Genomic DNA, 56,624 nt, shown 5'->3' on the forward strand with positions numbered 1-56,624 from the left:
GGCGGGCAGGACGGGTGCGGCAGTTACCTGTACCGGCAGGTCGTCGTGGACAACGCCACCGCCACCGGCATGTACGTCGACTTCGTGAACGGCAACAGGCGCATCTTCCGGCCGAACACGGGCGAACCGACCAGCGGGAGAGCCTGCTAGCCGAGCCCGGTCATCGATCCAGCGCCGCCCGGGAGGTCATCCGGGACCTGCCCACGACCGCCACCGCCGGAAGCCACAGCCACAGCCACCAGGCTGCCATGGCCGAGGCGCCACCGACGACGGGCCAGGGCCGACGGGATGCTTCCCTCGACGGACCGGGGGCGCAGGCATGGGGCGTACCACATCTGACGTGGTACGCCCCATGCGTTGGATCAGCGGAAGCCCATCCAGTATCCGTGCGGAGCCCAGCCACTTTTCGTCGAACCCCATCAGCGGGCTCAGTGGCTCGCCCTCGTACGACCCGCCACCATCAGCCCGTCGGCGTCCGACGAAGTCTTGGGCTCGGCGCACGATGCCAGCCCCACCATCAGCACCACGGCGCCGAACGCCGCGACCAACCGGGCCTTGCGTCCCACCTGCCACCCATGCCGGGCAAGCTAACCTCGACCGACCTCTTCAGCTAAGAGATGCTCGGCGGAGTTGCCGTAGAGATCGGCGAGGCCGGCATGACTCCGGTGCTCAGGTATTCGTCGATCGAGGCGGCGAGGTAGGGGCAGCGGTCGGCGGGGTGGTCGTTGGGGCATCGCAGCATATGGGCCAGGGTCGCGCGCGCGGCGTTGAGCCGGGCCAGTTGTTCGTCACAGGCGGCGATGCGGCTCTCGACAGCGGCCCGCCACGTCGTGTCGTCGGTGCGGCCGGTGAGGAACGCGCCGATCTCGTCCAGGCTCATCGCGGCCATGGTCTGCCAGAGCTGGATCATCGCGATGCGGCGCAGGTCGTCCTCGCTGTAGCGGCGGCGGCCCGACTCGCGGGCGGCAGGGGTGATCAACCCGCACTTCTCCCACCAGCGCAGGGTGGAGACGGCCAAGCCGAGGCGGTCGGCGACCTGCCCGATCGAGTACATCGGACCGTTTGACATGAAGGCGACTTTAGCTCGCATTCTGTGCCTGCGGCCGCACACGGCTGCCGCGCGAGCACAGAGGTAGGACGGATGAACACGAGGACCGCTGGGTGGCGCGTGCCGGCCGGGTTGATGCTCGGCCCGTTCGTCGCGCTGCTGGACCTGAGCATCGTGACGGTGGCGCTGCCGAAGATGGGCACGGACCTGCATACCGGCCCCTCGGGGCAGCAGTGGGTCGTCGACGCCTACACCGTCTGCATGGCGGCGCTGCTGCTCTCGGGAGGGACGCTGGGCGACCGGTACGGCCGCAAGCGCGCCTACCTGGCCGGAATCGTCCTGTTCACGGTCGCCTCCGCCGGGTGCGCGCTCTCGCCGAACATCGGCACGCTCATCGCGGCCCGCGCCGTCCAGGGGGCGGCGGCCGCGCTGGTGATGACCGGGTCGTTGTCGCTGCTGGTGCAGGCCTACCCCGACCCGGCGCGGCGGGCGCGAATGCTCGGCCTGAACGGGGTGATCGGCGGTTCGTCGATCGTGTTCGGGCCGCTCATCGGCGGCCTGCTGGTGGACACGGCGGGCTGGCCGAGCATCTTCCTGATCAACCTGCCCATCGGCGCCGCCGCCGTCTGGCTGGTGGCACGCTCGATGCCCGAGAGCGCGGACCCCGACCATGCGGCGCTGGACCCGGCCGGTCAACTGCTGGGCCTGACGTTCCTGGCCGCCCTCACTTACGGCGTGATCGCCGGAGGCGACCACGGATGGACCTCGGCGCACACCCTCGTCCCGCTGGGGGTGGCGGCCCTCGCGCTGGTCGCCTTCCTGGCCGCCGAGCATCGGCTGACCCGTCCGATGCTGCCGTTGGCGGTGTTCACCGACCGGAACTTCACCGTGCCCAACATCGCCTCATTCGTCCTGGCCTTCGGCACCAGCGCGATCTTCATCCTGTTCTCGCTGTACCTGCAGAACGTGCAGAACCGCTCGGCGACCATGGTCGGGATACTGTTCCTGCCCCTCAGCGGAGTGCTGTGCCTGGTCGCGCCCGTCGCGGCTCGGCTGTGCACCCGGTACGGCCCGAACACCATGATGATCGGCGGCTACACGATCTCAGGCATCGGCCTGCTCGCTCTCCGCGCCCTGGACACCCACAGCGGCCCGGTCGCGATCAGCCTGTTCGGCGTTCTGCTCGGCGTGGGCATGGGCGCCTCCATCGCCCCCACGCAGCTCGCCGGAGTGCTCGCCCTGCCCCGCGAACGCTCCGGCCTGGCATCGGCCTGCATCGCCACCAGCCGCCAGGCCGGCACCGCGATCGGCGTCGCCGTCCTGGGCGTGGTCATCACCACCAGCGCCGGCGACCCGGGCCGACCCGGCTACGACGCGGGTTTCGTTCACGGCCTGCACACGGCCGGACTCGTATCAGGGGTGCTCACCCTGGCCACCGCAGCGCTGATCGCCGCCAACCGCCCCCGGCGAAGCAACCCGCCCGGCACCAAGGCCCCCATCTCCTATGAACAAGGCCTCAGTAAGAGCAGGTGAACGGATACAAGTCGGCTACGGCACTGAACAACGTGGACGCGATCGAACTGCTGTAAGAGCCGGACAGCAGCGGAGTGACCTGGTCGGACAGATACTGGACGGCCGCCGTCCGGGAATGTGCGCCGCCGAACCGGTTGTCCAATCCGGCGAACATGGCCGAGGTTGACCGGATGGCCTCTACGTCGCTCATCCCGACCCGCCGCCGGCCTTCCCGCGCACGGGGACTCGCGGCGCTGGCCAACAGCCATTCGAACGCCGGATGAGTGAGGGCGGTGACGTCAACGGAGCCCAACGAGCACTTCCGACGCTGAACGTCGGCAGTCCAGAGTTCGATGACCGTCTCGATGAGGTCTTCGGTGCTGGGGGAGAAATTCAGTCCGGCAGATCCGCTGGAGCAGGTGTGCAAGGGCCCGTCGGTGCCGTCGGACCGGAGCGTGGAGAAGAGCTGAACCGGGCGCAGGAGATCTTGGCGGATCCCTTTCCTGCTGAGTCGGCGGATCGACTGCGGGCTGAGCTGGTGAGTGATCAGAGGCCGGAGGATGAACCTGGGCGGGTTGAGGTCCGGAGGGTTTCGAGAGTCGACGTACGGGCGGCTGGGTTGGGCTTGTTGTGGTTCGTCTTCAGGGTGGCCCACCCGGTTCAGGTCGACGTAGGTGATCTCGATTCCTGGTGGTGAAGAATGTGAGGTTCCTTCGGAGATTCCTGGCGGGCCGTTCATGATCGTGCTTGGCTACTCGGCGTGGGCTCGACACCGCTTTATCTGGCCGATCGCTACCGTCTGTACGAGCAGATCGGAACCGGTCGCGTCGCCACGGTCTGGCTGGCTTGGGACGAGGTGCTCGACAGGCTGGTCGCGGTGAAGGTGGTCAGGGATTCGATGGCTGCGGTGCCGGTGTTCCGGGCTCGGTTCCTGGAGCAGGTGCGGAAGGCGGCCCGGCTGTCGCATCCGGCGATCGTCACCATCCACGACTTCGGCGAGAGCGGGCAGCCCGACGGCGTGCCGTTGCCGTTTGTTGTCATGGAGCTGCTGAGCGGCGAGACGCTCGCCACCCGGCTCGGCCAGGGCCCGCTGCCGCAGCGGGAGGCGCTTGACGTCTGCGGGCAGGTGGCCTCTGCCCTCGCGTACGCCCATGCGGCGGGAGCCGCGCACCACGATCTCAAGCCCAGCAGCGTCCTTTTCACTGACGGCGGCCCGAAGATAGTCGGCTTCGGCACCGGCGAGGTGATCGGTGGGCCGATCGACGCCGCCGCGGGGGACGTGCGTGCCCTGGGCTTGCTGCTCTCGGCGGCGGTGACCGGCCGGGCGGACGCCGAGTCGTCGAGCGCGGTGCCCTTCGAGGTGGCCGCCGTCCATGTGCGATGCCTGCTGCCCGACCCCGCGGCCCGCCCGTCGGCCGCCGAGGTGGCCGCGGTGCTCGCCGGGCCGCGCCGTGCCGCCGTGCCGGGTGGCGCCGGAACCCTGGCCCGGCGGGCGCATCGGGCCGTTCGGCGGCGGTCCCGCGTCCTGCGGCACACGGTAGTCCTGCTGAGTGCCCTTGCGCTCGTGGCGCTCACCGCGCTGGTTCTCCAGAGTGACTCGGCCGAGCGGGCTCTGCCGCCACCGAGGATGGAGGCCACGGCGCCGTCCTATCTTTCCGGCGCCGCCGCGGCGTCCGCTGACCCGTCCCCGTCCCCGTCTCCCACCCACAGCACGACGGAGTCACCATCGGCGTCCGCCACGCCCGCCCCCGATCCGACCCCGTCAGCCACCCCCAAGCCCACCCGCAGGGCCAGACCGACCAGGCCCGCACCCGCCCCTCACGCGGACCCTGCCGAGGTTTTGTCGCGTGCCCAGCGCGCCGTGGACGCGGGGGTGGCCGCGGGCGAGATCCGCTCCGACGTCGGCCTGGACCTCAACAACGTCCTGGGCAACCTCCGCCGCGACCTCCAGCAGAACCCCACGGCCGACCTGCGCGCAGGGCTGACCGCGATCCACAACAAGATCGATACCCGGCTGGGCGAGCGTGCCATCACGCCTTCCCGCGCCGGACGCCTCCATGCGATCCTCAACGAAATCCGCACCTGAAGCACAAACCGCGGCGGACCGGGCACGCCGCAGGACTGTCGGGTTTTCGCGCCTGCAGCCAGATCGCTTGGAGGCCGACCACACAATTGCATTCATCTCCAGCGTGGGCGGCGCAGCCGGGGATTAGCGTGGCGGCGACCTTCTCGGCTTGAGCTGAGGTGGACGATGCTGGATCACGGGGAAGCCCGGTGATCTCGACCGTCCGCTCCGACGCGCCCACCCTTGTGGCGCTTCATTTGGATTCGAGTCGTCCCATTGGGTGTGAGGCGCTGGTGAGGGCTGCTTGCGCGGCGGTCCAGGCGGAACTGTCGAGGCCGAGGACGTGGCGCAGGTAGGCGAGGGTGACCTGTTGGACGAGGACGACGCGTTCGGGGTTCTCGTCGGTGGTCTCGGCGGCTTCGTAGCCGGAGATGCCGCCGAGGAGGTGCTCGCCGTCGAAGACGGTGAGCAGGCTCTTGTCGCCGGGGCTGAGGGTGTAGGGCTCGGTGGTCCATTCCGGTCCGCGGGTGGTCACCGGGAGGTGGTCCTTGCCGCCGGCGACGACGAGGGCCGGGACGGTGAGGTGGGAGAAGTCCACGTCACGCAGCCAGGGGAGGTGCTCGGCGGCGTAGGGGGTCAGATGGTCGCCGCCCGTCCCGGCCGTGGCCAGCAGGACGCCGGCGGTGACGCGCGGGTCGGACAGGTCTTCGGCGGCTCCGGTCTGCGGGTCGGTGACGCGCAGGCCTAGCAGGATCGCGGCGGTGTGGCCGCCGAAGGAGTGCCCGGCGGCGGCGATGCGGCCGCGGTCCAGGCGTCCGGCCAGCCCGGGGACGGTCGCTTCCAGCACGTCGAGGCCGTCGAGGATGCGCTTCATGTCGTCGACCCGGATTCGCCACGTCCGGGACCTGCGGGGGTCGTCCGCGGCGAGGTTCAGCCTTCTGGAGTCCAGGTGGGTGGCCTGGACCACCACGAAGCCATGCGCGGCCCAGTAGTCGGTCAGAGGTGCGTAGCCGTCCAGGTGGGAGCCGAATCCGTGGGCGAACACGATGATCGGCAGTTCGCGCCCGGTGACCGGCGCGGTCACACGCACGTGCAGGTCCTCGCCGCGCTCGGGGGCCGGCAGGACGATCGGCTTCACCGAGACGATCGGGGTGGCGGCGATGCCGGCGGTGAGCCCCGTCGGCACGGTGGCGGAAGTGGTCATGGGGGTCTCCAACCTTTGGGTTTTGTGCGGTGGCCGGCTGTCGGCGGCCAGACCGGGAGGCAGCCGGTGGGCCTCACGCCGGGTACGCTAAAACCTGACATTGATGTCAGAGGCAAGATGTGTGCCACAGATCACGGAGGGGCCGGATGCGGATCGGGGAACTCGCCGTCAAGACGGGCGTCGGCGTCCGGTCCCTGCGGTACTACGAGCAGCAGCGGCTCCTGGCCGCCGAACGCAGCTCCAGCGGTCAGCGCCACTACCCCGACAGCGCGGTCGACCGGGTCCGGCTCATCCAGCAGCTGTACGCCGCCGGACTGTCCAGCAAGACCATCGCCGACCTCATCCCCTGCGTCGTCGACGGCCGCGCCACGCCCGAACTGCTCGCCCGCTTGGCCGACCAACGCGACCACATCGACAGGCACATCGCCGACCTGACCGACACACGCGACCGGCTCGACTCGGTCATCACCAACGCCGGCACCAACATGCTCACCGGCAGGCCCTGCCGCGCCAGCGACACCCCGCACGGCTTGGCGCAAGACGACGGCCCGACCACGCCGCCGTGATGTGAATCACCTGGGCGGCAGCCCCGTGATTCCCGCAGGGCTTACGGAGCGGCCGCTGCGGAGGCGTCGATTCCGCTGCTGCGCTGTCTCAGCAAGTTTGTTGGGCGTGCCGTCGAGTTATCGAGGCGGAGCCCGCCCGGTCGTCAGTTGTGCCAGCCATCGTGGTCGAGGCTGGTGTGCAGGGAGCCGTCAGCGTCCGCGTAAAGAGTGTGTGGAGGCCGGTCAACGCCTCCATATCCGTTATCGCGAAGTCGTACGACCAGCGCTGGCCATTGGTCCACCTGCAGGGATTCGTCCAGACGGCGTTCCGGGTGGCCAGATGGCGGCCGCATGTGGTGGTGACAGGGAATGGGCCATTCCCTGTCACGGCCACGTGTGTGGGGCGGGACGGTCGGCTTATGTGCGGCTGTGCTTCGTCAGAAGCTCGAACAGGCTCGAGAAGCCCTGTTGGCCGTGTCCGTCGGCGATCCGGCGGTCCATCAGTTGCTTGACCTCCCGCATCCGCGTGGCTTCCACGCCGACGGATTCGCGGTGGCTGATCATGTCGTCCATCAGCGCGGCCTGGACGTTCAGCGAACCGAGGTCCGGCGGGTGGTCGCCGCTCTTGACCGCCCGTGCCATGGAGGTCAGCAACGGCGGGTAAGCGGGTATCGAACCGGCGACGCGCTCGGCGAACTGCACCACGTCGATGCCCTCTGCCTGTACCAGTTGCAGTGTGTGCAGGTAGCCGATGAGCAATTCGTAGGAGACCGCGACCTGGGCCATGAACTCCACGGCGGCCAAGCCGGCGTCCGCGCCGTGGTAGGCGACGCCGCCGAGTACTTTTAGCGTCGGCTCGTGGGCGGCCCACGCGCTGGGGGAGCCGCTGATCGGAATCATGATGTTCGGCGTGCCGATGTGCGGCGGGTCTCCCATGAGCTTGCCGTCGAGGTACTCGGCGCCGCGTTCGTTCGCCCAGCGCTCGTTGTCGCGTGCCTGGGCGGGAGAGCCGCTGGTGAGGTTCACCAGTACCTTGCCCGCGACTGCGGCGTCGACGGATGCCAGCACCTTCTCGACCGCTGCGCCGTCGAGGAGGCAGACCACCACGAGCGGGCTCCCCGCCACCGCGTCCGCGGGGGTCGCGGCCGCTGTGGCACCGGCGGCGACCAGTGTCGCGGTCTTGCTCGCGGTCCGGTTCCAGAGGGTCGTGTGGTATCCGCGCTCGACGAACGTCCTGGCGATCGCCGATCCCATGTCACCCAGGCCGAGCACGGTGACCTGGCCGGGGGCGGCGATGCTGGGGCCGGTTGTTCCTGTCATGGTGATCCCTTTCGGGTCGAAGGAGTGGCTGTTTTGTTGAAGGCATGACTGCCGCGGGCGCCCTGAGGACCTGGAGCAGAAGGTGGCCGTCCGGAACCATCGGAACTTCTAGACGGCTCGCCGCCGGGGCGGCGGCGCAGCCAGAAGTCGTCGGGGGCCCAGGCGAGGCCGTCCCGGCTGTCGGCGCCGATCCACGGACCGAGCACCCCGACGACGGCGATGGCGGTAAGGATGTGGGGACGTGGGAGCCGTCGGCGGCGACGCGCTTGAAGACGAAGTCGCGCGCGGTGGTCGCAGGCCGGAGGGGCGCGCTGGCGTGCTCACCGAAGTAGCGGGGGTCGGGGAAGAGCATGGTCACTCCATGGCCGAGCACTAACTAGATGAGCGCCAAGATAAACAGTGGTTGCGTAAGTGTCAATTAAATGAGTGCTCATCTATCTGTCGCGGAATGAACCATGGCCTCCTAGGTGGAGGCGGTGCTGGAGCAGTGGCGCCGGGAACGCGCCGACCTCGACGTCTCGCCGATCGGCGTCGGCTGGAGCCCGGAGCACGGCTGATGCGAAGTGCTCGATCAGTTGTTGCTCCTCGACGCGCCGCAGGGGGCTGGTCAGCTGAGAGCACCATCAGCACAGGGGCGAACAGCGTGGGGTCATCGTCCATCAGGCTCACCTCCTCACCACTGGATCTTCAAAGACGACTGTTTGGCCGCCCTCGCGCGCCTATAGGCGCTCTTGACGCCTCCGCGCTTCGTCTTGCCGCCCGGGGTCACCTGTGTCTATCCGCTTGTGCTCGAAGTTCCGCGCCGTACTTGCCGGTGGAGGGTGGGTGGCGCCTGGAGGCATGGACGGGGGCGGTAGGGAGGCTTATCTTCGGTGTGATACCTGAGGGTGTTTCATGTTTGCTCCGTCATGAGGAGAACCCCCGTGCTCAGACCCCGTCGGCTCGCCGAAGCACTGCTGGCCCTCGTCTCCACTGCGGCCCTGTCCACGGCCGTGGCGGCACCCGCCTCCGCCGCCGCGGGCGGCTCCTTCACCGTCATGACCTACAACATCGCCGGACTGCCGGAGGGGCTGTCCAGCGCTCCCACGCCGCGGGCGCCGGCCACCACCGCGATCGGTCAGCGGCTCGGCCCGTACGACGTCGTCCAGGTGCAGGAGGACTTCAACTACCACGCCAACCTGTACGCCGCCGGCACCCATCCGTACCGGACGCCGACCAGCGGCGGCGCGGGCATCGGCAGCGGACTGAACCTGCTGTCGTCCCATCCCACCGGCGACGATGACTTCGAACGGGTGAAGTGGCAGGACTGCAACCTCAACTCCGGCGACTGCCTGACGCCCAAGGGGTTCACGTTCATGCGTGTGAGGGTGGCCGAAGGCGACCTCATCGACTTCTACAACCTGCACGCCGACGCCGGGAGCGACAGCGGCGACGTCACCGCCCGGGCGGCCAACCTCCGCCAGCTCACGTCCTTCATCAAGGCCCACTCGAACGGGAACGCCGTGGTGGTCATGGGCGACACCAACGCCCGCTACACCAGGTCCGGCGACGGTGCGACCCTGCGCGCCTTCGCCGCCGACAACGGGCTGACCGACGCGTGGGTGCAGCTCCCCCGCAAGGGCAGCGTGCCGGCTGAGGGCAGCCCCGCCCTCGTCTGCGACCCGGCCAACGTCACCGACACCTGCGAGACGGTCGACAAGATCTTCTACCGGAGCGGCCGGCTCATCACGCTGACCGCGTCGGGCTACGCCAACGAGCACGCGAAGTTCCTCGACGACTCGGGACGCATGCTGTCCGACCACGACCCGATCGTCACCAGGTTCTCCTGGGCCCAGAATCCGGACTACCAGTTCGGTGACCAGTTCGGTGGCCCGCACGGCACCTACTTCAACGACGTCGAGGGTGTACCGGCCGGTGCCCGCGCCACCCGGATCTCGTTGCGCACCGGGGCGCGGGTGAACCAGATCGGGATCACGCTGGCCGATGGCACCGCGTTCACTCACGGGGGGACGGGTGGCACCGCGTCGTCCCTGAGCCTGGGCAGCGGTGAGTACGTGACCTCCGCGTATCTGTGCCAGGGCCAGAAGGACGGGCATACCAGAATCTTCTACGCCAAGCTCTCCACCAACCTCGGCAACACTCTGGCCGGTGGGACGACGACCTCCACCTGCACGACCCGGACCGCGCCGTCGGGCTGGCAGATCGCCGGCTTCCATGGCCGCTCCGGCGACGAACTGGACAAGGTCGGCCTCATTTACACCCAACGCTGAGTTCGGAGGCTACGCGCTCGCTCGGTCTCCAGAGCCGGAACGCCCGGCCGTGCTCGCGGCGCCCGCCGTCGCGTACGTCACTCCCACTCGCGTGGCCGTCCGTGGGGCGGACGGGAGTGTCAGGCAGATCGCCCGGGTCCGGCCGAACGAGCGGATCAGCGACCTGCGCTGGACACCGGACGGACACCGGATCGCCTGGCTGAGCACCCCTTTCCGGGACGAGGGGAGCGGGCCGGCCAACGCCGGGGTCCGGGTGCACCAGGCCGACGTCGCGAACGGGCGAGCGCGCTCAGCACCATGTGGGCGGAAGGGCTGTGCCCGTCTCTGGATCCACCAAGGCAAGATCTATACGTCTGAGGACGAGGTCGGCGACGCCGAGACCCACATCGGCGTGGTGAGTTCGGTGTACGAGTACCCGGCGAGCGGTGCGGAGCGGATAACCCACGAGCCCGGCCGGTTCGCCCGTCTCCCGGGTGCCACTTTTGAACGCGTGTTCAGCGGCGTCTCGGGCCGTACGGACCTTCTGGTCATAGGCGCCAAGCCTGGCGCTCCAAGGATCCTCTATCGGGTAGGGCCCGGTCGGCCGCCCGCAGCCGTCCTCACCCCTGAAGCGGCCGAATACATCGACGAACTCATCGCGGTGACGCCAGACGGCCGTTCCGTGGCCGTCGGCGTCCGCGGGACGGAGAGCTGCACCACCGCGGTCGCCGTCATACGCATGCCCGAGGGGCCCGCGGCGCGCTATCCCGCTCCAGTCGGGAGCGTGCTTCGAACTCTGTGGTCAGATCCCGACGGCACGATCCACGCCACGTTCGCGTCCAAGCTCCCCGGCCGTGCCGATTGCCTCGAAGGGTCGATCGGCAAGCCGCAAGCCTTTCGGTTGGAGAAAGGGCGTTGGGTCAAGGGCGTCACCTCGGCTGACGGCAGCTACACCCGATCTGGATGGGGAGCCGTTCTCGCCGTCACCGGCCAGCACCGCATCGGCGAGACCCCCGTCCCCACTGGAACCCTCCGTCTGCGCCGCGCCCACGATGACCATTGCAGAGCAGGTCCTTGTGTACGCTCTGGCTCCGAGCTGACGACGTGGCGGGATGTTGCAGACGTGAGGTCGGGCGCTTAGCGTTCGTGCACGCCATTTCTTCCCCAGGCTGCGGTGGCGCCCCGGAAGGTGAAGCGCGGTCGCCGCCGGGCACACCGGGCGACTGTGGGCCCGCATCGTCGACCGCACCTGGGGCCTGGAACCGGGAACAGGAGGTCAACTCCCGCTAGGGGCGGGTGCTGTCAAGGGGTGACGCCGGAACCCGGCCCGGGAGTTGGTGACCAAAAATCGCGACGCTCCGCACGGGTGATGAACAAGGTGAGCGCCGACAGAGTGCCGGTTCCAGGTCGCGGCCACCGCAGCGTGAAGGAGTCAGGAGATCGGAAACGCTTCAGCCGAGAACCGAACGGTGACCAAGAGGACCAAGCCGGCGTCCGGCCCAGACGGCCGCGACCATCAGCATGCCCGGCAGCGGAACCGCGACCGTGATCAGATCCGCGAGACCGTGAATGCCGCCAGCGGCGGCACTGCCCGCGTTGTAGACCAGGTACGGCAACCCTGTGATCAGCATCAGCGTGGCCAGTACCGCCCCGGCCGCCCCTGCCGCCTCCCGCCAGCGCGCGCCGCTGCCCCGGCCGACCGAGTGGCGCAGACGCACCCGCACGGCACCCATGAGCAGGTCGGCCACCTCCCGCCAATGGGGGCGGCGCCTGCCGGGCTCGGCGGCCGCCAGCAGTACCCCGATCAGCTCCTCCTCGTATTCCCGGCGGTAGTCGCCCGGATACCAGGCCAGCAGCCTGCGGTAACCGATCTCCAGTGACGTCATGACGTCCCTCCTGCCAGGCGGCGGCCGCCAAAGCCGCCGGTGGTCAGCCGCTGCACGGCGTTGTCGGCATTGCGGCGCATCCGGTCGGCCTCGGCGGCGAGCCGCTCCGCCCCGGCGGCGCTGATCCTGTAGTAGCGGCGCAGCCGGGTGTCCACGACCTCTTCCCGGTCGACCTCGACCAGGCCCTCACCGCGCAGCCGGTCCAGCGCCGCGTACAGCGTGCCCGCCCGCAGCGCGACCCGACCTTCGGAAATGTCGCTGACCTCGGTCATGATCGCGTAGCCGTGCTGCGGTCCCGCCGCAAGCACCGACAGGATCAGGAACGAGGGCTCCTGCATCGATCTACCACCCATGCGACATGTATATACCGATGACATGACTATGGCAAGATCCGGCTAGGGCAAGGGAGTGGCAGTAACGGCCGTGACTCCGGTGGCTGGGTTCGATGCCGATACCCCAGCCCGCGACCAGGGCGTGAAGCGGCGGTGGTCTTGCACGCCCAAGGGAGGGTCCGGCTCTGCGTGGTCTGAGGGTGCTGGTTCTGTTAGGTGAGCCGGTACCTGCCCGACTCGATGGCGTGCCTGACCTGGGTGGCTGTTGTGGTGGCGTTGATGCCTGCGGTGTCGATCGCGTGGCTGTCGAGGTCGCCTAGGTGCGCGAACGCGTGGTGGAGGCCGGTGATGGCGTCGGTGTCCTTCAGTTCGTTGTCGGCGCGGCCTTGGGCCCGCGACAGGGTGGTGTCCACATCGGGGCGCAGGACCACGTACGTCAGGTTCAGTTGGTGGTGTTCGGCCATCGCGCGGAACGGCGGCAGGAACCAGGGCCCGATGATTCCGTCGACCACGACGTCGTAGCCGCCGCGCGCGTACGTCGCGGTGGCCGCGACGATCGTGTCGACGACGACTTCGTTCTGCCGCTGGGCCTCGGGCAGGTAGGGCGGTACGAATCCGGTGCGGATCGCCTGGTAGAACAGGTCCGTCGCCAGGTGCACCGTCGGGCCGTCGGCGTCGCCTGCGAGGAGCTTGGCCACCGTCGTCTTCCCCACGGCAGGCGGTCCGGTCAGGATGATCACTTCGCCGGTCATGATCGATAACACTAGGGGTGGAGCCGGTCAGCGTCCGCGGTTGTAGGTGGCGATGGCCATCGGGCAGAAGACGATGAGGGTCATCCCCGACCAGATGAGGGTCAGGGCCACCGAGTCGCCGGCCGCGGTACCGGTGAGCAGAGCGCGCGATGCGTCCATGGCATGGGTGATCGGGTTGATGTTCGCCCACGTCTGGAGCCAGCCGGGAAGGGTGTCGACGGGTGCCGCGAGGCTGGTGCCGAGCATGAGCGGGATGAAGGTGATGAAACCGAAGGTCATCACGGCGCCTTCGTCCTTGACCAGGACACCGAGGAACACGGTGATCCAGCTCAGGCAGAACCCGAACCCGAGCGAGAGCGCGACCGCCGCCAGTGCGGATGCCGCGTCGGTCTGGACGCGGAAGCCCATGAGGTACCCGATGCCGAACAGGAGTGCGATGGCCACGGCGTAGCGGACCACGTCGGCCAGGACGGATCCGAGCAGTGGTGCGGAACGGCCGATGGGCAGGCTGCGGAAGCGGTCGAAGACGCCTTTCTTCATGTCGATGTTGAGGCTCAGCCCGCTGGAGAGCATGCCGGACAGTCCCGCGCCCATGACGACGATCCCGGGGAAGAGGTAGCGCAAATATTCCCCGGTCGATCCGGCGACGGAGCCCCCGAAGAGGTAGACGAACAGCAGCATGAAGATCGCCGGGGTGATGACGCCGTTGACGGCCGCGCCGGGGTTGCGGGCCGACTTGGCGAGACTGCGTCCGGCGAGGATGAGGCTGTGCCGCAGCAGTCCCGCGGGCCGGCGAGCCGCGGAGACGGCGGTCGCGGGTGAGCCGGTGGCGGTATCGGTCATGCTCGGCTCCTGGCGTCGTCGTCGCTGCGGTCAGATGCGTTGCCGGGGGCGCCGGTCAGGGCGAAGAAGACTTCGTCCAGGCTGGGCAGGCGCAGGGAGAACTCGGCCAGCGCGATCCCCTGCTCCTCGAAACGGCGCGCCACCTCGAAGACGGCCCGGTCGCTGTCGACGGGCACGACGATCTCGTGTCGGCCGGCTCGTTCGACGACGTGCCCGGTGACCGTCGTCAGGATCGCGGCCGCGTCGTCGAGGCGGTCCAGGTCCCTGGGGCGAGCGGCGACGGCCTGGCCGCCGACGATCTGCTTCAGCTCCGAGGGCGTGCCGTGGGCGATGACGCGGCCGTTGTCGATCACCGCGATGTCGTCGGCCAGCGCGTCGGCCTCCTCCAGGTACTGCGTGGTCAGCAGGACGCTCGCACCGTCCGCGGTCAGTTCCCGGATGATGCGCCACAGTTCCTCGCGTCCGCCAGGGTCGAGGCCCACGGACGGCTCGTCGAGGAAGACGACACGAGGCCTGCCGACCAGGCTCGCGGCGAGGTCGAGGCGGCGGCGCATTCCGCCCGAGTAGGTGGCCACGGGCTTGCGGGCGGCGTCGCCGAGCCCGAATCGCTCGAGCAGTTCTTCCGCGCGCCGGACGGCCGCGCGCTTGCGCAGGTCGAGCAGCCGGCCGATCAGCACGAGGTTGCCCAGGCCGGTCAGCTCTTCGTCGAGTGCGGCGTATTGCCCGGTCAGCCCGATGAGCGGCCGGACTGCGGCGGCGTCCCGGACGACGTCGAGTCCGCTGACGCGCGCGGTGCCCTCATCGGGGTCCGTCAGCGTCGCCAGGATGCGGATCGTCGTGGTCTTCCCCGCACCGTTGCGGCCCAGCACGCCCAGCACCGTTCCGGGGCGAGCGTGCAGATCGGCCCCGGCCAGCGCCGTGGTGGCGCCGAACCTCTTGACCAGCCCCTCGGTCTGGAAGGCGTAATCCTCCATGCGCATCCCTCCCTTCGCCATCCCCGTCCTCCGATTGCGGAGCGACGATCGGCATTCAAATGATGTGACCATCCAGATGGTGACAGTATCTTAAGCGGGCACTGTATTTGGCGGTACCGCGCTGTCACAGAAAGCAGGAACATGACCACACCTGGAACTTCTTCGGTTCACAACGACCTGCTGGTGCTGCACGCCTTGCGCTGCTGCGGCCATACGGGCACCGCGCGCTTGGCGGGCGCGACCGGCATGGAGGAGTCCGCAGTCGAGTCCGAGCTGATCGACCTCGCGGTCGCCGGGCTCGTCACCTACGAGCCCGGCGAGTTCGGTGCGTGGGGGCTGACGGACGCCGGCCGCGTCACAGACGCCGAGCGCGTCACCCACCAGCTCGAAGCAGCCGGCGCCCGCGCGGCCGTGACCGCGGCTTACGAGCGGTTCATGGTGCTCAACCCGGAACTGCTCGACCTCTGCACGGCCTGGCAACTGAGGCCCGTCGACGGCGCCATGACCGCCAACGACCACAGCGACTCCGCTTACGACGCCCGCGTTCTCGGCCGATTCACCGACCTGGACCAGCGAGCCGCCGGTCTGTGCGCCGAGCTGGCAGCGGCGGTAGCCCGGTTCGGCCTCTACCGTGACCGCCTCGCCGACGCTCTCACCCGTGCCGCCTCAGGACAACTGGAGTACGTGACCGACCACATCGCGTCCTACCACACCGTGTGGGCCGAGCTTCATGAGGACCTGCTCGCCACCCTCGGGATCCCCCGATGAGGTGGATCCGCCCGCTCTCGGCGCAGGTCGAGGAATCCGCCGAGACACTGGGCGCCAAAGCGCACGGCCTCGTGGCACTGCACCGGCTGGGGCTGCCGGTGCCCGCCGCGTTCGTCGTCACCACCGAGGCATGCCGGGCCTTCCTGCGCCAAGGGTGCCTCCCTGCCGGACTCGCCACGGAACTCGCGACCGCGATGAGCGGCCTGGAGACCGCGACGGGACGGCGGTTCGGAGCAACGCGGGCCCCGCTGGCGGTTTCGGTCCGCTCCGGGGCGAGCGTGTCGATGCCCGGCATGATGAACACCGTCCTCAATCTGGGCCTCACGACCGGGGCGACGGCGGGCCTGGCGGCCGAGACCGGTGACGCGCGGTTCGCGCTCGACGCGCGGCTGCGGATGCTCTCCGGCTTCGCCTCCGCGCTCACCGGCACCGATGCCGGCGGCGTGTCCGCCGCTCTCGACCGAGCCGCCGCGCGGTCGTCCGATGACGAGCAAGGACGCCTCGCCGCGGAGATCCAGGCGACCCAGCAGCTCATCCGGCGGCGATGCGGCCAAGCGGTCCCGGACGACGCGCCCCGGCAGTTGGAACTGGCCGTCGAGGCCGTGTTCGCCTCATGGGACGCACCTCGCGCGCGCACCTACCGCGAACTCCACGACATCCCGCACGATCTCGGCACCGCCGTGATCGTCCAGGCCATGGTGTTCGGGAACCGCGACGACCGCAGCGGCACCGGAGTCGCCTTCAGCCGCGACCCCAGCACAGGGGAGAACGTCCCGTTCGGCGACGTCCTGTTCGGGCACCAGGGCGAGGACGTCGTCTCGGGCCGATCATCGCCCCGGCCCTTGCACGAACTCCACTCGCGAGAACCGGCCGTGTGGGCCGCCCTGACCGACGGCCTCATCCGGGTCGAGGAGCACTACCGCGATTCCTGCTACGTCGAGTTCACCTTCCAGGCCGGCCGGCTGTGGCTGTTGCAGGCCCGGCCCGGCCGGTACGCCGGGGCCGCCGGGATACGCGTCGCGACCGACCTGGCGGACGAGGGCGCGATCACACGTCACGAAGCGCTGCGCAGGATCTCGCCGCAACACCTCCGGCACGCCCGTACCCCGCGCATCGCGGCCTCCGCGCGGGCCGACGTCCTGGCCGGGGGAGTGGGGGCGTGTCCCGGGGTCGCGGTCGGCAGGGTCGCGACCACGACGGGCGCGGCGGTACGGATGGCCGCCGACGGCCCCGTCATCCTGGTACGTCCGGAGACCTCCCCGCACGACATGCGCGGCCTGGCCGCCGCGGCGGGGATCGTCACGGCCCGCGGCGGGCCGGCCAGCCACGCCGCGGTCGTCGCGCGAGCGATGGGAAAACCCGCCGTCGTCGGCATCACCGGCCTCGCCTTCAACGCCGCCTCGGCGACGGTCGCCGGTCGCCTCCTCCGCGAAGGCACTCTCGTCACCGTCGACGGGACCACCGGAACGGTCGCCCTCGGCAGCCCCCCGATCACCACGGACGCGGCCGACGCGCATCTGCACCGGCTGCTCGCATGGGCGGACGAGGCGTCGGGCGACCACACCGAACGCGACGATGTCCAGCGTCTCAACGCGGCCCGCGCCGTGCTCGGGCCCCGGCAGCCGGGCTGATCATGCGGCCCCCCGCCGCTCCGGACCTCACGGCCGGACGCCTGGTCCGAACCCCGTCCAGCGCAGGTCGGGCGGCAGGTGACCCATGTCGTCACAGTTTCAGATTTGGTGGCTCTCACCTGGCCTTGCCGGGGGCGATGTAGAGGTTCATGGTGGTGAAGATGTGCGGGCCCGCGGTCCGGGTATCAGCCGGTATAGGTCGGCACCCTGGGGATGGCCCTGCCGGCGCGGCGGGCGAGTTGGCCGGGTGGTCCGGCTTGGGCGGGCCGTTCCGGGATTCGCCAGCGTTCGACGAGCCGCAGCCGGCCAGCCCGGCGATCAGGCCGGTGGCGAGCACGGCGCCGGTGTGAATCTTGATCTGGCGCATGCCGCGAGATGCTGGCCGAGAAAAGTGAAGAACCTGTGTGGCCGGTGTGATGATCTCGTGGTGCGGGTCCCCGGTCGCCTACGCTCGGGAGCCATGTGCGCGAATGTCCTGGTCGCGGAGGACGACGCCAAACAGGCGGAGCTGCTGCGCCGCTATCTCCAGCGCGAGGGGCACACCGTGCTCGTCGTCCACGACGGGCGGGCAGCGATCGACGAGGCCCGCGCGCGCCGCCCCGACCTCGTCCTGCTCGACGTGATGATGCCGAGCGTCGACGGCCTCGACGTGTGCCGCGTGCTGCGCGCCGAGTCCGACGTGCCGGTGCTGATGCTGACCGCCCGTGCGACCGAGGACGACCTGCTGCTCGGCCTCGATCTCGGCGCCGACGACTATGTCACCAAGCCGTTCAGCCCGCGCGAGCTGATGGCCAGGGTGCGCACGCTGCTGAGGCGGACCGGCCGGGAGAGCGGTGAGCGGGTGCACCGGGTCGGTGGCATCATGGTGGACCCCGAGCGGCACACGGTGCTCGCGGACGGACGCGAGGTCGAGTGCACGCCCGCGGAGTTCCGCATCCTGGAGGCGCTGGCCGCGCGCCCGGAGCGGGTCTTCACCCGGGCGCAGCTGCTGGAGCATCTGCACGGTTTCGACCGCTTCATCACCGAGCGCACGGTCGACGTGCACGTGAAGAACCTGCGCAAGAAGATCGAACCGCAGCCGCGGCGGCCGGTCCGGCTGTGCACGGTGTACGGCGTCGGGTACAAGCTGGTCGGCGACCGTGCGCCATAGCCTGCTCGTGCGCCTGGTCGCCAGCTCGGTGCTGATCGCTGTGTGCTCGATCGTGGCGACGGCGTGGCTGGCGGCGCGCGGCACGTCCGGCGAGATCCGGCATCGGCAGGGCCAGACGCTCGCCCGGGACGCTCGCGTCAACGACGCGCTGCTCGGTTACGCGGCGAGCCACCCGCGCTGGGACGGCGTCGAGGAGACCGTGCGCGGGCTGGCCCGGCAGAGCGGCCGGCGGGTCGCGCTGGCGACCGAGGGCGGCCTCCGGATCGCGGACTCGGCGGCCGGCCGGGCGCCGCTGCCCACCCGTGCCTCGGCCGTCGTCGATCCGCTCGCCGTCGACGTCTCGCTCATGCCCGGCGCGGTCATCGACCGGATCGACGCGCGCGCGGCCGGGCCGTTCCGGCTGCCGGAACCCGAGCGGGTACGGCTGCGCGAGCGGGTCGACGCGCAGGCGGCGTGCCTGCGCCGCGAGCACCAGCGCGCCACGGTCGTCGTCGGGCCCGGCGGCCGCCCGTACCTCCGCCGCGAGGGTGTTCCGGTCACCCCGGCACCGGGACCGGACCGTCCGCCCGTCGGTGTGCCGTCCGGACACGGCCCTGCGGCACCGCGAACGGCGCTCTCGCGATTGGTCGCGGTCGCGACGACGTTGGAGCCTGCTTTGTCGGCCGAGCGGGTGGACGCCCCCCAGCAGACGAGGACCACACCCGGAAAGCCGCCCGGCACGCCCAGCAGGTCGACCGGCGCGTCCAGCAAGCCGACCGGTGCGCCCGGCGAGCCGCCCGCGGGGGCGGCGCCCGGCTCGCCGCCGTGCTCGCCGGACGCGCCCGGACCGACCGCCACCGAGAAGCGCGCGCTCAGCCAGCTCGCCGGCATGGTCCGGCGGTGCCACGGGAGCCGGGTCGAGGTGTGGCTGGACGAGACGGGCATCCCGGCCGCTCCGGCATCGGCCGCCGAGTGCCTGGCCACCGCGCGCCGCACCCAGTTGAAGCCGTATGTCGCGCCGGCCGCGCTGCTCTACATCGGCTCGCCGGACGACCGTGCGCCGGCCATCGACCCGTACGGCGTCGCGGGGGTCACCGCGGTGATCCTCGTTCTGGCGGTCGGGGTCAGCGTGCTCGTCGCCACCCGGCTGGCGCGGCCGGTGCGGGCGGTGACCGCGGCGGCCCAGCGGATGCGAGCCGGCGACGGTTCGGCCCGGGTCACGGTGCGCGCCAAGGGCGAGGCCGGCGAGCTGGGCGCCGCGTTCAACGAGATGTCCGAGCACCTGGACCGCATGGAGCGGCAGCGCAAGGCGATGGTCAGCGACGTGTCGCACGAGCTGCGCACGCCGCTGAGCAACATCCGCAGCTGGCTGGAGGCCGCCCAGGACGGCGTGGCCGAGCTGGACCCGGCGTTGACCGCGTCGCTGATCGAGGAGGCCATGTTGCTGCAGCACGTCGTCGACGACCTGCAGCAGCTCGCGCTCGCCGACGCGGGCAAGCTGCGCCTGCGCCCCGAGCCGGTCGACGCGGCCGACCTGATCGAGCAGCTGGCGGCCGTCTACCGCGCCGCGGCCGAGGTCGCCGGGCTGGTGCTGACCGTCGAGGTGACCGGCCGTCCGCACCTGGACGCCGATCCGGTACGGCTGAGGCAGGCGGTCGGCAACCTGCTCGCCAACGCGGTCCGCTACACCCCGGCAGGCGGGCGGATCAGTCTGCGCGCGTACGCCGACGGCGACGACGTGCTGATCGAGGTGGCCGACACCGGGCCGGGCATCGCGCCCGAGCACCTGCCGTACGTCTTCGACCGGTTCTGGCGGGCCGAGAAGTCGCGCAGCAGGCAGACGGGTGGTAGCGGACTGGGTTTGGCCATCGTGCGGCAGCTCGCCGAAGCGCACAGCGGATCCGCGGCGGTGCGCAGCGAGCCGGGGCAGGGCGCGACGTTCACTCTGCGGCTTCCCCGGAGAACACCGATCGCGTGATCACAGCCGACATGCCACCGCCCACCACGGCGCAACCCCGTACTTCATTTTCCGGGGTGCGAACTGCTGTGACGTTGGGCTGCGGCGGGGGAGAGGCGACCTGTTCGGCGTTGCCCCGGACCGCAGCGGTGCCGTGCTGCCCGGTGAAGCCGTGGTGAGCTGCTGGTGATCTCGCGTTCGGCGGTCAGGATGGCTGAACTTCGTCGAAGAGGGCGATGGCTTCGCTGGGGTCCGGGCTCACGAGGCGTTCCAGACCAGCCGTCGTGATCTTCGCCCACCTGTCGGCCCGTGCCCACATCTGTTCCTCGAAGGCGCGGACGGCCTCGTCGGGATCGCCAGAGGCGACGATGGACTCGGCGAGTTCGGCGCCTTCCAGCATCGCGAGGTTCGCGCCCACTCCCAAGGGGGGCATCAGGTGGGCGGCGTCGCCCAGCAGCGTCACCCCGGGGACGTGACCCCAGGTGTGGGGCGCGGGCAGGACGTAAATGGGGCGGTGGATGAAAGCGGTGCCGTGGCGGAGGAGATCGAGGACGGGAGCGGCCCAGCCGTCGAACAGAGCCAGCAGGCTTGACCGCACGGCCTCGACGTCGGCCAGGTCCAGGTCCGCGTCTTGATTCAGGTTCGCGTGCCAGCCCAGCGGCGCGCGGAACTTGGCGTACACCTTGACGTGGCCGCCGCTGTTGCGCTGGGCGACCAGGCTGCGGTTCGCGCCGTACACGGCCACGGAACCGTCGCCGATCAGCCGGGCGAGGCCCGGGTGGCGGGTGTCGACGTCGTCCAGGGAGGTCTCGACCGAGATGACGCCGGTGTAGTGCGGCGTCGCGGACGAGACCGCCGGGCGGACCCGGGACCAGGCGCCGTCCGCGCCGACCACGAGGTCGAACGTCTCTTGTTGCCCGTCCGCGAAATGGACCAGCACGCCGTCCCGGGTCCCAGGCACCACCTGTGTCACACGCCGCCCCCACTGAACGTCGAGAGAGCCGAGCAGCAGGTCACGGAGATGTCCGCGGTCGATCTCGGGATTGGCCCGGTCTTCCGGGCGGGGCCGCCAGTCGCGGAGGACGGTGCCGTCCGTGTCCAGGATGCGCATGGCCTGCCCCTCGGGGCGAGACAGCGCCCGGAACTCCGGCAGCAGCCCCGCCTTGTCCAGCGCGCGCTGGCCCAGGCCTTCGTGCAGGTCCAGCGTGCCGCCCGGGGGACGGGCGTCGGGGGCGGGATCGCGTTCGAGGATGGTGACGGGGTGACCGTGGCGGTGCAGGACGCGGGCGAAGGTGAGGCCGGCGGGGCCGCCCCCCACCACGGCGATACGTTGTCTCATGTCGATACACTGTATTTCTCCATTACGGTGCATCGCAACAGTACGATGTATGCATGACTGTGTGGGATCGGCCGGAGCCGTCGGCCCGCCCCGTGCCGCTCGACCGGGAGCGGATCGTCGCCGCCGCCATCGCGCTGGCCGACGAGGGCGGGCTGGAGGCGGTGTCGGTGCGCAAGGTCGCCGCCCGGCTGGACGCCGGCCCGATGCGGCTCTACAGATTCATCTCCACCAAGGAAGAGCTCTTCGACCTCATGGTGGACGAGGTCTACGGCGAGATCCTCCCCGACGAGCAGCCCGGTGACTGGCGGGAGGTGCTGCGCGTCCGCGCCCATCGCACCAGGCAGGCCGCCCTCCGTCACCCATGGCTGGCCGATCTGCTCGGCGGCCGTCCGACCCTGGGCCCGAACGCCCTCGCGGTGACCGAGGCCACGCTGGCCGCCCTCGACGGCCTCGCCGACCTCGACACCGTCATGCGCGCCGTGGAGACCGTCAGCGCCTACGTCACCGGCGCGATCAGGCGCGAGATCGCGAACCTGCGGGCCGAGCGCGCCACGGGCCTGTCCAAGCGCGACTGGCAGCGCGCCTCGGGCCCGCATCTGAGGAAGATGCTGGCCACGGGCCGCTTCCCGGCGCTGACCAAGGCCGTGTACGACGGCACGGAGGTCGACGCCGAGACGTCCTTCACGACCGGCCTGGACTGGGTCCTCGACGCCGTGGCCGCCAAACTCGCCCGACCGCCGGCGTGACGCTCAGGACTTCCATGTGAACACCTTGGCCAGGCCCAGGCGGGTGCAGTCGCGGGTCGGTAGTGGGGGGTCAGCGGTGGTTGTGTGCGGTTGCTGTTGGCTGGAGCAGCGCGGGGGCCAGCCAGCGGTTGAGGAGGGCCCGGAGGTGGGCCTCGTCGTGCGCCGGCTCGCTGGGGTGCTGGAGCAATGAGGTCAGGAGCCGCATGATCATCTCGGCGAGGCCGTCGAGGTCGTCTTCGCCGATGCCGGCGGCTGCCCAGTCGACGGGGTAGCGCTGCAGCATTTGGGCGCCGTAGGCGATGGTCTCCCTGGTGGTGGCGCCGCGGCCGAAGGCGCTGGAGTCGCCCAGTCGCAGCAGGAGGCTCAGGCGGGGTTCGGTGGGGATGGTCCGCACGCAGAAGACCATGCCTTCGACCACGGCTTGGGCCGGGTCGGTGATCCCTTGGAGATGGGCGATCAGCTGGTCGACGAATGATTCGGCGCCCTGGGCCGCGACCGCGCCGATGATGTCGCTGAGGCGGCCGAAGTGGCGGTAGACGGTCTGGCGGGTGACGCCGAGTTCGCCGGCCACGTCGGACAGGGTCGTCTTGGTGACGCCGTGCCTGTCGATGCAGCGGGCGGTCGCGTCGATGATGCGTTGCCGGGCCTCGGCATCCGATGCGGGAGGCTGACCTCCCCAGCCGTGGTGCCCCATGGCATCAGGATCCCACAGGTTCCGCGGCCCGTTGTGGCACGGTCGCACGGAGCGCGGCCACGACGAATGCGGCTGCGGTCACGGTGCACAGTACGACGTACCACAGGCTGCCTGTCGGCGTGCCCTGAGTGGTGACGCCGTCGGTCGCCGTGAGGTAAGCGGGCAAGGCGATCAGCCACAGGACGATGTGGACGCCGAGGTACAGCGCCGGATAGGTCTGTGCGAACAGCGGTGACGCCACCCGGGGCGGGTCGGCTCGTACCGCGCGCCAGGCGTCCGCGAGCAGGTACAGGCCGACGATCCAGAGGGCGGCGAGTTCGGTGCCGAGGACGGCTTGCTGGGTCCCGAGCTGATCCTCGCCGCGGAAGGCGCCGCTGGGCGCGCCCGCGATGATCATCGCCAGCGGGGTCAGGGCGCCGGCGACGACGGTGCGCCAGACGACCTGCCGGCCGGTGAGCGTGCCGCGGCCGTTCTTCGGTCCGACCAGCCGGACGACGAGGTAGGTCATCGCGCCGAAGGAGACCGAGGCGAACAGGAGCATGCTGTTCATCGGGACCGAGCCGAGCGCCGGTTGGTTGATCATCTCGTTGTCGGCGTTCCAGGCCCACCACTTCAGCTGCGGCCCGAGGTGATCGAAGATCTCGTAGAAGACCTGGCAGGCGAACGCGACCGTCATCGAGCCGATCAGCGGCCCGCGCCGCGCGAAGACGCCCAGGACGCGGACCAGCTCGTAGGCGAGCTGCGCCAGCGCGGGATAGAAGGCCACGATGTAGAGCGGCAGCCGGTCGTACATGAACTGCACGGTGAAAACGTTGTGGGAGAAGATGAACCCGACGTGTTCGTCCAAGCCGAACCAGCCCGGAAAGTACAGCGGCGGCTCGATCACGGCCAGGTAGACGACCGAGGCGAACCACAGCGCGATGTTGACCGGGTCGCCGTCGCGCCGCCACCGCCGCCACGCGTGGACGAGGGCGAACACCGCGCCGCCGACGATCAGCAGTTCGAGGAAGGGCATGGTCCCGTTCTCCAGGGCGAACGGGTTGCGGAAGTCCACCACGGGGTCGGCGTCCTGGCAGGAGAAGCCGAGCTCTCCGGCCAGGCGCTCGGCCGCTGAATCGCATGTGTAGCCCATTGCTGGCTCCTGGGTCAGGCGTCGACGAGTGGGGTCAGGCGTCGACAAGTGGGTCAGGCGTCGACAAGTGGGTCAGGCGTCGACAAGTGGGTCAGGCGTCGACGAGGCCGGTCTCGGCCGATGACGCCTTGGCCGCGCGGGTGTAGCCGGTGAAATCGGTGCCGGGCGGATCCCGCTGGTCGTCGAAACCGCCGGGGACGACCGTACGTCCCAGCCGTTGACGCACCTTGTAACGGGCGATGCCGAACCAGAACCGTGGATCGGCGGCCATCTGCCTGAGCGACTTGTCGAGGTTGAACACCTGGGCGAACGTCCGCTCGACGTAAGCGTCCTCGCGGCTCGCGGCGTTGATGGCGTTGAAGATCGGCCAGCTGAGACGCGCGGCCAGGCGGCGCCGCCAGGCGGCGACGACCTCGGTCCCGGTCGCGAAGTCGTAGGCCTGGTCACGGGCCATCGCGAGCATCCAGGGCACATCGAGGGATTTCTTCTGCCGGCCGAGGAACGCGCGGAAGAACCCGAGGTCGAGGGCGTCGCGGTCGCGCAGCATCGCGCCGAGGATGAGCGCGGAGCGGGCGGCCGAGCTCATTCCCTGGGCGTAGAACGGGTTGAAGGCGCAGATCGAGTCACCGACGCAGACCAGCCCGGCCGGGGGCACGTCGAGCAGGTCGAAGCGGCGCCACTTGTTGCCGGTCGAACGGGTCAGGTGCACTTCGGAGGTCGGAGCGCAGGTCCGCGTCGCCCGCCCGAAGGCGGGGGCCCGCACACGGTCCGCCGCGGCCTCGAACGCCTCCGCCGTGCGCGGCATCCGGACGCCCCACGAGCCCATGCACACGATGGCGCGGTCGCCCTCGATCGGAAAGAAGTTGCTGAGGAACGCGTGCTCCTCGGGACGGTCGCCCTCGTCCTGCGCCGGAGTGATGACCAGATGCTTCCACCACCACGATCCCGGGCGCTCGCCGGCGGGAGGCAGGTCGTACCACCGCGAGGTGTAGGTGACCTTGGCATCGAGGGTCTTCTCCGGTGGCGCGGACCAGCCGGCCGCGCTGAGCCAGTCGATGACCGAGGAACCACGTCCCAGCGCGTCGACGACCAGGTCGGCGGCCAGGTAGCCGGCGTCGGTATCGGCGTCGCGGTACTCGACTCCCTCGACCCGCCCGGCCGCGGTGCCGCCCCCGGCGGAACCGAGCCCGGTGACGGTGACGCCCTCGCGGATCTCGATGGACGGGAGCTCGCGGACCTTGTCACGCAGGACTCGCTCGATGAGCACCCGGGAGCTGTAGATCATCGTCATCGATCCGGACTTGCGCGGGGCCCAGCCGTCACCATCGCAGTACGCCGCGTCCATCGACGGCATCAGGTGCAGCCCGCCCGCGGCGATCAGCGCCTCCTCGAACCCGGGAAAGATCTCACCGATCGCGCGCCGCCCGGAGTTGAGGAGGAAATGCGGATGCTTGCTCTGCGGCACACCGCGGCGATGCTCCGCGCCCGGCGGGAGCCGGTCCCGCTCCAGCACGATCACCTCGTCGAAATGCCGCGCGAGCACTCCCGCGGCGCACAGTCCCGCGACGCTGCCGCCGAGCACCACGGCCGTCCTTCCCCGCATCTCCACTCCTTCATTCATACACAATATGAGTGAATGTATGATTGGAAGGTCGGCGCGTCAACGGGTACGACCCAGGGCGGCACCTCGGTAAGACGGATCCAGATCGACATGGCCGCCCGGCACCCGTCCGTGGGACGGGTGCCGGGCGGCCGCTGCGTGCCGGGTGGTTCGGTTGCTCAGAGGCCGCGTGAGGTCCTCAGCGGGAAGGTGCCGTTGCCGATGTTGCTCAGCTTGGTGGTGTTGGCCGCGAGGTACTGGTCCAGGTAGGGCGAGCGGTCGCCCTGGGTCGGCACGTCGAACCGCGGGTCCTGCACGTCCAGGGCGAGCCGCGCGCCGGAGACCTTGATCGTGTGTCCCGAGGGGACGTCCAGCCAGCCCGTGGAGCTGATGGTCCCGACTTGGACTCCCAATCGGTGGCCTTGCTGGAACGTCCAGTCGGTCGACTTCAGGTCAAAGGAGATCCGTCCACCGCGTTCCAGCAACGCGACGTTCTCGTCGAACATCGTGGCCGTGCCGTCCGGGGCGACGTCCCACAGGCGCGTCATCACGTTCCCGCTCGTGCTCACGTTGAGCGTGATCCGTGGCGTGCCGGTCAGCCGGACCGCCCGGGGTGCGGGCGTGGACCAGGTCCAGAAGCTTGAAGCGGCGGCATCGGCCTGCTTGGCGGCGTTCTTCTCGGCACTGGACAGAGGCTCGATCCGAGGCGCCCGCTCCATGTCCCATCGGCCGCGGTCCGCCGCGTCCGCGCCCGGAGCAGCCGCCGCCGACGCGCCGCCGTCGTCGACGTACTGGTCAGAGGAAAGCCGGGCCCGATAGGACGTTGTGGTCACAGGCCAGGTTCGCTGGGCGCGCCAGCGGCCGAGGCTGTCCTCGACGGCGTACGGCGGGTCGGTCACTGACGGGTGGGCGCCGCGGAGGTACTGGTCGTAGAACCGCATCACCTCGTCGAACCAGCCGGCACGGCCCTGCAGAAGCCGGCCGTTGGCGTCGGTGTCGTTGCCCCGCACGTGCTCCCATTGGCCGAGCCAACCGCGTTCCCTGCCCCGATGGTTGCCCAGGTACTGCGCCATGTCCTCAGGCTTGGTGTTGGGCTCGATGAAGCCCTGGGTCACGAACAACGGCGTGCTGGTGCCGGCCGCCTGCGCGGCCAGGTCGCGCGCTCTCCAGTACGCCGAACGCGGTTCGGGATCGTTGTTGTTGGTGATGTTGTCGCTCAGGCACTGGGGATGGCTCTGCTCGTACTGCGCGTTCGCCTTGTACCGGTCGCTGTCGCCGGTCATCGGAGGAATGGTCGCGATCGAGTTGTAGGCCGCCGGAGTGCCGGTGACATTCGGGCGCGGAACCTTGTTGCTGAACAGGTAGTTGTACATGTCCCAGACCGGCTCCTGCGCGACGACCGCTTTCAGGCTGCGCAGCTTGAGGTTGTTGCCCACCAGCCCGGTAACGGCGTCGTAGGACTTGCCGTACATGCCGACCTTGCCGGTCGACCAGGGCCGGCCGGCCGCCCACTTGATGGCGGCCCGGACATCGGCCTGTTCTCCCGGGCCGACCCAGTCCAGGCACCCGGTGCTCCCGCCGAAGCCGCGCAGATCGACCATGACGAAGGTGTAGCCGCGCGCCATCAGGTGGGCGCCGTCGATGAAGTCCCGGAAGCGCGCCGACGGCCCGACCTGGTCCCATCCCTCGGGGCCGGTCTGCCCGGCGTGAGCGAAATAGGGTCCCACCGAGAGGATCACCGGCGTCTTCGCATTGGCCGGCAGGTTCGCCGGGCGCAGCACGTCGGCGTGCAGCACGACACCACTGCCGTCAGAGGACGGGAAGTACGCCTGCGTCCACGCCGCACCCTCGGGAACCCGCGGATTGTCCTGATGGGTGATCGGAGGGTCGGAGGGGAGTGCGGCCTGTGCCTCGGCGGGCGAACCGCCCGCGGTCAGAGAGGTGACGATGGCCAGCGCACCGGCCGCCGTGACGGCCGATCCCTTCTTGCGAAAGTTCATAGCCGCTCCGCTGAAAACGAGGCTCGCCTGGGTTGTTGCCTAGCGCAGAGTAAAGACTCTCTGCGGAGTTGTCTCCAGCCCTGTTCCGTCTCGGAATTCGGCGCTCCGGTCACGGTGCCCCGCCGTCATCTTCGTCGTCCACGGCCAGAACTGCTCCTGCCTACCAGCAGCAATGACGCAGTGCGTTCGTGGCATTACTTTTCTTTGGTGCCTTCGGCCTGCTGACATCAAGACTGAAGCCAAGGTGGCCGATTCTGGACGATCAGGCTCGGATTACAGCTGTCCGCAGGTGCTCTAGACGGGCCTGCGGCTTTGCCTGCTGGATCAGTCCACTTCCGTGGTCTCCGGGTCGGCGGGTTCCTCGGTTCCGTCGAGAGCGGAGATCTCCTCGATGTCCGCCGTGGAGAGCCGGAAGTCGAATACGTCGATGTTGGCGGCCAGACGTTCCGCGTTCAGGGACTTGGGCAGCGGGACGAGATCGTGTTGCAGATGCCAGCGCAGGACGATCTGCGCCGGCGTCCTGCGGTGGCGGGCGGCGATCTCGCGGACCACCGGTTCGGCGAGGAGGGATTCGCCGCGATTCAACGGCTGCCACGACTGCAAGGTGATTCCGCGCTCTCGCGCGTAGGCGCGCCAAGCGTGCTGTGCCATTCTCGGGTTGAGCTGGATCTGATTGACCGCAGGGGGCACACCCACTTCGGTGATGATGCGGTCGATGTGGGCGGGTGTGAAGTTGGAGACTCCGATGGCCCTGGTGCGTCCGTCGGCCAGAAGCCGGGCGAAGGCGCGCCACGTTTCGACGTAACGGTCGCGCCGGGGCATCGGCCAGTGGATGAGGTACAGGTCGAGATAGTCCAGGGCCAGCCGGGCCAGGCTCTCGTCGAACGCCTTGAGCGTGTTGTCGTATCCGTGGTCACGGCCGTTCACCTTGGAGATGACGAAGAACTCCTCGCGCGGCACGCCCGAACGGGCGATGCCCTCGCCCACCCCGCCCTCGTTCTCGTAGTACGCCGCCGTGTCGATCATCCGGTATCCGAGCCGCGCGGCCGCCGGGATGACGGACGCGGCGTCCGCGGGGGTCATCGTCCAGGTGCCGAGCCCCAGGCGCGGCATGGCGACGCCGGTGTTCAGCGTGGTCGTGGGAACGTCTACCGTGCCCATCGCGGGTCCTCCTGGTCCGATGTCCGACCCGCGCTCGCGGGATCGCGGGGGTGACGCGTCAGGTCGGCCAGGTCGGCGTCGACCATCATCTCGATGAGATCGCGGAAGTTGCCGCGTGGCTTCCAGCCGAGCTCCTCGCGGGCCCGCGAGGAGTCCCCGACCAGCAGGTCGACCTCGGCCGGACGGAACAGCCGGGGTTCCTGCCGCACATGGCGTTCCCAGGCGTCGATGCCGACCCGGTGGAAGGCGACGTCGAGCAGGTCCCGGACCGTGTGCGTCTCCCCGGTGGCGATCACATAGTCCCCCGGCTCGTCCTGCTGGAGCATCAGCCACATCGCCTCGACGTAGTCGCCGGCGTATCCCCAGTCCCGGGACGCGTCGATGTTGCCGAGGGAGAGGTAGTCCTGCAGCCCGAGCGCGATGCGCGCGGCACCACGGGTGACCTTGCGGGTGACGAACTCCTGGCCCCGGCGCGGGCTCTCGTGGTTGAACAGGATCCCCGAACACGCGTACGCCCCATAGGACTCGCGGTAGTTGACGGTGATGTAGTGGCCGAACGCCTTCGCGATGCCGTAAGGGGATCGCGGGTGGAACGGGGTGCTCTCGTTCTGCGGCACCTCGCGAGCCTTGCCGAACATCTCCGAACTGGACGCCTGGTAGAAGCGCACCTTCGACATGTCACCCTGGGTGTGGATCCGCAGCGCCTCAAGGATCCGCAGCACGCCCAGCCCGGTGATCTCGCTGGTGAGCTCGGCCTGCCGCCAGGACATGCCGACGAAGCTGATCGCGCCCAGGTTGTAGACCTCGTCCGGACGGGCGACGTCCAGGGCTCCCACCAGGCTCGGCAGGTCCCTCAGGTCGCCGCTGACCAGCCGGCTCGAGGGGACGGCCTCCGCGACCTGCTGGACCCGGGGGTTGTTCTGTCCGCGGACTAAACCGAAGACCTCGTAACCCTTCCCTGACAAGAGTTCGGCGAGGTACAGGCCGTCCTGCCCGGTGATACCCGTGATCAACGCACGTGGCACTGGAACTCCTCGGCTCAGGCGCCCACGATCTCCAGGTCGGGCAGCGGGAAGATGAGTTTGCCGCCGGCGCGCAGGTAGTCGCGCTCCCGTTCGATGAACACCTCGCGGAAGAACCACGGCGCGACGAGCATGTACTCCGGATGATCGGCGCGGGCCTGCTCCTCGGAGATGATCGGCACCCCGATCGAGGCGATGGTGCGGCCGATCTTCGCCGCCTGCCGATCCACCGCGAACGGCAGGTCCCGCGCGGTCAGGCCGGCGGCCTGCCAGATCGTTCCGCCCCGGGTGCTCGCGCCGTAGATGTAGCAGCGTTCTCCGGCCGCGTTGATCTCGTCGATGAGGCGGTGCAGGTCACCGAACGCCTTGCGCACGCGATCGGCGAACCGGTACCAGGTGCCGGGTTCGTGCAGGCGGGCCCTCGCTTCGAGGTCGCGTTGCGCGGCGACGGACGGGCTGACCGGCCGGGCACCGCGACGCGACACCACGGTTCGGAAGGAGCCGCCGTTCACCTCCGACAGCAGGACGTCGTTGACCTCCAGGCCGTGCCGGCCCAGCAGATCTTCCAACGCGGCCAGCGACCAGTAGGTGAGATGCTCGTGGCAGACGTTGTCGACCGCGCCGAACTCCAGCATGGTCAGCAGGTAGTTCTGCTGGATGACCCACACGCCGTCCGGGGCCAGGACCTCGGCGACGTCGGCGACGAATCCGTTCGGGTCGTCCAGGTCGTAGAACATGGAGACGCACGTGATGATGTCGAACCGCTCGTGGTCCTGACCGTCCGGGCCGGGGGCGAACCAGCGCGGGTGGAAGAAGTCGACGATGATCCTGTCGGCGTGCTGACGCGACTCGGGCTCGAACGTCGTCACCGGGTCGATGCCGACGCGGTGGATCTCCCGCGGGACGAACGACAGAAGCGTGCCGTCGTTGCAGGCGATGTCGAGCCATCGCCGCGCGCCGGGATGTGTCGTCAGAGCGTGCTCCACGATGGAACGCAGGTCGGTGCGGATCGCCTCGTTGACCCCCGACCGGAACCCGTACCGATCGTGGTACATCAACTCCCGTGGGGTGGTGTCCCGCAGTTGCAGAAGCCCGCACGCCCGGCACAGCATCAGGGTTAACGGCCACTGCGGTGGACGACGATCGTCGTCCCGGAAATCGCTGAGGTACTGGTTGCCGAGATCGAGGACTTCGGTCAGGTCAACGGTGTGGCAGGAACGACAGTTCACACGTGCCTCCAGAAGTGAGTTGGCTTCTGCTGGCTTCCCGTCTCGGGATGCCGGCAAGGCGGCCGGAAACGCAGGAATGCGGAATGTGGGAATGCCGAGCGTCCAAGCGGGCCGGACGTCTAGTCGGTCAGTACAGTCCCGCGTTCTGCAGGACGATGGGAAGAAAAGGGTGGATCAAGTCGGACCCGGAGGTGTGGAGCTCGCGGATTTCCGTGGTGGAGTACCAGCGCACCGACTGGTGGGTGTTGTCGGCGACGGTGACGGACGCGGCCTCTTCCTCGGTGCACCGGTACTTCATCAGGGTGAGGAGGGTCTGGAATCCGCGCTCCTCGGGCGGCGCGCTTCTGGTTCCCCACATCACGTTGTAGATGTTCGCAAAAGACAGCCGGCCCCGGTCCACATCGAGTCCGAGCTCGCGGACGAGGGCACGCGCGCCGGTGTCGGCCATGGTCTCGCCCACCTTCATCCGGCCGCCGAACACCCAGAACATCTCCCGTAGTGGCAGGTCCTTGCGGTATCCGAGCAGGATCCGGTCGTCGCCGGTGTGAACGATCACGTCCACGTTGGCCTGAACCAGGTTGTCCAGCGCCTGCGCGTAGACCGGTTCAGGCAACCCGAAGTCGGGGACGTCCCGTAGCGTGAAATGGTCCTCCACGAGTTCGTGCACAACGACGTCCAATACCTCTCCCTACGAGTCCTAAAACGCATCGAACTTTCCGTGACACAGAGTCAGATTTATACTGTGGAGCCCCGTTCGATCGGCACGTCCAGCACATTAAGTGTCGCAAGAGGCATCCATGCTCACAATCCCCTTGAATCTTAAAATTGTTGCAAAGTAGTTCTTTGTGGCTGCCTGCCAGGCATTATTGACTGTCTGTCCTTGGAGCGTGACCGGCTGCGCAGCCGACGGGATCTCCAGCTCTGATTCCGAATCATTCGCAGTGGCGTACTCAGCGAGAACATTTCGTCGATCCGGGCAGGTGTTCGCAACGTGTGGCACCAGCGAGCGGATTTGCTGTTCACGCGCACGGCGGGCTGTGGAGAGCCCCGCGCCTCACAAGCTTCCCCCATCAGCAGGTCGCGGAGATTGCCCTGATCCTCCAGCGCGGGAAAGACGGCGCTTCTGTGGTGCGGGTCGGTTTGCTGATCATTGGCCGCTGTCGCGGTCGGCTTGAGCGGTTCCGCGGGAACGGCCTGGTCACTTCCCGTAGTATTTCGGTGTTGGAGAGTTATGGCCTTTCCCGCGGCGAGAGGGCCGGACGCGAGCCGTAAGGGGCTCTGAGATGGCACATGTGAGCCCGGGGAACCTGCCCGGAGAGCCGACCAGCTTCGTCGGTCGCGAAGGGGAGGTGGCCGAGGTCGTCAGGCTGCTCGCGCAGGAACGGCTGGTGACGCTGACCGGGGTCGGTGGCGTGGGCAAGACCCGGCTGGCGGTGCGGGCGGCGGGGCGGGCGCGTTCGGTGGGCGCCGACGGGGTGTGGCTGGTCGAGCTGTCCCCGCTGCGAGATCCGGACCTGCTGGCTCATACCGTGAGCGCGACGATCGGGATCGAGGACCAGACCACCCGGCCGCAGATCGAGGTCCTCGTCGACTTCCTGGCAGCCAAAGAGGTCCTGGTCGTCCTGGATACCTGCGAGCATCAGGTGGAGGCGTGCGCGAAGCTCGCCGGCCTGCTGCTGGACGCCGCGCCCGGCCTGCGGCTGCTGGCCACCAGCCGGGTACCGCTGGGAGCGGCGTGCGAACGCGTCCTCACCGTGGGTCCGCTGCCGACCGGCGCCGCCGAGCCCGCCCGCAATCCGGCGGTGCGGCTGTTCATGGACCGTGCCGCCGCCGTCGTCCCCGATCTGACGCCCGGGCCCGAGGTGATCAGGCTGTGCAGGCGGCTGGACGGGATACCGCTGGCGCTGGAGCTGGCGGCCGTCCGGCTCCGGGAGTTCAGCGTCCCGGACATCACCGAACGGCTGACCGACCGCTTCCGGCTCCTGGAGCGCCCAGGATCCCCGGGGCTGCCACGCCACCAGACGATGCGGACGGCGATCGGCTGGAGCCACGAGTTGTGCCTGCCGCTGGAACGTCTGCTGTGGGCACGGCTGTCGGTGTTCGCGGGTTCCTTCGACATCGAGGCCGTCCGGGCGGTGTGCTGTGCGGGCCGGCTGGCGTCCGATCAGGTGGAGGACCTGCTCGCCGGGCTGGTGGACAGGTCGATCGTGGTGCGCGAGGGCGCCCGTTACCGGCTGCTTGACACGCTGCGCGAGTACGGCGCGGAATGGCTGGCGCGGCTGGGCGAGGAGCCGGAGGTACGGGTACGGCACCGCGACCACTACCGCGAGGTCGCCCGCGCCTTCGACGCCGGATGGTGGGGACCCGACCAGCTGGCGTGGCAGGCACGGCTGGGGCACGACCACGCCAACCTCAGGCTCGCGATCGAGTTCTGCCTCTCCCGGCCCGAAGAGCGGCCGGCGGGTCTGGAGATGGCGGGGCTGCTGATCTTCTACTGGTTCCCGTGCGGGATGATGAAGGAAGGGCGCCGCTACCTGGAGCGCGCACTGGCGCTGTGTCCCGAGCCGAGCTCCGCGCGGACCCGGGGGCTGTGGTCCTGCGCATGGCTCGCCGGCTTGCAGGGTGAACCCGACGTCACCGCCAGGTACGCGATCGAGTGCCGCGCGCAGGCCCGGGCCCAGGCCGACGATTTCTCCCTGGCCTGGGGAGTCGGCATGGACGGCGTGCTCGGCGTCCTGCTGGGCGATCACACGATGGCCGTGACGATGGCACGTGAGGCGATCGACCTGTTCGCCCGGAGCGGCGACCGGGGCATCGGCGAGGCATACATGCAGCTGGCCGTCGGTGTCGGACTGCTCGGAGCCGGGAAGTACGACGAGGCGCTGGAGGTCCTGGACGCGGTCCGCGAACGCTGCGTGCAGCGCGGTGACCTGTGGGCGCGCAGTTATGCCGAGCTCTTCCGGGGGATGGGCGAGCTGGCCATGGGCAGGCCGGAGGCGGCGGCCGCGTCGGCACGCACGGCGGGACGCGTGAAGTGGTCGCTGCGTGACCGGCTCGGGACCGCCGAGGCCATCGACCTGCTGGCCGAGGCGGTGGGCGCCACCGGTGAGGCGGCGCGGGCCGCCCGGCTCCTGGGCATCGCCGAGACGGTGTGGCGCAGCATCGGCATCCCGCAGGCGGGCATCCCGATGCTCATCGGCCCGCGCCTGGCCTGCGAGGAGTCGGCCCGCGAGCGGATCGGCGACCGTGCCTACGAGAGCGCACACGCCGACGGGCGCGCCCAGGAACTCGCGTCCGGTGTCGCCGAGGCGCTGGCGATGCCCGTCGACTCGTCCCCTTGACGCCCCGGCGCGCGACGTCCGAGCACGACCGGGCCGTCCGGTGCGGGATCAGGAACGCCGCGAGGCCGCCGGCTGCCCGGCGGCCCGGATCAGCAGCAGGACGGCATCGTCCTGGAGCCTGTCTCCGGCGTGCCGGCGCAGATCGGCCACGAGCCGTTCCAGCAGCTCATCGCCCTGGAACGCGCTGACCCGGTCGCGGAGCGGATAGAAGCGGCCACGGGAGTCGCGGGCCTCGGTCACACCATCGGTGAAGAACAGCAGCGCCTCGCCGGGGCCGAACGGGGTCGCCTCCACGGTGCACTGCCCGTCGTCCAGCCCCAACAGTGCCAGCGGCGGGGCCGGATCGAGCATCTCGACCGGGCGCGCACGCTCGCCGCATATCCGCAACGGCGCCGGATGGCCGCAGCAGACCAGCTCGGCGCTGCCCTCGTCCGCCCGGAAACCGACCAGCAGCGCGGTGGCGAAGTCCTCCTCACCACCCCTGCGGACCAGCAGCGCGTTGAGGCGCACCGCGATCGCCGACAGCTTCGCCTCGTGCTGGGCCAGATCCCGGAAGGCGCCGAGCACGTCGGCCGCCAGCTCCGCGGCGGGCAGTCCCTTCCCCCTGACGTCGCCAATGATCAGCCGCACCCCGAACGGCGTGTCCACCACCTCGTACAGATCGCCGCCCACACCGCCCGCCGTCAGATAACGCACCTCGGCCGCCATGCCGGCGATCTCACGCGGCAGCGGCCTGACCACCACCCGCCGCATCACCTCGACGGCATCACGCAGATCCGTCATCGACCGCCGTTCCCAGCACCGGCACGGCGGCACCCGGGACCGCACCCACAGCGGCACCGCGAACCTCGCCAGGGCCACCGCCAGGGTGAACCCCGTGACCACGGCCAGCGCGCCCCCGAGCCAGTGCCGCCACAGGGCGATGCCCACGGCGGCGGCCAGCACACCCGTCACCACGCCCGCCCACACGCACCGGCAGGCGCTACGCGGACCCGCCAGCAGGACCGGCACAGCCACCAGCAGCGCCACCCCGGCCCATCCACCGCACACCGCCCAGCCGAACGCGACGATGGAGGCGACCGCCACCGCCCGGCGAAGATGCCTGCGGCTCGTCCAGTCCATCGTGCCCACCGCCTTAGGCGGAAATCGCTGGAAACACCCGACCGTCGCCGATTGTAATCAGATCACCGCGCTGCGCTTGTGCAGTTCGCCAAATCCCGCATGGGGCCCTTGGACGCTGTGCGCGTCAGCGTCGCGGGATGTTCTGTTCGCGGGTCCAGAGGTCGATCAGCTCCAGCGTGGTGTCGTTGTGGGTCTTGACGTTCACCTGGTCGCCGTTGTGCTCCATGTCGACGCCCACGGCGCGCAGGTCGGGAGTCTGGCCGCTGGAAAGCGCCTGCTGTTCGGGTCGCTGCTCGTAGCCGCCGGGGCGCCACCAGTAGAGCTGCGACGAGATCGGCTTCTCGCCGTCGGCGGCGAACGTCCGGGCGAGGTCCTGCATGGTCGCCATGGCCTGGAAGATCACCGTCTCCCCGATCTCGTGGACGAAGATGTACTCGGGGAGGGGGAAGGCCACCAGAGCGCCGACCCGGCCGGGCCGGACGTGCCGGCCGAGGACGTGGACATGGGCTCCGACGTACCGGTTCTGGCCGCCGACGTACATCATCGGGACGCCGCGGACCTCCTTACGCTCGGTGTAGTGGTCCTCCTTCTCGATCGCCGCGCGCAGGCCGACGCCGAAGGCCTCGTTCTCCGGGACGCCGCCGAGGTCGACCCGGTTCACCGGGCGGATCGAGTCGGGAAGGTCCTCGACGACGGCCTGGACCAGGCCCTGTGCCAGCGGGCGGATGAGCATCGCCTCGCGCAGACCGGGTGGCTGGGCGAACGCGTCCTCCGGGTAGAGCCGCACACGCAGGGTTCCCGCCTCGATCATTCGTCCGACCTCGGACGGTGCCGCGGGCTGCTGGGTGGGCGCGGCCCATGGAGCCGGGCCGGGAGGCGGGGCGGCCCACGGGGCGGGGGCCGCCGGGGCGGGGGCCGTCGGGGCGGGGGCCGCCGGCGCGGCCCGCTGCGTCATGTGCTTGGACACCACCGCCTGGGCCCAATGGGCTGCATTTCCCGGCAGGGCCGAAGGGGGAGTGCGGCTGACGAACATCCGCCATTCAGTGATGTCCACCGACCTCTTGCCGCCTTCGGGAAAACGGATGATGAGCGTATTGGCGGTTTCGAGATGGGCCCTGCACCCATGGCTTGAGAACGCGTAGATCAGGGCGTCGACGGCAATGTCGGGGTTCACTTGTTCTCCTCAAGCCGTTCTGTTCCGAGGGGAGGACGTCACCGCAACGATGCTAACTGGAAGGTCAGATAGGCAGGGCGGGGACGCCCACGGCGTTCATCGAGGCCCGCCGCCGGGCCGGATGAACCCCCAGGGCACGGCTGCTCGACCGCGCCGTCCAGGGCGCGCTCGTGGAGCCGGTCGAGGGTGTATCGGAAGTGGATCCTCGCCTTGGCGTGGATCAGCGAGATCGTGCACCGCGGAGTTGGGCGCCGCAGGTCCTCTTAGGCGTTCATGGAGCTGCTTTTCTTGAGAGGGCACGATTTCGTCGTCTCTGGATCAGAGGGCGCTTTCCATGAGCGAATAGGTCGCGCCTCACGGCCATGCCGCAGCGGCGCGGATCCTGGCGAGGCATTGTGCTCGCCAGGATCACGGGCCCGATGTCAGCCGCCTGTGGTCTGCGCCTCGCTGGTGACGGTGATGCCGCGCGCGAAACGCACGATCTGGTCGTCGGTGAGGCCGAGCGACACCGGCACCTGGACGAGCACCTTGTGGCCCGCGCCGTCCGGGAAGATCAGCCACTTGGCCCGGGTCGTGGCGTTCCCGCCGTCGGCGAACCCGAGCTGCCCCTGCTCGCCGTTGACGTCGACCTTCGTCACCGATGAGTGGCCGGGAAGGCGCGACAGGCCCTGGAGCATGACCGCCAGGCGGCCTTCGAGGCTGATGCCCCCGCCGCCGTCCGGACCCTGCGACGAGGGGGCGGTGTCCGTGCCGGGGGGCGCGACCACGAACGCCCCCCTGTCCGAGGAGACCACCTTCCAGCCCGCCGGCACGGTACGGACCTTGAAGCCGGCCGGCTGGGCGCCGGAGTAGGCGACGAGCTGCACCCGTGACGCCTGTGGCGCCGGGCCGGCGCCCCTCGCGGCCGGGGCCGTGGCGTCACCGGACCGGACGAGCTGGCCGGCGCCCACCGCCGCGCACGCCGCGACGGCCAGGGCCGCGCCCGTGTACGCGATCCGGCGGCGGCGCCGGCGGCCGAGGGCACGGTGCCCGCGCGCGAGGTCGGCGGCGACGACGTCCGCCGCGGCCGGTCCGGGGTCGGCGTCGTGCCGCAGCGTCCTCAGCACGTCGATCAGGTCTGACATTTCACTGCTCCTTCGAAGGGTCGGGGATGATCAGCCGGCGCTGCGCGTGCGTTCGGGGAAGACGGCACGCAGCCGCTCCAGGCCGCGTGCGCTCTGGCTTCTGACGTTGCCCTCGCTGCAGCCCATGGCGCCGGCGGTCTCGGCGACGCTGAGGCCCTCGACGTACCGCAGGACGACCGCCGCGCGCATGCCGGCGGGCAGGGTGGCCAGCAACGCCGTGATCGCCGCCTTGTCGTCGTGCCGGGCGCCGGCGGCGGCGCGGTCGGGCAGCTGGGCCCGTACCTGCTCGCGGCGGCGGAACGGGCTGCGGCGCTCGTCCGTCGCCGCGTTCACGACACAGCGCCGCGCGTAGGCCTCCACGGTGTCCGGCCGCACCCGCGGCCACGCCTGGTACAGCCGGGTCAGCGCCGTCTGCACCACGTCCTCGGCCCGGGCCGTGTCTCCCGACGCCAGCAACGCCGCCACCCGCACCAGCGCCGCGCGGTGGGCCCGCACGAACTCGGTGAACTCGAGATCTCGATCCGTAGGCCATCCCACAGGCGTCCCGCCTCTCGTCGTCGACACTCGCCGCGTGAACACACCTCATACGGAATCGCCTGCGTTTCCGTTGCACGGGTGGACGAGATGTTTCGAGAGCGCTTTACGCGCGACGGCGCCGTCGAGGGGTGGGCGTACGGCTGCCGTCGCCGCCCCGGGACCTCAGGTTCGGGTGGCGGAGGCCGAGGTCGCCGCAGGCGCCGTCGGTGCGGCGAGCAGGTCTTCGAGTCCGCCGCGGGCGTCGTCGATGACGAGCGCCTCGGCCGTCGCAGAGTCACCCGCTCGCAGAGCCCGGACGAGCGCACGATGGCTCCCGTAGCGATCCAGGCCGAACCTGTCGTTCTTGCTGATCCGTTCGATCAGCCTGGCCCGCCGCTCCGGCGGGGGGAACACCCGGGTCTGGCCGAGCAGGCGCACGAGAACCGGGTTGTGGGCGCACGACTCGACGCCCTCGTTGAAGCGCTGCATGGCGTCGAGCAGCCGGTCCAGGTGCCGGGACACCTCCCGCCCGGCCTGGTGGCGCTGCTTGATGACGATCAGCAGGTCGTCGGCCTCGTCGAGCACGGCGTCGAGATGGTCGAGCTGTGCCGGGGACGCGTGCCGCGCGGCGAAGCGGGCCACCATCCCGCGGAGGGCCACCTCGACCTCGGCGAGGTCCTGCATCGCGGCGTCTCCGAACGCCGCCACCTGCACGGTGCGCGGTCCGGTCCGTTCGAGCAGGCCGTCCTGTTCGAGGCGCCGGATGGCCTCGCGCACCGGCGTCGGGCTCACCGACAGCCGTTCGGCGAGCCCGCGTTCGGTGACCTTCTGCCCCGGCCGCAGCTCGCCCGTCGTGATCGCGTCGCGGATGGCCCGGTACGCGCGGTCGGCCAGCGTGTCGGTCGGCAGGCCCCTCAACGTCTCACTCGGCACGGCACCACTCTAGTCGCCATAGCAAACCATTTAAGCAACTCTTGACCGTCTTGCTATAGCAAAAGTACGGTGGCGGTCGCCGCACCGGCGGTGGTGACAGGGAAGGTGCCGAATGACGACGACGGCGAGCACGCGACGTGCGCGGACAGGGCGGATCACGTTCCTCGTAGCCCTGGCGGTGTTCGCGCAGGAGTCGACGTGGAACCTCTACGACTCGCAGGTTCCGCCGTTGCTCCGCGAGCACACCGGCAGTGCGGCGCTCGTCGGTCTCCTGATGGGGATGGACAACCTGCTCGGCATCTTCATCCAGCCATGGATGGGAAACCGATCGGACCGCACGCGCACGTCGTGGGGGAGACGCATCCCCTATCTCGTCGTCGGGATGCCCTTGGCGGCGCTGCTGTTCCTCGCCATCCCGCACGCCGCGGCCTCGCTGCCGCTGCTGATCCTGGTGATGTTCAGCTACGCGCTGGTCGCGAACTCGTTCAAGCCGATCGCCGAATCCCTTCTCCCCGACTTCATCCCGCCCGAACGGCGAAGCCGCGCCAACGCGGTCGTCAAGATCGCATCGAGCCTCACGGTGATGGTCGCGGCACTGATCAGCATCTTCCTGATCGACGACCACCCGACGTCGTCGTTCGCGATTCCCGCGATCCTGATGGTGGCGTCCCTGGCCGTGCTCGCCGCGAAGGTACGGGACAGCCGGTCGCCCGCCTACCAGACCGCACTCGCCGAGGATCGCGAACAGCACGGCACGGCGGCACCCGGCGTACAGGGCGGCGCGGCGGCATCTGGCGTGCGGGGCGGCGCGGCGGCACCCGGCGTACGGGTGCGGGACACGGTGCTGGAGATCGTCAGAGACCCGGATCGCAGCAGGTCGCTGCTCATCGTGTCGATCCTTCTCTTCGGGGGCGCGTGGGCCGCTTCGCGGGCGCTCATGACGCCGTACGGCATGGAGGCGCTGGGCATGTCCCGCGGCGAGGCGGGCGGGCTGACCCTGCCCAGCGGAGTGGCCTTCATCGTGGCCGCCTATCCAGTGGCGAGGCTCGCCGAGCGTTTCGGACGGCTGCGGGTGATGATGGTCGGGATGTCGGTGTTCGCGGCCGGCATGGTGCTCGGCACCGTGGTGCAGACTCCCGCAGGCGCCGTCATCGGCCTCTGCGTGGCGGCGGCGGGGGCGTCGTCGTTCCTGGTCAACGCGGTCGTCGTCCTGTGGAACCTCGCCCCGTCCGACCGCGTGGTCGGGACCTACACCGGGCTCTACACCGTCGGCTGGGTGAGCGGCGGCTTCCTTGGACCGGCACTGGTCGGCGGCATGGTCGATCTGACGGGCTGGCCCCTGCTGCTGCTGGACGTCGCGGTCGTCGCGCTCCTCGCCGTGCTGGCGGTCGCGCGCGTCCATGCCTTGCAGCGAAGGTCCACCGCCACCCGCGCGCTATGACGCCCCGTCCGCACCGTGACGTCCCCGGCGCGTTATGACGACCCCTGCCCGCATTCCATCGTCCACGAGGGAGACAGCCGTGCCCCGCGTTCTGATCACCACGGACTACCTGCGTCCCGGTGACGAGGTCGATCTGTTCTTGAGACGTTCCGGGCTGGAGACCGCGCACCTGCCCGCCGTCGGCCGACGTGATCCTGACCAGCTCGCGGCGGCGCTCGCCGGGATCGACGCGGCGCTGGTGGCCAACGATCCGCTGACGGCGGGCGTCCTCGCCCGCGCGCCTCGGCTGCGCGTCATCGTGCGAACGGGCGTGGGCCACGACTCGATCGACATCGCCGCCGCGTCCCGGCTCGGGATCACCGTCAGCAACCTGCCGGGCGTCAATGCCAACGCCGTGGCCGAGTACACCATCGGGCTGCTGCTCGCGGGCGCCCGGCGCCTCGTCCAGTCCGCACGAGGCGTGGCACAGGGGGCCTGGCCGCGCGAGGACGGGCATGAACTGCGCGGCTCCACCCTCGGGCTCATCGGCTACGGGGCATCGGCTCGGGCAGTGGTGCCCTTAGCGCGCGCTTTCGGCATGAGCGTGGTCTGCACCACCAACGTGCCGGCGCGGTTGCGGAGCGATCCCGCCGTCCGTTTCGTGACGCTGCCCGAGCTGCTGGCCGGCTCCGACTACGTCTCGGTGCACACCGCGCTCACGGAACGGACCCGGGGCCTCCTCGGCGAATCGGCGTTCAAGCAGATGAAGCCGACGGCGCTGCTGGTCAACACCGCCCGCGGTCCCATCGTCGATGAGGACGCACTGGTCGCGGCCGTGCGGCAAGGAGAGATCGCGGGCGCCGCGCTCGACGTCGTGGGCGAGGAGCCGCTCCCGCCCGGCAGTCCGCTGCGTGGGGTGGACGGCATCGTCGTCTACTCCCATCTGGCCGGGCAAACGGCGGAGGCACGGGCCGCGGCGGGCCGTCGAGGGGCCGAGGAACTCGTGGCGGCGCTCGAAGGCCGGCCGCAGTTCCCGGTGAACTGACAAGGAGAAGAGGAACATGCACAGCCAACAGGTCGAGTCGGTACGGGTCCTGTCGCCGAGCGGCATGCTCGGCGCCGGCTGGGACCACGCGACGATCGAGCGCGGCATCGCCCTGGGCGCGGACGTCATCAGCATCGACGCCGGGTCCACCGACTCGGGTCCCTACTACCTTGGGTCCGCGACGCCCAAGACGGCGGCCAAAGCGGTGGCCCGCGACCTGCGCAGCCTGCTGACGGCCGCGTCCGGCGCGGGCATCCCCGTGATCGTCGGCTCCTGCGGCACGAGCGGGACCGACCGCGGCGTCGACTGGGTCGCTCAGATCGCCGCCGAGGTGATGGCCGAGGAAGGCCTGGACCTGAAGGTCGCGAGAATCTACAGCGAGCAGGGCGCCGCCGACCTCAAGGAGCATCTCGACGCCGGCCGCATCCACCCGCTGCCGCCGCTGGGGGAGCTGCGGGCCGAGACGCTTGAAAGCTGCACCCACATCGTCGGGGCGATGGGGCACGAACCGATCGTCGAGGCGCTGCGCGCCGGTGCCCAGGTCGTGCTCGCCGGACGCGCCACCGACACCGCGGTGGCGGCCGCCTACCCGCTCATGAGGGGGATGCCCGCCGGGCCTGCCTGGCACGCCGCCAAGATCGTCGAATGCGGCGGCCAGTGCACCGGTGACCCGCGCGCGGGCGGGGTCCTCGCCACCATCGACGCCGGCGGCTTCACCATCGAGCCGCTCGATCCCGCGGTGTCGTGCACGCCGATCTCGGTGGCCGCCCACATGCTCTACGAGACCGCGGACCCGTTCGAGATGCGGGAGCCCGCCGGCACCCTGGACGTCCGCGACGCGCGGTACACCGCGGTCGACGACCGGATCGTCCGCGTCGAGGGGGCGAGGTTCCATGTCGCCGATCAGTACACGATCAAGCTGGAGGGCGCCCGGATCACCGGCTACGAGACGATGTCGTTCTCGGCGGTCCGCGACCCGGTGATCCTCGCGGACATCGACGCCTGGGCGGAGCTGATGCGCACGATGATCAGCCATCGGGTGGGCCAGACGCTGGGGCTCGCGGACGACGAATACGCGTTCGACCTGCGCCTCTACGGGCACAACGCGGTGCTGGACGAGCTCGAACCGGAGAACGGGCCGCCGCGCGAGGTCGGCGTCATGCTGCTCGTCAATGCGCCCGACCAGGCGACGGCCACGGCGGTCGCCAAGGTCGTCAATCCGCTCATGCTGCACCTGCCGGCCCAGGGGATGAGCTACCTGCCGAGCCTGGCGTTCGCGTCCTCGCCCGCCGAGGTCGAACGCGGCGCGGCGTACGAGTTCGTGCTGAACCACGTCGTGGACTGTGACGCTCCGACGAGCCTGTTCCGGATCGAGATGGGGGAGAAGACCCATGCCTGAGACCGCGGCCGCCCTCGGGGGCCTCACCCTCGCGGATCTCGCCCACGAGGTCCGCTCCAAGAACGCCGGTCCGTTCTGGGTCACCATGGAGCTCTTCATGCGCGACGCCGCCGGCTACCGGATCGCCGCGGACGAGTCGTTCCTGAACGAACGCGTGATCGCGGAGCTCTACCGCGTCGACGAGAGCACGATCCGGCTGTTCCGGATCCCGTCGCTCAACGTCGTGAAGATCTCCTTCCCGCGTCCGGTCAGCCAGGGTTCGCTCCGGGACCGCGACATCCATGCGGGACAGCACCACGTCCCCCTCGCACGCATGACGGCCCCCCGGCCGGAAGAGCCTCGCGGAGAGAACTCGTGATCCGCGTCGCGGACCTGCCCGCCACGCATCCCGGCCGCCGGCTCCTGACCAAGCGCACACCCTTCTTCGTCGCGCCGAACGAGCCGCGCTGCAGCTACTGCCTCTACGTTCCGACGGGGTGGACGCCTGAGACCGAGCTGCCCGTCATGGTGGCCGTGCACGGCACCGGCCGCAGCGTCGGAGAACTGCGGGAGGGGTTCATCGCCTTCGCGGAACGCCACAACGTCATCGTCGTGACACCGCTGTTCCCGGCCGGTATCGACGACCCGGACGAGGTGCACGACTACACGCTCGTCGGTGCCCACGGCATCCGATTTGACCTGGTGTTGCTCGACATCCTGGAGCAGGTGCGGTTCAGGTGGAGCGCCCGCGTCGACACCGTGCTGCTGTGCGGGCACTCCGGGGGCGGCCAGTTCGCCCACCGCTTCCTCTACCTCCACCCGGACCGGGTCGCCGCGGTCGCGGTCAGCGCACCGGGCACCGTCACCCTGCTCGACCACTCGCTCGCCTGGCCGGAAGGCGTCGGCGACACTCGGCAGCGGTTCGGAGCCACCGCGAACCCCGGCGCGGTGGCCCGGGTACCGGTGCTGCTCGTCGTGGGCGGCGATGACGACGGACGGGCCGACCTGGCCGCCATGGGCTACCCCGGCCAGAGTCGACCGGAACAACTCGACCGGCTGGCCGAGAACCTGGCCCAGCAAGGAACGGTGATCCGGAAGGTCGTGGTGCCTGGAGCGGGCCACGACGCGGCGGCGACGCGACCGCCGATCGTCGACTTCTTCGCGGGCCTGCTGACCGGCAACGCCTGACCCGCGCCTGCCGGGCACGTCCGCCGCGAGAGCCGCCGGGCACGTCCGCCGCGAGAGCCGCCGGGCACGTCCGCCGCGAGACCTTCCGGACAAGCACGCCGTGAAAGGTGAAGTCCTTGAACGAAACCGCCCAATCGCTCCCCGATTCCCGCCGACGCCGTCAGGTGGTGGTCGGTGCGTCGCTCGCCACCGCCCTCCTCGGCACGCTCGGCGGCGTGGCCCCCGGCCGTGCGAGCACAGGTCGACCACAGACCACCGCCTGCCCGCCCAGCCTTGTCGGGAAGGCCACCTGCTTCACCGGCCAAGACGCCAACGGCGCGTATTACACGATCGCCGTCCCGAAGCGCTGGAACCGCTCGCTCGTCGTCCATGCCCATGGCGGACCTGCCGCGTCCTACGATTCGTCCACCACCACACACGACCTGGCGGAGTGGGCGGTGATGGTCGAGGAGGGATATGCCTGGGCCGGCTCCTCGTACCGGCGCGGCGGCTACGGGGTCAGGATGGCCGCCGCCGACACCGAGAACGTGCGTCGCCTGTTCGCCGGCCATTTCGGCAGGCCAAGCCGTACCTACCTCCACGGCCAGTCCTTCGGTGGAAACGTCGCCGCCAAGGTAGCCGAGACCTACGGCAGAAAGCCTGGTGCCTACGACGGAGTGCTGCTGACCAGCGGGCTGCTGGCCGGTGGCTCCCGAGGCTACGACCACCGCGTTGATCTGCGCGTGGTCTACCAGTACCTCTGCCGCAACCTCCCTCGCCCGACCGAGCCGCAGTACCCGTTGTGGCAAGGGCTGCCCGCGGACTCCAGCATCACCCCCGACGAGGTCCTCGCCCGCCTCCAGGAGTGCACCGGCATCGCGTCCGACCCGGCCGCCCGCACTGCCCAGCAACAGCGCAACCTGGACGACATCACCGCCGTCACGACCATCCCGGAGCGCTCGCTGCCGACGCACCTGCAGTATGCGACGTTCCTGTTCCAAGACATCGTGTGGAACCGGCTCGGCGGCCGTAACCCGTTCAGTAACCAGGGCGTGCGGTACACGGGATCGCACGACGACAAGGCCCTCAACGCGGGTGTGGCGCGCTTCTCGGCCGACCCCACCGCACGCCGCGACCTCTCCTACGACAGCGACCTCACCGGTCGCGTCTCCCTCCCGGTGCTCACCCTGCATGCGATCGACGACCCGTCGGTCTTCGTGGAACATGAGTCCGCCTATCGCGCCACTCTCCGCGGCGCCGGTCTCGTCCAAACCTTCACCAGAGAGTCCGAGCATGACGAGCTGAGCGTCGCCGAGTACGCCAATTCCCTCGCCGCCCTCGACAGATGGGTGCGTACAGGGCGGAAGCCGACCCCGCGTTCGATCGCGGGTTCCTGCAGAACGTTCGACCGCACTTACGGCGGCGGGTGCTTCTACGACCCCGGATATCGTCCGTCCTCGTACTACACACGAATCCGGCCCCGGCCAGGCCGCGTAGCCTGGCCGGCCATGACCGCGGCGCAGGAGCGCGCGTGGAGCCGAATCGGCGGCGTCGGAATCGGATTCACGGAACAGGGCGCTGACCTGCACTGAACGCTTTGACCCATCAGATGGCAATAGCTGGATGTAAGGCGATCCGGCTACGAGGAGGGTCATGACATCTGATCCGGAGGATGCGGAGTTGATCGTTCGGTCGCTCGACGGCGACGCGGACGCCTTCGTCGAGGTGGTCCGGCGTCACGAGGCGGCGGTGGGGGCCTACCTCGCGCGGCGGGTCGGCCGGGAACGGGCCGAGGACCTGCTCGGCGAGGTGTGGGTGGCGGCGTTCTCGTCGCGGGCGAAGTACGACCGCTCGTTTCCCGACGCAGGCCCGTGGTTGTTCGGTGTCGCGCACAACACGCTGCGGCGGCACTGGCGGTCCCGGCGGGACGAGGTGCCGCGGGCGAACGTGGTCGACATGGCGTCCGCCTGGGACCCGTGGGCCGCCGTGGACGACCGTGTCGACGTCGACCGGGTGCTGCGGCAGGCCCTGGCGCTGCTCAAGCCGCAGCAGCGAGAGATCTTGACCTTGGTCGCCTGGGAGGACCTGACCGTCGCCGACGCGGGGCGGGCGATCGGCGTCTCGCCGGGGACGGCGCGCCGCCACCTGCACGAGGCGCGCATGGCGCTGCGGAACGCGCCGGGGATGCTCGCGCTGCTGACCGATCACAACACGGTGAAGGAGGCCAACTGATGGTTGACGAGATGGACCTGCTGAGGGACCTGAAGGAAGCCGAGCCGTTGCGGCCGCGCGCTTTCGAGGACGCCAGGGCGGTGCTGCGGACGGCGATGGCCGAGCGAGCGGCACCGCGGCCGAAGCCGCAGACCCGGTGGGGCAAGCGCCGCATCATGGCCTTCAGCGCCGCCGCCTTGGTCGCCGCGTCCGCAGCGGGAGTGCTGGTCGCCACGTCCACATCGACGCCGGACAAGGCTCCCGTGAAGGCGGCGCCGTCAACGGCGAACCCGATCCTGGCCAAGCTGGTCGCGGACATCACGCCCTTGCGGGCCAACGCGCCGGGCGACGCGACGCTGGAGATCCGCAACCAGTCGCCGGCCAGTGACAGGCTGGGCGACAACGGCATCGGCCTGTTCACCGACGACGGCACCTATTACTGGGGGGTCGACAAGAAGGCCCTGCGGCGCGCCATCATCCGGAGGGACGGGGGCGACGACATGTTCAAGCGCGACATCGCGGTGGCGCTCTACGCCGTGAAGGGCGACATCAATACCGCTCGCGCGCGGATGGCGGTCTCCAACCTCGCCCCGGGCACGAATCCGGATCCGGAACGGGCGAAGATCGAAAAGCTCAAGGGCCTGGCCAAGGCGCGCGGGGAGAAGTACGTCCCGCCCAAGCCGCCGACCCCGCAGCAGCAGAAGGAGATCACCGACAACCACATCTGGACGAACGCCGTCGACGCGCTGATCGCGGCGCCGGAGAATCCCCAGGTCCGGGCCGGTGTGCTCCGTATCATGGCGACGATGCCGAACGTCAAGGTCACCAAGACCACCACCGCCGGACGGCCCACGCTGACGCTGGTGGACAGCTGGCCCACCGCCGGGAAGATCGTCGAGAAGCTGGTCATCAACGCCCGTACAGGTCATCCCGTCGCCCTGACCAGCAGCGGCTCGGACATGCCGTCCCGCACGACCTACTATCACACCTCCCGGGTGACACTCGCCGATGTGAGCGCCGGCAAGTTCTGACCCGGCGCGCGCGGGCCGCCCGGCCGGGCGGCCCGCCGACGGTGGGCAAACCTCGCCGGGACGGGGGCGTACATCTTGTGGAGCTCTCCGGCTATCGGGCCCGGGCCGCCCGATCTAGCCTCACAGTGCGCACACCCCCGCCCGAGGAGGACCCGCCATGATCCGACGACTCATCGGTGCCGCCGCCGCGGCACTGGCCGGAGCCGCGCTGACGATCGTCTCCGCTCCCAGCGCGCACGCCGCCGCGGTGGACTTCCACGCCATCGTCGCGCTGAGCAACTGCTCCGGCTCGGTGGTGCGCGGCCCGCTGTCGGCCGACGCGGATCCGGCGATGGTGCTCACCAACGGCCACTGCAGCGAACTCGGCTTTCCCCAGCCGGGCCAGGTGGTGGCCGACCGGCGGTCCACTCGCACGTTCTCGCTGCTCAACAGCACGGGCCAGCAGACCATCGCGCGGCTGCGCGCGACCCAGATCGAGTACAGCACCATGACCGACACCGACATCACGCTCTACAAGCTCAGCACGACCTACCAGCAGCTGCGGAGCCAGTACGGCGTCGAGGCGCTGCGCCTGTCGTCCGAGCGCCCGCTCGAGGCCGCGCAGATCAGCGTCGTGTCCGGCTACTGGAAGAGGATCTACAACTGCAAGATCGACGGCTTCGCGTACCGGCTGCGTGAGTCGAGCTGGACCTGGAAGGACTCGATCCGCTACACCCCCGAGTGCGACACGATCGGCGGCACCTCCGGCTCGCCGGTCGTCGACCAGGCGTCCGGCCAGGTCGTGGGCGTCAACAACACCGGCAACGAAGACGGCGCCAGGTGCACCCTCAACAACCCGTGCGAGGTCGACCAGAACGGCACCATCACCGTCCGCCAGGGCATCAACTACGCCCAGCAGACCTACCTGATGACCCGCTGCCTGGTGCGCGGCAGCGACATCGACCTCACCAACGCAACCTGCCAACTCCCCAGACCCTGACCGGAACCATGACACACGATCCCGCTTGGGCTTGGCCGCAGCGGCCGCCGTCGGTGATCACCGGATGACCGTCACTGCCGACCTTGCCGTCGGCGTTGACCAACAGCACCGAGACATCGGCTTCACCTTCACCGGAAGGATCGATCCAGCTCACATGTAGAGAGGCCGTTCCCTTCTGGTCAGCCGCCGGCGACGGTCTTGTTGTCGTTGCCGGCGGTGTTCTCGGCGTGCAGTAAGGGCTGCTGATGGAGGGGCAGTCGGGCAGGGGGGCGGGTCGGGGGTGGTGAATTGGACCTGTATTGCGGGGTGGGATCGGCCCTGCTGTGGCGTCCGATTTGGGGCGAGGATCGTTGTCAGAACCGAGGAAGGGTGAAGACGATGTTGCTTCTCGCTCTGGCCGCCGCCACGCTCTATGGCGCTTCTGACTTCTATGGCGGGCTGCTGTCGCGGCGCGCTCACTACGCGTTCGTCGGGCTGGTCGGGCAGACGGCCGCTGCGACTGCGGCTGTTCTGGCGGCGCTTGTCATCGGGTCGGCTGCGCCCAGTGGTGTGGCTACCCTGTGGGGCCTCGCTGCTGGTGTCGGGGGAGCGGTGGGGACGCTCGCCCTTTACCGGGGGCTGTCGCGGGGACGGATGAACGTCGCCGGGCCGCTCTCGGCCGTGGGGGCGGCGGGCGTTCCGGTGCTGGTGGACATCGCGTTCGGGCAACGGCTCACCGCCGCTGCTTTGCTCGGGGTCGCGCTGGCGATTCCAGGTATCTGGCTTGTTTCGTCTGAGTCGGGGCGCCGCGGCCTCGCCGGTGGGGGAGTGGGCGAAGGGCTGTTGGCCGGGCTCGGCTTCGCGGTGTTGTTCGTCTGCCTTGACCGGGCCGGGGACGGCGCGGGGCTGTGGCCGGTCGCCGCCGGGCAGGTGACCGCCGCCGTGGTGCTCGGCGTCTTCGCGCTCAGTGGCCGTCGCGCGGCGCGGCAGGCGGCCACCTGGACGGCGGTCTGGCCCGGCATCCTCGGCGCCTCGGCGACGATCCTCTACTTCTTCGCCGCCCGCGAGGGGGCGCTGGCGATCGCCGCGGTCATCACCTCGCTCTACCCCGCGTTCACCGTCGCCCTGGCGGCATTGATGCTGCGGGAGCGGACGAGCCTGACGCACGGCGCCGGGCTGGCGCTGTGCGGGGTGTCGGTCGGGGCGTTCGTCATGGGATGAGCGCTAGCCTGCGGCTGTGGCGAGGACGACGGTCAACTCCCGGGTGGTGCACGAACTGCTCGTGGAGCTCGACCGCACCAGCCAGGTTCCGCTCCATCGGCAGATCGAGGCCGCCCTGCGCGAGGGAATCCGCGCGGGGCGGCTTCCGCTCGGCACGTCCGTTCCGCCGTCCCGGCGGCTCGCCGCGGAGCTGGCGGTCTCGCGGGGCGTCGTGGTCGAGGCCTACGACCAGTTGGTCGCCGAGGGGTACCTCACCAGCACGCCCGGCTCGTACACGCGTGTGGCCGCGGGTCCTGGGCAGTCGGTTTCGCGCAGCGCGCCGGTGAACGTTGCCCTGCCGCGCATCGATTTCGGGTACGGACGCATGGACGCGGCCGCCTTCCCGCGTTCGGCATGGCTGCGCTCCCTCAAGCGGGTGGTGACCCACGCGCCGCACGACAGGCTCAACTACCTCGACGGATACGGCGTGCCGGAGTTGAGGGAGGCACTGGCCGACTATCTCAACCGGGCTCGCGGAGCCTCGGTGTCCGCGTCGCATGTCGTGATCACCAGCGGGTTCGGCCAGGCGGTGGGCCTCATGCTCGACGTCCTGGCGCGGCGGGGCGCGCGGCGGATCGCCGTGGAGGATCCCTCGGCCGACGACGACATCCGTCCGCTCGCCGAGCTGCGGGGCCTGGACGTCGTGGGCCTGCCGGTCTCCGAGGACGGTATCCGCGTGGACGCCCTGGAACGCAGCGGGGCCGACCTCGTCGTCCTGACGCCGTCCCACCAGTGGCCGCTGGGCGGGGTGCTGCCCGCCGAGGCCCGCGCGTCGGTGGTCCGGTGGGCGCGGAGCCGGGGGGCGGTGGTCCTGGAGGACGACTACGACGCCGAATACCGCTACGACCGGGCGCCGGTCGGCGCGATCCAGGGTCTCGCGCCCGACGTGGTCGCGCACGCGGGCTCGGTGAGCAAGACCCTCGCGCCGGGGCTGCGCCTCGGGTGGCTGGCGCCGCCGCCGCACCTCACCGAGGCGGTCGCCGAGGCGAAGGTCCTGGCCGACCGCGGGTCGCCCGCGATCGACCAGCTCGCCTTCGCCGACTTCCTGCTGCGCGGCGAGTTCGACCGGCATCTGCGGCGGATGCGCCCGCTCTACCGGCGCCGGCGGGACGCGCTGCTCGGCGCGCTGGACGAGCACCTGCCCGGCTTCGTGCCCACGGGGATCGCCGCCGGGCTGCACCTGGTCGCGTGGCTTCCCGAGGGGCTGCGGGAGGACGACCTCATCGCGGCCGCCGCAGGCCAGGGCGTGAAGGTCGCGGGCGTGGCGCCGTACCGGATCGCCGGCGAGGGACGCCAGGGCCTGATCCTCGGCTACTCCGACCTGAACGAAGCGCGGATCGTCGAAGGCGTCCAGGCCCTGGCCGCCGCCGTCCGGACGCTCAGGCCGCCACGAGCCGGTCGCACCGGTAAACCTGGCGGCGCTGGCCTGCTTGGGTCATAGGCCGGGTGCTCTGAACTGTGCTCGGGGGCGTCGAAGAGGTGAAGCAAGCTGGAAAAGGTTCTGCACCGCCGCCGGTATCGGGGGGAGTTCGAGGTGTGGAGACTGGCCAGACGTTTGCGGAGCCGATGGCGCTCTTCGGTCGACGACGTGAACGGGACAGCGGAATACAACCTTGCTGTGGCCGCCGAAGAGAACGGACGACCTGCGGAGGCCGAGGAGCGGTATCGCCGCGCCATCGAGATCTCCGGTTCGCATGAGGCCATGACCAATCTCGGTGTTCTGCTCCTCGAGTCGGGACGGGCCGAAGAGGCAGAACAATGGTGGACACGCGCCGCCGGAGCCGGTGATTCCAAGGCGATGGGCAACCTCGGCGGCGAGGCCATGATCGCAGGGCGGCTGGAAATCGCCGAGCCGTGGCTGCGGCAGGCCGCTGAGGCCGGAAACCTCTCCGCCATGGTGAACCTGGGCGTCCTGCTGAAAAGGACAGGCAGGACCAGGGAAGCCGAGCAGTGGTACCGGCGAGCCGCTGAAGCCGGTCAGGTCAATGCCATGCTCAGACTCGGCAACGCCATGGCGAGAGCCGGGATCGTGGACGAGGCCGAGCGGTGGTGGAGACGCGCCGCCGATGCCGGTGACGTCAACGCCATGCTCAACCTCGGCGACCTGCTGGAGGACAGAGCGCGCAGGGGTGGGGCCGCGTGGTGGCGTCAACGCGCAGCCAAGGCAGCCGAGACAGCCGAGACCGACCCACCCTGAGATCCGGGTAGAGCCGGCCTGGCTCCACGAGCGGGGCATCCGCATGGCACGCCCTAGTTCTTGAGGGCGGGCATCACCTCGTCGTGGACCAGTCGCAGCTGGTCGCGCATGGTGGCGACGCCGGGGAGCTCCATCCCGGAGAAGGCCTTGACCAGCGCCGCGTCCGTGATGGCCAGGACGAGGTGGTTCACGCCGGTCGACGTGATCTCGGTCCTGATCTTCTCGGCGCACTCCTCCGGGGTGCCCGCCACCGAGAGCTTGTCGGCCAGCTCCGGGGAGGTCAGCTCGAACGCGCGGTCCACCCGGCCCGCGCCGACGGCGGCGATGATGTCGGTCAGGTCGGCCGGGTCCACGTCGTTGCGGGCCAGCTGCTCGGCGGGCATCGACGACGCGTACAGGCCCACCATCGCGCGGGCGGCGTCCTTGGCGGCGCGTGAGTCGGGGCCCGTCGCGAAGACGATCCAGGCACCCAGGTCGAGCGAATCGGCGTCACGGCCCGCGCGTTCGGCGCCGATGCGGACGTTCTCCACCATGTACTCGTAGGCCTGCTTGGTGTAGCTCAGCGCGTGGTGCACGCCGTCGGTCAGCTCTCCGGCCGCCTGGAACGATTTCGGGCCGCGCATCGCACCCAGCTTCACAGGGACGTGTTCCTGCACTGGCCGCGCGAACGTGAACAGGCCGTTGTAGGAGAAGAACTCGCCGTCGTAGCTGATCGCGCCTTCGTCCAGGACCGTGCGCACGACGTGATGCGCCTCCTTTAGGCGGGACAGCGGCTTCGTCTTCGCCCAGTCGATGCCGTATTGCGCCAGCAGGCCGAAGTTGCCCGAGCCGAGGACGCACTCGGCGCGTCCGCCGGTCAGCTCGTCGAGCGTCGCCGTCGCCTGGGCGATCAGGGTCGGCTCGCGCAGGGTGATCGCCGACAGGCTCGGGCCGAAGCGGATGTTCGTCGTCTTGTCGGCCGCCGCGGCGAACAGCAGCCACAGGTCCTTGTGCCACGTCTCGTCCGCCGCGTAGCAGCCGTAGAAGCCGAGCTCGTCGGCGAGCTTGATGGATTCGATGGTGTCGTCGAGCGGGTAGTCGGGCAACATCACGAAGCTGTACCGCATGGGTTCGCACCTTTCGAAGCGACTAGACGTCGATGTTGGACATGACGTGCTTGATCCGCGTGTAGTCCTCGAGGCCGTACATGGACAGGTCCTTGCCGTAGCCGGAGTGCTTGAAGCCGCCGTGCGGCATCTCCGCCACCAGCGGGATGTGCGTGTTGATCCACACGCAGCCGAAGTCGAGCTCCCGCGACATCCGCATGGCCCGGCCGTGGTCGCGCGTCCACACCGACGACGCGAGGCCGTACTCCACGCCGTTCGCCCACCGCAGCGCCTCGGCCTCGTCGGTGAACCGCTGCACGCTGATCACCGGCCCGAACACCTCCTGCTGCACCATCTCGTCGTCCTGGCGCAGGCCGGACACCACGGTCGGGGCGTAGAAGAAGCCTTGCGAGCCGACGCGTTCGCCGCCCGCGGCCACCGACGCGTGGCCGGGCAGCCGGTCGAGGAAGCCGCTGACCCTGGCCAGCTGGTCGGCGTTGTTCAGCGGGCCGTAGTCGCCGTCGGTACCGGTCGACGTGCCGGCGGCCTGCTCGGCGAGCGCGGCGACGAGGTCGTCGTGGACGCCCGGCGCGGCCAGCACCCGGCTCGCGGCCGTGCAGTCCTGGCCGGCGTTGAAGTACCCCGCCCCGGCGATGGCCTCCGCGGTGGCGGCGATGTCGGCGTCGTCGAACACGATCACCGGCGCCTTGCCGCCCAGTTCGAGGTGGACCCGCTTCAGGTCGGCGGCCGCGGCGGCGGCCACCTCGCGCCCGGCCCGTACCGAGCCGGTGATCGACGCCATCGCCGGGATGTCGTGCGACACCAGGGCGGCTCCGGTGTCCCGGTCACCGCAGATCACGTTGAACACTCCCGGCGGGAGGAACTCCGCGGCCAGTTCCGCCAGGAACACCGTCGACACCGGCGTCGTGTCGGACGGCTTGAGCACCACCGTGTTCCCGGCCGCGAGCGCGGGCCCGAACTTCCACAGCGCCATCAGCGCCGGGTAGTTCCACGGCGTCACCTGCGCGCACACCCCGACGGGCTCGCGCCGGACCCACGAGGTGTGCCCGCGCATGTACTCTCCCGCCGACCTGCCCTCCAGCACCCGCGCGGCGCCCGCGAAGAACCGCAGCTGGTCGAGCAGCATCGGCAGCTCCTCCTGCCGGGTCAGCTCCAGCGGCTTGCCGGTGTTCTCGCACTCCAGCGCCAGCAGCTCGTCCGCGCGCTCCTCGATCCGGCCGGCGAACCGCAGCAGCGCCTGCTGCCGTTCGGCGGGCGTCGCGTCCCGCCACGAGGCGAACGCGTCCCGCGCGACGGTCAGCGCCCGGTCGACGTCCGCCTTGGAGGACACCGGCGCGGACGCGAACACCGTGCCCGCGGCCGGATCGACCAGGTCGGCCGTGCGGCCGTCGGCCGCGTCCACGTAGGACCCGCCGACGAAGTTCTGTACCTTCTTCATCCACCCTCCCGGGAGATCGCGCCGCCCGTGGTCATCGCACCGCCTGTGCTCGCCGCGTCGCCTGCGGCCGCCGTGCTGTGCCGGTACGGCCGCAACGTCGTCATCAGCAGCAGTCCCGCTCCCGCGACGACGACGCCGGACAGGAGCACGAGGTAGTCGTCGTACCAGGGCGCGTCCGGGGTGCGCGGCCACACCATGTTGACGATCGCCGCGACCCCGTACACCAGCGCGCCGGCGTTCACCGCGAACCCCCAGCGCCCCAGCGTGAACGGCCCGGCGGGCCGCCAGCCCTTGACCCGCGCGCGCAGCGCGGCCAGCACGACCATCTGGAAGCCGAGGTAGATGCCGAGCACCGCGAACGAGACGATCTTCGTGACCGCGTCCGCGGAGAACCCGGACACCAGGACCACCACCGCGGGCACGACGGCCGCGACCACGAGCGTGTACGGCGGCACTCCCCGCCGATGGGAGAACCGGGCGAGCAGGCCGCTGCCGGGCAGCATCCGGTCGCGGGCGTAGGAGTAGATCAGCCGCGACGCCGCCGCCTGGAGGCTCAGCGCGCACGACAGGAACGACACCAGCACGACGACCAGCACCACCTTGGCGCCGAACGAACCGAACGCCGAGGTGAGCACGCCGTCGACCGGGTCGGCGTCCGCGCCGGAGATCACCGCGCCGAAGTCCGGCACCGCGAGCACCAGCGCGAGGCACACGAACGTCGCCGCCGCCCCGCCGACGTAGATGGTCATCCGCATCGCCCTCGGGATGCGCCGGCTGGCGTCCGGCACCTCCTCGGCGACGTCCCCGCACGCCTCGAAGCCGTAGTACTGGAAGATCCCGATCAGGCCGGCCGCGAGGAACGCGCCCAGGTAGGAGCCCTCCGGTGCGGAGCCGAAACCGTCGAACAGCACGCCGAGGTCGTGCTTCCGCTCGGAGATCAGCAACCAGCCGCCGACCACCAGCGCGCCGAGGATCTCCGTGCCGAACCCGATCATCGCCGCGATGGCGAGGACGCGAGTGCCGCCGAGGTTGATCACCGTGGCCAGCACGACCATGGCCAGCGCGCAGACGACCGTCGTGGTCGTCGACGCCGTGAGATCCAGGAGGGAGGCCACGTAGGGCCCGGCGCCGTAGACCACCGACGCGATAGTGACCAGCAGCGCGACCGCGTACACCCACCCGGTCATCCAGGCCCACTTCTGGCCCCACAAGCGCCGCGCCCACGGGTAGATCCCGCCCGCGATCGGGTACTGCGACACGATCTCGCCGAACACCAGCGCGACGAGGAGCTGGCCGAGGCCGACGATGACGAGGCTCCAGATCATCGGCGGGCCCGCCTCGGCCAGCGAGATGGCGAACAGCGTGTAGATGCCGACGACCGGCGACAGGTAGGTGAAGCCGAGCGAGAAGTTCGCCCACAGGCTCATGTCCCGCCGGAACTCCGAGGTGTAGCCGAGATCGGCGAGTTGCCTGCTGTCGGTGTCGGTGCTGACGTCGATGCCGGGATCGGGATTGGGGGAGTGGCCCGGGCGGGCCGCGGCGCCGGTCACCGGCGGTCCTCCGATTCGATCTCGTCGAGCAGCTCCTGCCCGGACAGGACGGTGGCCGCCCAGTGCCGGTGCATCCACTCGAGATGGTCGCCGCGGCTCGCCGCGATGCGCAGCGTGTCCCAGTTGGGGAAGAGCTGCTGCGCGACGTGGACGGTCATGAGCCTCGGGTCCACCTCGAAGATGTGCTCGAAGCGCTCCACCGCGACATCGCTGACCTGCCTGGCCGGCGGCGGCGTGTGCTGCTCGTCGTAGCGGTACCCGTTCATGGCGTTTCCTTGTAGGCGCTCGGCGTTTCCTCGTAGGCGCGCTGCAGCCCGTACTTGCCGGGATTCATGATGTTGTTGGGGTCCAGTGCCTTCTTCACCTGGAGCATCACGTCGTAGCCGCCGTCCAGCTCCATCGGCACGAGGTCGACCTCGCCCTCGCGGCACGAGCCGTGGCACGCGCTGATCGAGCCGCCGTAACGCAGCGAGATCTCCGCGATGTCCCGCTTGGCCTCCACCCACGCGGCCCAC

53 protein-coding genes (2 of these 53 running past the window's edge) are annotated in these 56,624 nt (G+C 70.1%); 23 read left to right on the forward strand and 30 right to left on the reverse strand.

The annotated features are described in order from the left end of the window. Positions 1–150, forward strand: partial view of a hypothetical protein gene (locus ACGFNU_RS35110; protein ID WP_392600790.1) — the 3' portion only. 285 nt of this gene lie to the left of the window's left edge; only the last 150 of its 435 coding nucleotides appear in the window; its start codon lies beyond the left edge, outside the window; it ends in the stop codon at positions 148–150. 278 nt (positions 151–428) lie between these two features. Here ACGFNU_RS35110 and ACGFNU_RS35115 read toward each other — a convergent pair whose 3' ends face one another. Together ACGFNU_RS35115 and ACGFNU_RS35120 are read right to left on the reverse strand one after the other, a co-directional pair. Continuing rightward, complete coding sequence (locus tag ACGFNU_RS35115; protein WP_392600792.1) at positions 429–566, reverse strand: hypothetical protein; 138 nt, start codon at positions 564–566, stop codon at positions 429–431. Between the two features lie 44 nt (positions 567–610). Beyond that, positions 611–1,069, reverse strand: a complete 459-nt coding sequence (locus tag ACGFNU_RS35120) for a MerR family transcriptional regulator (protein ID WP_392600794.1) — start codon at positions 1,067–1,069, stop codon at positions 611–613. Between the two features lie 72 nt (positions 1,070–1,141). Here ACGFNU_RS35120 and ACGFNU_RS35125 point away from each other — a divergent pair, with 72 nt between their 5' ends. Then, positions 1,142–2,581, forward strand: coding sequence for an MFS transporter (locus tag ACGFNU_RS35125; protein ID WP_392600796.1), 1,440 nt, complete (start codon positions 1,142–1,144; stop codon positions 2,579–2,581). On the opposite strand, the gene ACGFNU_RS35130 is transcribed toward ACGFNU_RS35125, so the two are convergent. Further along, a complete protein-coding gene (locus ACGFNU_RS35130; RefSeq protein ID WP_392600798.1) occupies positions 2,565–3,299 on the reverse strand; it encodes a hypothetical protein in 735 nt (244 codons plus the stop codon). The genes ACGFNU_RS35125 and ACGFNU_RS35130 overlap by 17 nt on opposite strands. A gap of 21 nt (positions 3,300–3,320) precedes the next feature. Here ACGFNU_RS35130 and ACGFNU_RS35135 point away from each other — a divergent pair, with 21 nt between their 5' ends. After that, positions 3,321–4,646 carry a protein kinase gene (locus ACGFNU_RS35135; protein ID WP_392600799.1) on the forward strand — a complete coding sequence of 442 codons (1,326 nt, stop codon included), beginning with the start codon at positions 3,321–3,323 and terminating at the stop codon, positions 4,644–4,646. 232 nt (positions 4,647–4,878) lie between these two features. Here ACGFNU_RS35135 and ACGFNU_RS35140 read toward each other — a convergent pair whose 3' ends face one another. Continuing rightward, the gene (locus tag ACGFNU_RS35140) at positions 4,879–5,829 is read right to left on the reverse strand and encodes an alpha/beta hydrolase family protein (RefSeq protein WP_392600801.1); all 951 of its coding nucleotides are present in this window, start codon (positions 5,827–5,829) and stop codon (positions 4,879–4,881) included. 146 nt (positions 5,830–5,975) lie between these two features. Between ACGFNU_RS35140 and ACGFNU_RS35145 the strand changes: the two genes are divergently transcribed. Beyond that, positions 5,976–6,395, forward strand: a complete 420-nt coding sequence (locus tag ACGFNU_RS35145; RefSeq protein ID WP_392600803.1) for a MerR family transcriptional regulator — start codon at positions 5,976–5,978, stop codon at positions 6,393–6,395. Positions 6,396–6,791: 396 nt separating this feature from the next. Here ACGFNU_RS35145 and ACGFNU_RS35150 read toward each other — a convergent pair whose 3' ends face one another. Then, a complete protein-coding gene (locus ACGFNU_RS35150; protein WP_392600805.1) occupies positions 6,792–7,694 on the reverse strand; it encodes an NAD(P)-dependent oxidoreductase in 903 nt (300 codons plus the stop codon). A 923-nt stretch (positions 7,695–8,617) separates the two neighbouring features. On the opposite strand from ACGFNU_RS35150, the gene ACGFNU_RS35155 reads away from it, so the two are divergent. Then, positions 8,618–9,964, forward strand: coding sequence for a jacalin-like lectin (locus tag ACGFNU_RS35155; protein WP_392600806.1), 1,347 nt, complete (start codon positions 8,618–8,620; stop codon positions 9,962–9,964). 1,430 nt (positions 9,965–11,394) lie between these two features. Here the strand turns inward: ACGFNU_RS35155 and ACGFNU_RS35160 are convergent. The 5 genes from ACGFNU_RS35160 to ACGFNU_RS35180 form a co-directional block, all read right to left on the reverse strand. Then, complete coding sequence (locus ACGFNU_RS35160; RefSeq protein ID WP_392600808.1) at positions 11,395–11,829, reverse strand: hypothetical protein; 435 nt, start codon at positions 11,827–11,829, stop codon at positions 11,395–11,397. Further along, on the reverse strand, positions 11,826–12,182 hold the full coding sequence (locus ACGFNU_RS35165) for a PadR family transcriptional regulator (protein WP_392600810.1): 357 nt from the start codon (positions 12,180–12,182) through the stop codon (positions 11,826–11,828). The genes ACGFNU_RS35160 and ACGFNU_RS35165 overlap by 4 nt, the downstream gene beginning before the upstream one ends. Before the next feature lie 191 nt (positions 12,183–12,373). Beyond that, positions 12,374–12,913: an AAA family ATPase gene (locus tag ACGFNU_RS35170; RefSeq protein ID WP_392600811.1), complete on the reverse strand. Its 540-nt coding sequence runs from the start codon at positions 12,911–12,913 to the stop codon at positions 12,374–12,376. A gap of 27 nt (positions 12,914–12,940) precedes the next feature. Continuing rightward, complete coding sequence (locus tag ACGFNU_RS35175) at positions 12,941–13,756, reverse strand: ABC transporter permease (protein ID WP_392600812.1); 816 nt, start codon at positions 13,754–13,756, stop codon at positions 12,941–12,943. Then, a complete protein-coding gene (locus ACGFNU_RS35180) occupies positions 13,753–14,730 on the reverse strand; it encodes an ATP-binding cassette domain-containing protein (protein ID WP_392600814.1) in 978 nt (325 codons plus the stop codon). Before ACGFNU_RS35180 ends, ACGFNU_RS35175 begins: the two co-directional genes overlap by 4 nt. A gap of 141 nt (positions 14,731–14,871) precedes the next feature. Between ACGFNU_RS35180 and ACGFNU_RS35185 the strand changes: the two genes are divergently transcribed. Both ACGFNU_RS35185 and ACGFNU_RS35190 read left to right on the forward strand, forming a co-directional pair. After that, positions 14,872–15,498, forward strand: coding sequence for a transcriptional regulator (locus ACGFNU_RS35185; RefSeq protein ID WP_392600816.1), 627 nt, complete (start codon positions 14,872–14,874; stop codon positions 15,496–15,498). Beyond that, the gene (locus ACGFNU_RS35190; protein ID WP_392600818.1) at positions 15,495–17,129 is read left to right on the forward strand and encodes a pyruvate, phosphate dikinase; all 1,635 of its coding nucleotides are present in this window, start codon (positions 15,495–15,497) and stop codon (positions 17,127–17,129) included. The genes ACGFNU_RS35185 and ACGFNU_RS35190 overlap by 4 nt, the downstream gene beginning before the upstream one ends. A 115-nt stretch (positions 17,130–17,244) precedes the next feature. Here ACGFNU_RS35190 and ACGFNU_RS35195 read toward each other — a convergent pair whose 3' ends face one another. Beyond that, positions 17,245–17,496, reverse strand: coding sequence for a hypothetical protein (locus ACGFNU_RS35195; RefSeq protein WP_392600820.1), 252 nt, complete (start codon positions 17,494–17,496; stop codon positions 17,245–17,247). Between the two features lie 93 nt (positions 17,497–17,589). Here ACGFNU_RS35195 and ACGFNU_RS35200 point away from each other — a divergent pair, with 93 nt between their 5' ends. Together ACGFNU_RS35200 and ACGFNU_RS35205 are read left to right on the forward strand one after the other, a co-directional pair. Then, positions 17,590–18,279, forward strand: coding sequence for a response regulator transcription factor (locus ACGFNU_RS35200; RefSeq protein ID WP_392600822.1), 690 nt, complete (start codon positions 17,590–17,592; stop codon positions 18,277–18,279). Then, positions 18,269–20,236, forward strand: a complete 1,968-nt coding sequence (locus ACGFNU_RS35205; protein WP_392600823.1) for an ATP-binding protein — start codon at positions 18,269–18,271, stop codon at positions 20,234–20,236. The genes ACGFNU_RS35200 and ACGFNU_RS35205 overlap by 11 nt, the downstream gene beginning before the upstream one ends. A gap of 184 nt (positions 20,237–20,420) precedes the next feature. Here ACGFNU_RS35205 and ACGFNU_RS35210 read toward each other — a convergent pair whose 3' ends face one another. Beyond that, complete coding sequence (locus ACGFNU_RS35210) at positions 20,421–21,554, reverse strand: FAD-dependent oxidoreductase (RefSeq protein ID WP_392600825.1); 1,134 nt, start codon at positions 21,552–21,554, stop codon at positions 20,421–20,423. Between the two features lie 53 nt (positions 21,555–21,607). Here ACGFNU_RS35210 and ACGFNU_RS35215 point away from each other — a divergent pair, with 53 nt between their 5' ends. Beyond that, entirely contained in the window at positions 21,608–22,300 is a 693-nt protein-coding gene (locus ACGFNU_RS35215) for a TetR/AcrR family transcriptional regulator (protein WP_392600827.1), read from the forward strand. 70 nt (positions 22,301–22,370) lie between these two features. Here the strand turns inward: ACGFNU_RS35215 and ACGFNU_RS35220 are convergent, their stop codons facing one another. The 8 genes from ACGFNU_RS35220 to ACGFNU_RS35255 all read right to left on the reverse strand — a co-directional run bounded on the left by ACGFNU_RS35220 (position 22,371) and on the right by ACGFNU_RS35255 (position 31,817). Beyond that, a complete protein-coding gene (locus tag ACGFNU_RS35220) occupies positions 22,371–22,994 on the reverse strand; it encodes a TetR/AcrR family transcriptional regulator (RefSeq protein WP_392600829.1) in 624 nt (207 codons plus the stop codon). Positions 22,995–22,998: 4 nt separating this feature from the next. Continuing rightward, positions 22,999–24,126, reverse strand: a complete 1,128-nt coding sequence (locus ACGFNU_RS35225; RefSeq protein ID WP_392600831.1) for a hypothetical protein — start codon at positions 24,124–24,126, stop codon at positions 22,999–23,001. Between the two features lie 91 nt (positions 24,127–24,217). Further along, complete coding sequence (locus ACGFNU_RS35230; RefSeq protein ID WP_392600833.1) at positions 24,218–25,729, reverse strand: FAD-dependent oxidoreductase; 1,512 nt, start codon at positions 25,727–25,729, stop codon at positions 24,218–24,220. A 176-nt stretch (positions 25,730–25,905) separates the two neighbouring features. After that, the gene (locus ACGFNU_RS35235) at positions 25,906–27,726 is read right to left on the reverse strand and encodes a CocE/NonD family hydrolase (protein ID WP_392600835.1); all 1,821 of its coding nucleotides are present in this window, start codon (positions 27,724–27,726) and stop codon (positions 25,906–25,908) included. 324 nt (positions 27,727–28,050) lie between these two features. Next, positions 28,051–28,887: an aldo/keto reductase gene (locus ACGFNU_RS35240; RefSeq protein ID WP_392600837.1), complete on the reverse strand. Its 837-nt coding sequence runs from the start codon at positions 28,885–28,887 to the stop codon at positions 28,051–28,053. Further along, positions 28,875–29,912 (reverse strand): GDP-mannose 4,6-dehydratase, encoded by a 1,038-nt coding sequence (gene gmd, locus ACGFNU_RS35245; protein WP_392600838.1) that lies wholly within the window; start codon positions 29,910–29,912, stop codon positions 28,875–28,877. Before gmd ends, ACGFNU_RS35240 begins: the two co-directional genes overlap by 13 nt. A gap of 14 nt (positions 29,913–29,926) precedes the next feature. Further along, positions 29,927–31,138 (reverse strand): class I SAM-dependent methyltransferase, encoded by a 1,212-nt coding sequence (locus ACGFNU_RS35250; RefSeq protein ID WP_392600840.1) that lies wholly within the window; start codon positions 31,136–31,138, stop codon positions 29,927–29,929. Positions 31,139–31,265: 127 nt separating this feature from the next. After that, complete coding sequence (locus tag ACGFNU_RS35255) at positions 31,266–31,817, reverse strand: NUDIX domain-containing protein (RefSeq protein ID WP_392600842.1); 552 nt, start codon at positions 31,815–31,817, stop codon at positions 31,266–31,268. Positions 31,818–32,421: 604 nt separating this feature from the next. Here ACGFNU_RS35255 and ACGFNU_RS35260 point away from each other — a divergent pair. Beyond that, positions 32,422–34,479 carry an ATP-binding protein gene (locus ACGFNU_RS35260; RefSeq protein ID WP_392600844.1) on the forward strand — a complete coding sequence of 686 codons (2,058 nt, stop codon included), beginning with the start codon at positions 32,422–32,424 and terminating at the stop codon, positions 34,477–34,479. A gap of 48 nt (positions 34,480–34,527) precedes the next feature. Here the strand turns inward: ACGFNU_RS35260 and ACGFNU_RS35265 are convergent, their stop codons facing one another. The 5 genes from ACGFNU_RS35265 to ACGFNU_RS35285 all read right to left on the reverse strand — a co-directional run bounded on the left by ACGFNU_RS35265 (position 34,528) and on the right by ACGFNU_RS35285 (position 39,348). Further along, positions 34,528–35,601, reverse strand: coding sequence for a PP2C family protein-serine/threonine phosphatase (locus tag ACGFNU_RS35265; RefSeq protein WP_392600846.1), 1,074 nt, complete (start codon positions 35,599–35,601; stop codon positions 34,528–34,530). Between the two features lie 124 nt (positions 35,602–35,725). Continuing rightward, on the reverse strand, positions 35,726–36,775 hold the full coding sequence (locus ACGFNU_RS35270) for a hypothetical protein (RefSeq protein WP_392600847.1): 1,050 nt from the start codon (positions 36,773–36,775) through the stop codon (positions 35,726–35,728). Between the two features lie 422 nt (positions 36,776–37,197). Next, positions 37,198–37,899: a hypothetical protein gene (locus tag ACGFNU_RS35275; RefSeq protein ID WP_392600848.1), complete on the reverse strand. Its 702-nt coding sequence runs from the start codon at positions 37,897–37,899 to the stop codon at positions 37,198–37,200. A 30-nt stretch (positions 37,900–37,929) separates the two neighbouring features. Continuing rightward, positions 37,930–38,436: a SigE family RNA polymerase sigma factor gene (locus tag ACGFNU_RS35280; RefSeq protein WP_392600850.1), complete on the reverse strand. Its 507-nt coding sequence runs from the start codon at positions 38,434–38,436 to the stop codon at positions 37,930–37,932. Positions 38,437–38,598: 162 nt separating this feature from the next. Then, a complete protein-coding gene (locus ACGFNU_RS35285; RefSeq protein ID WP_392600852.1) occupies positions 38,599–39,348 on the reverse strand; it encodes a GntR family transcriptional regulator in 750 nt (249 codons plus the stop codon). Between the two features lie 112 nt (positions 39,349–39,460). Here ACGFNU_RS35285 and ACGFNU_RS35290 point away from each other — a divergent pair, with 112 nt between their 5' ends. The 12 genes from ACGFNU_RS35290 (at position 39,461) to ACGFNU_RS35345 (ending at position 52,015) form a co-directional block, all read left to right on the forward strand. Continuing rightward, complete coding sequence (locus tag ACGFNU_RS35290) at positions 39,461–40,789, forward strand: MFS transporter (protein WP_392600854.1); 1,329 nt, start codon at positions 39,461–39,463, stop codon at positions 40,787–40,789. Between the two features lie 79 nt (positions 40,790–40,868). After that, on the forward strand, positions 40,869–41,813 hold the full coding sequence (locus ACGFNU_RS35295) for an NAD(P)-dependent oxidoreductase (RefSeq protein WP_392600856.1): 945 nt from the start codon (positions 40,869–40,871) through the stop codon (positions 41,811–41,813). 16 nt (positions 41,814–41,829) lie between these two features. After that, positions 41,830–43,212, forward strand: a complete 1,383-nt coding sequence (locus ACGFNU_RS35300; protein ID WP_392600858.1) for an acyclic terpene utilization AtuA family protein — start codon at positions 41,830–41,832, stop codon at positions 43,210–43,212. Next, the gene (locus ACGFNU_RS35305; RefSeq protein ID WP_392600860.1) at positions 43,205–43,570 is read left to right on the forward strand and encodes a DUF4387 domain-containing protein; all 366 of its coding nucleotides are present in this window, start codon (positions 43,205–43,207) and stop codon (positions 43,568–43,570) included. The genes ACGFNU_RS35300 and ACGFNU_RS35305 overlap by 8 nt, the downstream gene beginning before the upstream one ends. Continuing rightward, on the forward strand, positions 43,567–44,379 hold the full coding sequence (locus tag ACGFNU_RS35310) for a hypothetical protein (protein WP_392600862.1): 813 nt from the start codon (positions 43,567–43,569) through the stop codon (positions 44,377–44,379). Before ACGFNU_RS35305 ends, ACGFNU_RS35310 begins: the two co-directional genes overlap by 4 nt. A gap of 116 nt (positions 44,380–44,495) precedes the next feature. Further along, on the forward strand, positions 44,496–45,950 hold the full coding sequence (locus tag ACGFNU_RS35315; protein WP_392600864.1) for a DUF6351 family protein: 1,455 nt from the start codon (positions 44,496–44,498) through the stop codon (positions 45,948–45,950). A gap of 61 nt (positions 45,951–46,011) precedes the next feature. Next, the gene (locus tag ACGFNU_RS35320) at positions 46,012–46,590 is read left to right on the forward strand and encodes an RNA polymerase sigma factor (RefSeq protein WP_392600866.1); all 579 of its coding nucleotides are present in this window, start codon (positions 46,012–46,014) and stop codon (positions 46,588–46,590) included. Then, entirely contained in the window at positions 46,590–47,600 is a 1,011-nt protein-coding gene (locus tag ACGFNU_RS35325; protein ID WP_392600868.1) for a hypothetical protein, read from the forward strand. Before ACGFNU_RS35320 ends, ACGFNU_RS35325 begins: the two co-directional genes overlap by 1 nt. A gap of 157 nt (positions 47,601–47,757) precedes the next feature. Further along, positions 47,758–48,579, forward strand: coding sequence for a trypsin-like serine peptidase (locus ACGFNU_RS35330; RefSeq protein WP_392600870.1), 822 nt, complete (start codon positions 47,758–47,760; stop codon positions 48,577–48,579). Between the two features lie 378 nt (positions 48,580–48,957). Continuing rightward, positions 48,958–49,779, forward strand: coding sequence for an EamA family transporter (locus ACGFNU_RS35335; protein WP_392600872.1), 822 nt, complete (start codon positions 48,958–48,960; stop codon positions 49,777–49,779). Positions 49,780–49,795: 16 nt separating this feature from the next. Further along, positions 49,796–51,259 carry a PLP-dependent aminotransferase family protein gene (locus ACGFNU_RS35340; RefSeq protein ID WP_392600874.1) on the forward strand — a complete coding sequence of 488 codons (1,464 nt, stop codon included), beginning with the start codon at positions 49,796–49,798 and terminating at the stop codon, positions 51,257–51,259. 93 nt (positions 51,260–51,352) lie between these two features. After that, the gene (locus ACGFNU_RS35345; protein WP_392600876.1) at positions 51,353–52,015 is read left to right on the forward strand and encodes a tetratricopeptide repeat protein; all 663 of its coding nucleotides are present in this window, start codon (positions 51,353–51,355) and stop codon (positions 52,013–52,015) included. A 53-nt stretch (positions 52,016–52,068) separates the two neighbouring features. On the opposite strand, the gene ACGFNU_RS35350 is transcribed toward ACGFNU_RS35345, so the two are convergent. The 5 genes in view from ACGFNU_RS35350 to ACGFNU_RS35370 are tightly spaced (at most 22 nt apart) and all read right to left on the reverse strand, a layout consistent with a single transcriptional unit that may run on beyond the window. After that, positions 52,069–53,121 (reverse strand): LLM class flavin-dependent oxidoreductase, encoded by a 1,053-nt coding sequence (locus ACGFNU_RS35350; RefSeq protein ID WP_392600878.1) that lies wholly within the window; start codon positions 53,119–53,121, stop codon positions 52,069–52,071. Positions 53,122–53,143: 22 nt separating this feature from the next. Next, the gene (locus ACGFNU_RS35355; RefSeq protein ID WP_392600880.1) at positions 53,144–54,559 is read right to left on the reverse strand and encodes an aminobutyraldehyde dehydrogenase; all 1,416 of its coding nucleotides are present in this window, start codon (positions 54,557–54,559) and stop codon (positions 53,144–53,146) included. Then, complete coding sequence (locus ACGFNU_RS35360) at positions 54,556–56,109, reverse strand: APC family permease (RefSeq protein ID WP_392600882.1); 1,554 nt, start codon at positions 56,107–56,109, stop codon at positions 54,556–54,558. The genes ACGFNU_RS35355 and ACGFNU_RS35360 overlap by 4 nt, the downstream gene beginning before the upstream one ends. Further along, positions 56,106–56,375 carry a hypothetical protein gene (locus ACGFNU_RS35365; RefSeq protein ID WP_392600884.1) on the reverse strand — a complete coding sequence of 90 codons (270 nt, stop codon included), beginning with the start codon at positions 56,373–56,375 and terminating at the stop codon, positions 56,106–56,108. Before ACGFNU_RS35365 ends, ACGFNU_RS35360 begins: the two co-directional genes overlap by 4 nt. Next, a protein-coding gene (locus ACGFNU_RS35370; RefSeq protein WP_392600886.1) for an FAD-binding oxidoreductase crosses the window boundary here: on the reverse strand, positions 56,372–56,624 show its end. Its footprint extends 1,280 nt past the window's final position; 253 of the gene's 1,533 nt are visible here — the last part of the coding sequence; its start codon lies beyond the right edge, outside the window — the gene reads right to left on this strand; the stop codon is at positions 56,372–56,374. Before ACGFNU_RS35370 ends, ACGFNU_RS35365 begins: the two co-directional genes overlap by 4 nt.

The sequence above is a fragment of the Spirillospora sp. NPDC048911 genome (assembly GCF_043198015.1).
Lineage (GTDB): Bacteria > Actinomycetota > Actinomycetes > Streptosporangiales > Streptosporangiaceae > Spirillospora.

Coding starts and splice junctions, on each gene's coding strand:
- ACGFNU_RS35120 (WP_392600794.1), bottom strand. CDS start 1,069: ATGTCAAACGGTCCGATGTACTCGATCGGGCAGGTCGCCGACCGCCTC.
- ACGFNU_RS35125 (WP_392600796.1), top strand. CDS start 1,142: ATGAACACGAGGACCGCTGGGTGGCGCGTGCCGGCCGGGTTGATGCTC.
- ACGFNU_RS35130 (WP_392600798.1), bottom strand. CDS start 3,299: ATGAACGGCCCGCCAGGAATCTCCGAAGGAACCTCACATTCTTCACCA.
- ACGFNU_RS35140 (WP_392600801.1), bottom strand. CDS start 5,829: ATGACCACTTCCGCCACCGTGCCGACGGGGCTCACCGCCGGCATCGCC.
- ACGFNU_RS35145 (WP_392600803.1), top strand. CDS start 5,976: ATGCGGATCGGGGAACTCGCCGTCAAGACGGGCGTCGGCGTCCGGTCC.
- ACGFNU_RS35150 (WP_392600805.1), bottom strand. CDS start 7,694: ATGACAGGAACAACCGGCCCCAGCATCGCCGCCCCCGGCCAGGTCACC.
- ACGFNU_RS35160 (WP_392600808.1), bottom strand. CDS start 11,829: ATGACGTCACTGGAGATCGGTTACCGCAGGCTGCTGGCCTGGTATCCG.
- ACGFNU_RS35165 (WP_392600810.1), bottom strand. CDS start 12,182: ATGGGTGGTAGATCGATGCAGGAGCCCTCGTTCCTGATCCTGTCGGTG.
- ACGFNU_RS35170 (WP_392600811.1), bottom strand. CDS start 12,913: ATGACCGGCGAAGTGATCATCCTGACCGGACCGCCTGCCGTGGGGAAG.
- ACGFNU_RS35175 (WP_392600812.1), bottom strand. CDS start 13,756: ATGACCGATACCGCCACCGGCTCACCCGCGACCGCCGTCTCCGCGGCT.
- ACGFNU_RS35180 (WP_392600814.1), bottom strand. CDS start 14,730: ATGGAGGATTACGCCTTCCAGACCGAGGGGCTGGTCAAGAGGTTCGGC.
- ACGFNU_RS35185 (WP_392600816.1), top strand. CDS start 14,872: ATGACCACACCTGGAACTTCTTCGGTTCACAACGACCTGCTGGTGCTG.
- ACGFNU_RS35190 (WP_392600818.1), top strand. CDS start 15,495: ATGAGGTGGATCCGCCCGCTCTCGGCGCAGGTCGAGGAATCCGCCGAG.
- ACGFNU_RS35195 (WP_392600820.1), bottom strand. CDS start 17,496: ATGCGCCAGATCAAGATTCACACCGGCGCCGTGCTCGCCACCGGCCTG.
- ACGFNU_RS35200 (WP_392600822.1), top strand. CDS start 17,590: ATGTGCGCGAATGTCCTGGTCGCGGAGGACGACGCCAAACAGGCGGAG.
- ACGFNU_RS35210 (WP_392600825.1), bottom strand. CDS start 21,554: ATGAGACAACGTATCGCCGTGGTGGGGGGCGGCCCCGCCGGCCTCACC.
- ACGFNU_RS35215 (WP_392600827.1), top strand. CDS start 21,608: ATGACTGTGTGGGATCGGCCGGAGCCGTCGGCCCGCCCCGTGCCGCTC.
- ACGFNU_RS35220 (WP_392600829.1), bottom strand. CDS start 22,994: ATGGGGCACCACGGCTGGGGAGGTCAGCCTCCCGCATCGGATGCCGAG.
- ACGFNU_RS35225 (WP_392600831.1), bottom strand. CDS start 24,126: ATGGGCTACACATGCGATTCAGCGGCCGAGCGCCTGGCCGGAGAGCTC.
- ACGFNU_RS35230 (WP_392600833.1), bottom strand. CDS start 25,729: ATGCGGGGAAGGACGGCCGTGGTGCTCGGCGGCAGCGTCGCGGGACTG.
- ACGFNU_RS35235 (WP_392600835.1), bottom strand. CDS start 27,726: ATGAACTTTCGCAAGAAGGGATCGGCCGTCACGGCGGCCGGTGCGCTG.
- ACGFNU_RS35240 (WP_392600837.1), bottom strand. CDS start 28,887: ATGGGCACGGTAGACGTTCCCACGACCACGCTGAACACCGGCGTCGCC.
- ACGFNU_RS35260 (WP_392600844.1), top strand. CDS start 32,422: ATGGCACATGTGAGCCCGGGGAACCTGCCCGGAGAGCCGACCAGCTTC.
- ACGFNU_RS35265 (WP_392600846.1), bottom strand. CDS start 35,601: ATGGACTGGACGAGCCGCAGGCATCTTCGCCGGGCGGTGGCGGTCGCC.
- ACGFNU_RS35275 (WP_392600848.1), bottom strand. CDS start 37,899: ATGTCAGACCTGATCGACGTGCTGAGGACGCTGCGGCACGACGCCGAC.
- ACGFNU_RS35290 (WP_392600854.1), top strand. CDS start 39,461: ATGACGACGACGGCGAGCACGCGACGTGCGCGGACAGGGCGGATCACG.
- ACGFNU_RS35300 (WP_392600858.1), top strand. CDS start 41,830: ATGCACAGCCAACAGGTCGAGTCGGTACGGGTCCTGTCGCCGAGCGGC.
- ACGFNU_RS35305 (WP_392600860.1), top strand. CDS start 43,205: ATGCCTGAGACCGCGGCCGCCCTCGGGGGCCTCACCCTCGCGGATCTC.
- ACGFNU_RS35320 (WP_392600866.1), top strand. CDS start 46,012: ATGACATCTGATCCGGAGGATGCGGAGTTGATCGTTCGGTCGCTCGAC.
- ACGFNU_RS35325 (WP_392600868.1), top strand. CDS start 46,590: ATGGTTGACGAGATGGACCTGCTGAGGGACCTGAAGGAAGCCGAGCCG.
- ACGFNU_RS35330 (WP_392600870.1), top strand. CDS start 47,758: ATGATCCGACGACTCATCGGTGCCGCCGCCGCGGCACTGGCCGGAGCC.
- ACGFNU_RS35335 (WP_392600872.1), top strand. CDS start 48,958: ATGTTGCTTCTCGCTCTGGCCGCCGCCACGCTCTATGGCGCTTCTGAC.
- ACGFNU_RS35350 (WP_392600878.1), bottom strand. CDS start 53,121: ATGCGGTACAGCTTCGTGATGTTGCCCGACTACCCGCTCGACGACACC.
- ACGFNU_RS35355 (WP_392600880.1), bottom strand. CDS start 54,559: ATGAAGAAGGTACAGAACTTCGTCGGCGGGTCCTACGTGGACGCGGCC.
- ACGFNU_RS35365 (WP_392600884.1), bottom strand. CDS start 56,375: ATGAACGGGTACCGCTACGACGAGCAGCACACGCCGCCGCCGGCCAGG.